This is a genomic window from Bacillus sp. AR13-1 (genome assembly GCF_008042285.1).
GTDB lineage: Bacteria > Bacillota > Bacilli > Bacillales > Bacillaceae_G > Bacillus_A > Bacillus_A mycoides.
Map to the genome: position 1 here is coordinate 57,672 of NZ_QNUA01000025.1, position 57,671 is coordinate 115,342.

Here is a 57,671-nt window from a genome sequence, read left to right on the forward strand (position 1 = left end):
ATACTCGTCACTCGTCATCTCGAATGTAACATCTACAAATGGTGCGTCTCCATCTAGACCTTTAAATTCTGTTCCTTCTAAAGATGCACCAACTTTCACCTTGTTTTCCCAGTTTCCTTCTTCATTTATCACTGGATCTTCTAATTTAATATTTAATCCATGTTGTTTTGCATATTCTGCAAGTGCTGGATTTGGTTTAACATCTACAAATTTAAACAACTGTTTACTATAAGGAATCTCAAATGTACCTGACATAAGTTGTTTCACATTATTAAGATTTAAAGTTAATGTAATTTTTTCTCCTAGTTTAAATTTATCCTTGTCATAGCTTGGGACAGCGTATTCCGTTCCCTCTTTAACAAAGACATAATCTTTAAATCCATTTGCCATATTTGATGCAGTTGCAAGATCATATCCAAATAACCTTAAATTAAGCGGTTCATTGATTTCCTCTGGAAGTACACCAAATTTAAAATCACCATTGGCTTGAATTGTATTCAACCAACCTGACGGAAAAGCAGAGTTTTGGTAATATACAATTTCATTAGTTTTTTGGTCATACTGAAGGCCTTTTGCCTTTAATACATCTATCGTAGAATCATAAATGTTACCATGTACCCATAATGCACGCTGACCATCTTCTTCTTTGAACATAGATTCATTTACCTCATGAACGCCAGGTTTTACATCGGTAAATTTCATTTCAGGTTTGATATTATCAATAATTACGCTATCTCCTTTTGTATAAGGTTTCCCTTCTTTGTCATATCCAATGAAATCAAGTTGGTAATCTCCATCAGGCAACGTAACTCGCTTGTCTCCAATTGGATGATTTGGATCTCCTGTAAACGGGAATACATAGCCACCCATACCATCGAACATGATATATTCAATATTTGGTGTTAGACTGCTAGCATTAATTGTCCCCACAATTCCTAATGCCTTTCCTGTTTTTCGATCCTTCACCACTGCATCGATAGTTTCAAGTGGACTGTTCAATTTAAATGTCAGGGGTGAACTCGGCCTTTCCATAAATGGATGGAAGTTAGATGTATCTGTTGCCATTGCATCTCTCAGCAAATCTACAGATTCAATTCCTTTTTCTGTGAATTTAACTGCAAATGGCACTTGATATACTTCTTTTTCATTTTTTTTATTTGAAATATGAATATATCCCTCATATCTACCAAATTCAGCGTTTTCTGGAATGATAATTTCAGGGCTAATTTCCCCTGATGTACTAGGAGCTACTTTAATAGAATCTTGTACGTTCAGCTTCACACCATTCTTCGCTGCATCTTGCACACCTACACTTGTTGGTGAAAACTCTACTTCTAATTTAAACTCTTTCTCGTCTGTTTTATTGCTGTTCTTAATTAAGACTTTTCGACTATCTTTAATAGGTCCATTTCCCAATTGGTTTTTATACCCGAATGCAATAGACCCTGTTTTTTCTTCAATTTCTACTTCTTCATCATTTACAACGTTTGATGTTTTATCGATAACCTCGATAGCTGTATCTGCATGAACTGCACGATACGCATCAATTCGGCCTGATCCTACCTCAAATACAGAGCGTGCCTCTTTTAAGTCAACTGCAGTATTCATAAGCGCTTCTTTTACTTCAAACGGACTATAGTTTGGATGTTCTTGTAAAATGAGTGCCGCCACCCCCGCTGTATGAGGAGTTGCCATAGATGTACCTGACATACGTCCATACGCTACCGGATAATTTTCTCCATCCTTTGGATCATTAATATATTCAGGAACAGTTGAGAAAATAGAAACACCTGGCGCTACAATATCCGGCTTAATATCATCTGTTTTAGTTGCAGGACCGCGAGAGCTGAAATCAGCTAAGTGATCTCCTTCTGTTTTTGTGTTACTCAGTTCTCCAAATGTTAAAGAGACATCTCCTTGGACAGCTTTTGCTTGCAATTTCTCACCATCTGCCTTTGTTAAGCGGAACGATGGAATAGATGAAGTACTTTCCCCAAGGTAACTTGTAATTTCACCATCTACATTGTTATATACAATTACCGCCTTTGCACCTGCTTCCTTAGCATTTTTAATTTTTTCATCGAATGTAATCTCACCGCGCTGGATGAGCGCTAACTTTCCTTGTACATCTTTCCCTTTAAAATCATCTATTTTCCCAAGACCTGTATATACAACAGATAATGATTGACCTTTCAAATCTTCAATCTTATCAGTAAAGCTTTTTCCAAGTAGCATCATTTTATCCACATGTAAATCAGCTGCATCGGCGGAAAATGTCGGGATAGTCATCGCAGCGTCACTTGCTCCAACTGTAATTGGAAGTGCTGCTGCACTAGGTGATCCAAGGGTACCTTCTTCTGGACCACTATTACCTGCCGCTACTACTGTAACAACACCAGCTAACATCGCATTGTTTACTGCAATAGAAGTAGGATATAAAGGATCATTAATAGACGCACCTAATGATAAATTGATAACGTCCATATCGTCTTTCACTGCTTTATCAATCGCAGCAAGAATACCGCTTGTTTGTCCACTTCCATATGGACCTAATACACGATATGAATATAAATCTACATCCGGAGCGACTCCCGTAACTGCATAATCCACACTATTCTTTTTGTCTGCAGCAATTGTCCCAGCTACATGAGTACCGTGGGATGTATAGTATGCACTTCCATCATAAATTTCAGGATATCCTCCAGAATTTTGCCAATCCTTATACGTTGTCTCCATTGGATCAGCATCATTATTAACAAAATCCCATCCTTTTATTGAGTTCGGATCTATTTTGCTTGCATCTTCACCTTGCTTTGCACGATATCCTTTATAAGCATCTTTTAAATCAGGGTGGTTATAATCAATACCTGTGTCCAGTACACCTACCTTAATTCCTTTTCCTGTTATTTTTTCATCATGCAGCTTGTCCACACCAATTTGTGGTACACTATCTGCCATTTTGGGTTCGGCAGCCGTCTTAGCTGTTTCTTTCGGTAAATCAATTTTGACCTCACTATCTTCCCATACGCGCTTAACAATACCAGTGCGAACTAAGTCTTCAATCATATTCGCAGGTAACGAAATCGCTACACCATTAAAAGCATTCTTATATTCTCTTGTTATTTTGGCAGATTTAAAATTCGTCCCTTTATCTTTATTCTTTTGAAGCTGCTCAAACTCTGATTTAAATTCTTTATGAGATGCTTCTACCTTTTGTTCCGCAGTTGAAAGGGCTATTTTTTTCCCCTTAGCTGCTTGTTTTAACATCTCGATTTTGCTAGGTGCTTGCTTAAACTCTACAATCACATTCACATTATCAGGACTTGCTGTATTGATGCCTGGTGAAATAACAAAACCTGGTTTTGTATTTAACGTTTTTAAGGCATTACGTTGTTCCTTTGTAAGACCTTTCAATATAGCATTTGCATCATCAATCCCAGTTAAAGTAGTTGTATTTACCTCTTCGGCCAATACGTTATATGGAATTCCTTGAGACATTAACATACCAACAGTTAGCGTTCCGATAAGTATTTTTCCGAATTTCCCCTTCTTCATAGCGCATCTCCTTATTATTAAAATTATTTTTTCTAAAATAAATCCTCTGATCTCCTATTTAGCATTGGCAATTCTATCAACCTTGAATCTATTTAAAACAATCGAGAATCTCCAACACTACTAATCTTCTTTCTATAAAAGCCCCCATAAATTGTTTCCAACTACAACGATTTACAACATGAATTATTAGTAGCGTTAAGCAATAATTCTATTTTTATTATTTCACATTTTGATTTTTCTGAATATTGAACAAAAGGAGTAATTTTTTTCTAATGATTCTATGCCCAAATAGTACAAAAGAACTACCTTGCCCTTTATTCTTTGTAATATAGAATAAAGAAACACGATAGTTCTTTTAAACATCTCTTATTTAATCCAACGGAACCAATTGATTTCGAACAGCATAAATCACCGCTTGCGATCGACTTTTTACATTTAGTTTTTTAAAAATTTTATTGATGTGAATTTTAACTGTTTTATCACTAATATATAGAGCTTCAGCAATTTCTTTATTACTAAGTCCTTTTACTAATTCAAAAAGAATTTCCTTTTCACGTTCCGTCAGTTCATTTTCATTTGATTCTAATTTCATTTTTTGCTGATGATATGTAATTAATTTTTTAGTCATACGCGGATGAATAACTGAATCGCCTCGATATAACATTCGAATTGCTGCTATTACCTGCTCCGATGATGAATCCTTCAATAAATAACCATCAGCACCAGCCTGAAGTGCATCCATTAAATACTCATCATGTTCATACATTGTAAACACAAGCACTCGGCAATTTGGATAATTTTTTTTTACTAACACTGTGGCTTCAATCCCATTTTTCCCTGGAAGATTAATATCCATCAAAATACAATCTGGTCTGCATTCTTCTACTTTTCCCAATACTCCGTCCCCAGAGCTAGCTTCTCCAACCACTTTCATATCAGATTCATCCTCTAGTATGCTCCGAATTGCGTCTCGTAAAAAAGCATGATCATCCACTACTAATATTTTAATCATTTTACGCACCCCTTGTTTGTGAATCTGGAATTAATAGTGTAATTTCTGTCCCTTTCCCTACAGAACTATCAATCTGTAAAGTAGCCCCTAATTGTTCAGCTTGTTCATTCATATGTAATATACCATAATGTGGCTCATTCTTCGTTTTAACCATAGACTCAAATAGTGAAAAGCCGACTCCATTATCCTTAACCCTTAAAAGCACGTGCTCACTTTGATAGCTAAGTAAAACATCAGTCTTTTCTGCTTGTGCATGTTTTACAATGTTTTGCAAACTCTCTTGTAATGTATCAAAAATAACTCTTTCTTTTGAAAAGCTGAGTGCACGTGCATGACCTCTTTCATGATATGTAATATCTAGTTCATATTCTTGTTTTAAAGATTTTATTTTACTTGCTATCGCCTGCTTAAGCCCTAATTGTTGTGTCGGATATGGTTTTAAAGCATAAATAGAATAACGAACTTCTCCTAGGCTTCCTCTTAAATCTTTTATACTTTTCTCTACTATTTGCTGCATATCTATTGGTTTATCACGGTATTTTTTCTGCGCGGATTCTAGTTGGTATATCACCCCGGCCAATGTTTGTGCAATACCATCGTGAATTTCGCGTGCGATTCTATTTCTTTCTTCTAAAATCATTCTTTTTTCCTGTTCAGAAATCAATATTCTTGTTTTAACTACGTTAGCTAATTGGTTAGAAAACGTAGCTAACGACTGTACATCTTCCGGAAAAAAACCCGCAGTTCTACTTTTCCCTGCAACAAACATTCCGACTAGTTCATCATTTACAATAAGAGGAAAATATACAAGCGAGCGTATGACGCTATCAAATATTTCATCTCCAGGAGCCGTACCAGTTTTCCAATCATGAAACACAAGATTTTTAGAGATTCCCTCAAACGCCTTGGATATTTCTGAATGATCAGAAATATCCAGACGAACTTTCCCATCTTTCAATAGAAGATTCCAGTTCCCATCATCTTTTGTCCATATTACATATGCTTGTATGCCAAAAAAGCCTTTAAGCGCTTGTTTAATATGTTTCAAGTTTCCTCCGGTTAGTCCACGACTAATTTCTGTCGTAATAAGAAACAGCTCATATAATCGTTCCTTCTCCATCCTTATCCGTACAGAAAAAGAACTAATAACTGAAATTGCTACAAGTGGAAAAAAGAAAAACAGTACTGTAATCTCGTTTATTTCCACACTATATGTACTAATTAATACATGCATCAGGGCCGCATAAGAGAAACCAAAAGTTTCGCAAAGAAATACCGTTACAGTTTTTTTATACCACTGATAGATTGAATATGGCTGCGGAAGAATTATCATTAACAAATCGTAAAAGCGGTTGTTGAAGAAGCCAAAAAACACGCAAAATAACAACAAAGATATTAAATTTTCATATAGAACTGACATATCTATCTTGTTAATTAATAAAGACATACATTTATTTGAAAACCATTCGGCCAAGATCAAACTAAGCGCATGCTGAGTACTATTAAATAACATTCTTTGTATCGGTGAACGACGATGCAGGTGAATAATTAGCGTTACGAGTACAATAGCAATAATAGTCATATGGATTCCAAACTGCCAACTCATAGCGTAAATTATCGGAAAGGTAAGCGAGCTAGTTCCTCTCCAAAATCGTACAGGAAAATACTCTGCAATCCCCATAAATATTAATAACAATATTAATATCGTTGGATAAGAAGGGATTTTAATATCAAGTAAAGATATGGTTATAGTAATCAAGCCAAGAAAAGAAATAAAATAAAGATAAGAACTAGCAATCTTTTCTCTCATAAAGATAGAATTTACATCCTTCAAAACAACCCCTTCTTTCTTTATAAAACTTCATTTTCTCTATTATCCAACAAAAAACCGGCACTGGCAAAATGGAAAAACCTCCACTAGCCAATCACCGGCTGTGTACTACACCTAAAAAGGCAAGACACAATATTAGTATAAATCGATTCTCATAAATTTCCTATTCATCAAACGATGTAATTATGCATACCGCTAGGCTTATCCTCTATAGTACAAAAGATATATATTAATATCGCTAATCTAATATACGCTTTCTTTCCATCCCTTATATCCTATTTTCTTTAGTATAAAAGATGATGTAACGTAACCTTCAAGCTACTTTTTTCAAATAATCCAAGCATAATTTTCTCACAAACAACAAAAATTAACAGAAACAATTTCAATGTAAAGGAGATGGAAATTATGGCCGAACAGAAAAATTCACAACAAGATAATAAAAAAAAGCATATGTTTCCATCACTTCCGGAAAATATTAATTACATTGAAAATAAGCTCTGTCATTCAGATGATATAAAAAAATTAGATGTCCCTTTCCAAAATGGAAAAGGAACAATTATATATATCGAATCTTTAGCAGACCCAAATTTAATTCATCAATTAGCTCTTGAACCATTATTAACTCGATCGGATCTGTCTTTAGATAAAGCTTTTGCCACATTAAATATGAAAAAAGAAACAAATTTAAATTATGGTGTGCAGCTTTTATTACAAGGTAAATCTTTATATTTTCATGAACACGTCGACAGTTTTTGTATTTTCGAAACAGCTCTATCTTTAAAGAGAGATATAACAGAACCTGATAATGAAGGGATTGTCCGTGGACCGCATACTGGTTTAGTAGAAGATTTAGCAACCAATTTAGCTTCTATTCGTAAACTCATAAAAAGTCCACATGTCGTCGTTAAATATTTCACACTCGGTGAAGAAATGCATACGAAAGTGGCAATTGCTTATATGCAAAACATAGCTAATGACGATCTAGTTACAGAAGTAAAAAGAAGGTTAGAAACGATTAAGACAGATGCACTTATGCCTCCAGGATATATACAAGAATTTATAGAGGATACGTCTTTCTCACCCTTTCCGCAACAATTAAATACAGAGCGTCCAGATAGAGTCGCAGCAAATTTAATGGAAGGACGAGTTGCTATTTTATCTGATGGAGATCCAACTGCACTTATCGTTCCTGTTACGTTATTTGCTTTCTATCAATCACCAGATGATTATAATAACCGCTGGATTGTCGGTTCTTTCATCCGAATGATTCGCTTAGTCAGTTTCTTGATTGCCTTTCTCTTGCCCGCTATATATATCGCAACAGTTGCTTTTCATCCTGATGTGTTGCCGCTCGAACTTGTTTATACGATTAAAGCTTCATTAGAAAAAGTGCCACTTCCTCCTATTTTTGAAGCTCTCTTAATGGAATTAATCTTTGAATTATTACGGGAAGCTGGTATTCGCTTGCCAAGCCGAGTTGGACAAACAATCGGTATTGTAGGTGGTTTAGTAATTGGTGATGCAATTGTAAAAGCCGGTCTCGTTTCTTATACAATGATTATCGTTGTAGCTTTAACTGCAATCTCATCTTTTCTTGTTCCATCAAATGATATGAGTTCCGCAGTTCGGATTCTTCGTTTTCCGTTAATGCTCCTTGCTGCCATATTCGGCTATGTAGGAATATCATTCGGTCTCATTATAACTTTCGTTCATTTATGCCAGTTACATTCATTTCATACCCCCTATCTTTCTCCTGTTGCTCCGATGCGGATAAAAGATATGAAAGACTCTTTTGTACGACTACCAATTTGGTCGTTTTGGGAACGACCACATGATTCAAAACCGAAAAAAATGCAACGACAACATGTAACGAGAGAGGATGAGAACGGTGACAAACACGCAAAGTAAAATTTCACTTGTTCAATTTACCTTTTTCGTTATTCAATGCCAAATCGGAGTTGGTATACTTTCTCTACCAAACCGTCTTCACCCAATAGCGAAAGGTGGCGGATGGATTTCTGCTCTCATCGCTGGTCTTGCAATTCAACTTATTATTTTACTTATGTGGCTTTTCTTAAAACGATTTCCTGATGCAGATATGTATGAAAGTGTTTGTATGCTATTTGGGAATAAGTTTGGAAAACTATTAGGTTTTGCTTATGTTTTTTATTTTACCCTTATCGGTATGACGGTTATGTTAAATGCTTGTAATGTCATTAAAGTTTGGATATTACAAGCAACTCCTTGGTATGCCACCCTCATGCTATTTACAATAGCTTGTTGTTACATAGCTTATAATACGTTCAAAGTCATCGTACGGTTTTACGTCATGGCTTCTATTCTCATTTTACCAATGGCTCTTTTAATTGCCCTAGGGCTTACACGAGCTGATTTTTCTTACATTTTTCCAATTACAGAAGCCGGATGGTGGAATATTATTCAAGCATCAAAAGAAACCATTACAGCTATGTATGGTTTTGAGATTATTCTTATCGCTTTCCCAAAAGTAAACGGGAGTTCTGTGGCAAAACTGAAAGCAATTTCTATCGCTAATGGATTTGTAACTCTTTTTTATACTTTTACTGTTTGGATTTGCTTTATCGTATTTAGTCCAAAACAAGTTGAACTTATTCCAGAGCCAGTTGCTTACTTATTGCGTTCTCTGCATATTGGGATTATAGACCGAACCGATTTACTATTCATCCCAATATGGATGATAACTGTTGTAGCTTCTATTGCTAGTTATTACTGTGCTGCTTCTATAGGAATTGGACATATCTTCAATCTGGCTAATCATAAAAAGGCTGTTCCAATCGTTGGTATTATTGCTTTTAGTGTAGCCCTATTTATAGATACACCTGAAGAATTAAAAGTAATTGCAACTTTTACTGATAAGTTCACGTATATTTTCATAGTTGTCCTCCCTCTTTTATTTCTACTTTATTCAGTAATAAGGAATAAGAAAGGAGAACAGTATGTTCCAAAAAAGAGTTAAATTACTTTTTATATTATGTACTAGTGCATTCCTTTCTGGCTGTTGGGATCAAGAACCATTAAGAGAAGCGAGATTAGCTTATAGCATTGGATATGATATTACGGAAGAAAATAAACTTCAGCAAACGCTTGAACTCGTAAAAAGTTCAAGCGGAGAGCAATCTTCATTCGAGAATGAAATACATTCAGCAAACGGGCATAACATAAGGGATACAAGCGATGCCCTAAAAAAAAATGTGACTGGGAATATTCGCTATTTTAAATATGGTGTTCAATTACTAGGAACCAAAATTCTAAAAAAAGGTATACTCCCCTATTTAGATGTCAGCTTTCGGGACCCAACAAACCCAACTGCTTTAGTAAAACTTATTGCAGTAGATGGTGAAACATCCGAGATACTAGAAAAAAAGAAGGTAGGAAATTTACTAATTGGAGATTTTCTAAAGAAAAAAGTGAAAAGCTTAGAAGATATGAGTGTATTTCCAAAAGAAACTTTAGAAACAGCTGCTACAAAAATGTTAGATCCCGGTAAAGACTTTACCCTCCCTTCTATAAAAATAAAAGGAAAAGAAGTAATTACAAACGGGTTAGCTTTATTTAACAATGATAAATTAACTGGGCATTTACCTTTGAAACAATCTGTTTTATTCGTATTATTAACCGGAAAAATGGGAACAAGTGCCCGTATAACCCAAAAACTTACTAGCGATGAATCAGAGAAGACATCTGATTATTTAACAATGGAAGTTAGTAATCGAAAGTTAAAGCGAGACTTAAAAATAACAACAGATAGAAAAGGAAATGTATATGCTCACATTAAGCTTCAACTAAAAGTTATAGCCCTTGAGGCTCCAAGAGATAATATTTACAAAATGGAAGAAAGAAAAAAATTAAATGAAAAATTATCTAAACAACTTACAAAAGAAGCAAAACAAATAACGAACAGGTTACAAAAAGCAAATTGTGATGCTTTCGGTATAGGTAGAAATCTTATCGCTTATCATCCAGAGTTATGGAAGAAAAAGAATTGGAATAAAGATTATGCAAAGGTAAAATTTAAACCGGAAGTAGAAGTAAAGATTTTATATAGTGGCGTCTTAAAATAAAAAGGTTGGACGCCCGCCGGCATCCAACCTTTTATTTCATATAACGATATACAATTGACTCATACGGTCTTAAGTTAAGATTGGTAATATCTTTACTTGAATCTTTGTAATTTGATAATAATACTTCTTGTTTCATACCATCTAATTGAACATGAACTGGTACAGAATACGTTATTTCTTCTCCATAGAAGTTATTTATAACAAGTAATACTTCATTATTTACAGTACGTGTATACGCCCAAATGCTAGGATGATTTCCATCTAAAATAGCATATTTCCCTTCTGTAATTACATCATACGTTTTTCTAAGTTCTATTAACTTTTTATAATGATAAAATACAGACTCTTTATCTTCTAATGCTTTTTCTACGTTTATTTCTGTAAAGTTTTCAGCCACTGAAATCCAAGGTGTACTTGTTGTAAAACCACTGTTCATCTCTTCATTCCACTGCATCGGAGTACGGGAATTATCACGAGATTTTTGTTTTAAAATCCCGATAATATCTTCTTTTGATAATCCTTCTTCCAGCTTTATATCATATATATTTAACGATTCCACATCGCGATATTGCTCGATGGACTCGAATTTAGGATTCGTCATACCGATTTCTTCGCCTTGATAAATGTAAGGTGTGCCCTGCAACATATGCATAGCTGTCGCTAGCATTTTCGCAGATTCATTTCGGTACTTCTCATCATCACCAAACCGTGAAACGATACGAGGCTGGTCATGATTACACCAGAATAACGCATTCCATCCTCCGCCCTTTTGCATTTCAATTTGCCAATTAGACATAATTTCTTTTAATTTAATGAAATCAAAATCAGCTTTCGTCCACTTATCACCATTCGGATAATCTACTTTTAAATGATGGAAACTAAACGTCATGCTTAGTTCATTGCGCTCAGGATTCGAATATTTAATACAATTATCAATTGTCGTAGATGACATTTCTCCAACTGTAATTACATCTTTCCCTTCAAAAACATTTTGGCTCATCTCTTGTAAATATTCATGGACGCGTGGACCATCTGTGTAATATTTACGCCCATCACTTGTAGCAGTGGTGCCTTCATCACTTAAAAATCTTTGATCTTTTGAAATTAAGTTAATAACATCAAGGCGGAATCCTTTTACACCTTTCTCCAACCAAAAGCGCATCATATCGTACACTTCTTCACGAAGCTTTTCATTTTCCCAGTTTAAATCAGCTTGCGTCTCATCAAATAGATGTAAAAAATATTGCCCTGTTTTCTCATCATATTTCCAAGCAGATCCTCCAAATTTAGACTGCCAATTATTCTTTTCATCACGCCAAATATAATAATTTCGATACGGACTATTCTTATCTTCTTTTGCTTCTTTAAACCACTTATGCTCCGTTGAACTATGATTTACAACGATATCAAGCATGATTTCAATGTCACGTACTTTCGCTTCTTTTAAAAGCTCTTCAAACTCTTCCATCGTCCCGTAAGATGGATCAATGCTGTAATAATCACTTACATCGTATCCATTGTCATTTTGTGGTGATCGGTATATCGGTGTTAACCAAATATAATCCACTCCAAGTTCCTTTAAATAATCTAATTTCTCTGTAACTCCCTTTATATCACCGGTTTCTTTATTATAGTAACTATTAAAGCTCTTCGGATAAATTTGATAGACTACACTTTTATGCCAATCTTTCATGCTTAATTTCCTCCTACTTCTGTTTTACTCGTTTCGCAAATAACCATGTTAATGTAAATGGAATTACTACTGCGATTATCATCCCTACAATAAACATTGGAATCGATTTCGGAATGATAGAAATAAATGCTGGCAATCCGCCAATTCCGATTGCTGGTGCTAATACACCATTTAATGTAATAAATATCGCTGCTATAGCAGACCCAATAATCGCTGCATAGAACGGGAATTTATTTCTTAAATTCACACCGAACATCGCTGGCTCTGTAATACCGAAGTACGCTGAGATTGCTGATGTTGATGCCATACTTTTATCATTTTGATTTTTAGAAATCCAGAACATCGCTAGTGCCGCACTACCTTGGGCAATGTTAGAAAGAGCAATCATCGGCCAAATAAATGTACCGCCGTGCTGTGCAATTAGCTGTAAATCAATTGCAATAAACATATGATGCATTCCTGTAATTACGAGCGGTGCATATAATGCTCCAAATAATACTGCTCCAAGTACTGGTACCGTTTCATATACGCCAACTAATCCAGCCGTTAATAAATCGCCAATATGACGTGTAACTGGACCGATAATTCCTAACGCTAACACACCCGTTACAACGATTGTTGTAATTGGTACAACTAATAATTGAATTGCGTTTGGCACATGTTTCTTTAAGAAGATTTCAACTTTACTTAATACGAATGCTGCTACTAAAATGGGTAAAATTTGACCTTGATACCCTACCTTTTCAATTTGGAATAGCCCTAAAATATCGAAGTACTCAATCTTTTGTCCCTCTAAACCAGTCGCTGCTTTTCCATAATCCCACGCGTTTAATAAGGCCGGATGCACAAGCATTAATCCCATAACAATCCCTAGTATTGGACTACCACCAAAGCGCTTCGTTGCTGACCAACCAACAAGTGCCGGTAAGAATACGAATGCTGTATTGGCCATCATATTAATTAAATCCCAAAGCCCACCTAAGTTCGGATATACTTCTAATAAATTTTTCCCATCAAAAAATAAGTCCTTTGCCCCTAACAGGTTATTAATCCCCATTAGTAAACCTGCCGTAATAATTGCTGGCAAAATCGGCATAAATACATCTGAAAATACTTTTACAAACTTTTGAACTGGATTTAATTTTTTATCCCCTGAACCTTTTACGTCAGCTACTGTCGATTCTTCCATACCTGCAAGCGTTATCAATTCAGCGTATACTCGATCGACATCACCTGGACCAATTACAATTTGAAATACCCCAGCGTTATGAAACGCTCCCTTTACTAATGAAACAGACTGTAATTTATCATTATCTATTTTATTTTCATCTTTTAAAGCGATACGTAGCCTCGTTACACAGTGCGCAGCTTGTTCAATATTGTCTTTCCCACCAATATACTGCAACACTTCTTTTGCTGTTTTACGATAGTCTTTCCCCATATTCCCGTCCCTCTTTTCTTTTTTTGATACCGTTTACACTTACATATTAACTCGTATATATAAGTTAGTCAACACTCATATATATAAGTTGGTGATTTTTTATAAATAAAGAGATGGAACGATTATTTCGCTCCATCTCTTTATTTTCTTCGCGCCACATCCGAAAAGTGAAAAATATCTAAACGGTGACGTGATTCCGTATATTCGAACTGACTCCCATCGTATAAATAAGTAAAGTTTTTTACAACGACAACATAGTCTGTTCCATTTAAATCCAAATACTTTCGGTCATCCTCGGTACATGGTTGCACTTCAATTACCCGCTGTGAATAGCTAATATGTAGCCCTAATTCTTTCTCAATATATTTATAAATCGATGCAGTTGCAATTTCTCTCGTTAATCCTGGAATATATTCCGATACAAAATGGTTTATATCTAAAATTACTTTTTCTCCATCAATATTTCGTACACGTTTAATATGATTTATTTCCGTTTTTTCTTTCACGTTTAATAACTTTGCTACATCTTGTGTCGCTTTCATTTTCTCTATTTCCACGACTTCTGTAATACAATGACGTCCTAGACGTTCATTTTCTTCTTGGAAACTTACAATACCACCAAAGTTAAATTCAATGTTTTTGCGCTTTAATACAAAAACACCTTTTCCATGTATTTTTTGAACATATCCACGCTCTTGCAATAAATCTACAGCTTTTCTTACAGTACCCCTACTTGCCTCATACTGCTTCATTAATTCCGTTTCTGATGGGATTTTACATCCTTCTTTTAATTGTTTATTATCAATAGACTTGCTGATTTCTGTATAAATTTGTTCATACTTACTCATCATCTACAATAGCCCCTTGTCACCTTCTAGTTCTATATGTATTATACCACGCTATACTCTTCTGCCAATCTCTCACTTATTTTCCAGTACAAGAAAACTATAGGTAAATTTTTAGTCTCTAAAACGTATTTTTATAAATTTTTCTTTTCTTTCAAAAAAACATGTAGTATACTAACTTCAAAATCAGAGGAGAAAGGGAGCAAAGAACTATGCTTACTTATACAACAATTGTAGTTACATTTGCACAAAAACATCATCATCATACTTAACCCTTGAAACCTAGCGGAAAAATTACGCGTAGGTACAAGGGTTATTCCCGTTGTACCTACGCTTTGGCAAAGAGCCATGTAGGTATTTTTTATCTACATGGCTCTTTTTTTATTGCCAAAAATGCTAGTAAAAAATGATGTTTAAGCAAAACTTACTACAAAGGAGTTAACAAAAATGGAAACGAAAAAATGGGGATTATGGATTTTAACAGCTTTTGTTATCGGGAATATGGTTGGCGGTGGCGTATTTATGCTCCCAGCAAATTTAGCACACGTATCAGGTCCAATGGGATCTACACTGGCATGGAGTATTACAGGACTTGGTGTATTTATGATTGCACTCGTATTTGGAAATTTAGCAATTCGTAAACCAGAATTAAAAGCAGGACCACAAAGTTACGCCCAAGCAATGTTTACTTCTCAAAAGACAGGTAAAGTTGCAGGATATAGTATGGCTTGGGGATACTGGGCTGCTAACTGGGCTGCTACAGCATCTGTTATTATTTCCTTTGCTGGATATTTATCAACATTTTTTCCAGTTTTACAAAGTAAGCAAATTCTCTTTTCAATAAATGGATTTTCACTAGAACTAGGAAAAGGGTTAACTTTTCTAGTATGTAGCCTTATGTTATGGGGAATTCAATATATTCTTTCTCAAAATATTGATCGAGCTGGAAATATGAATCTTCTTGCTACCATTGCAAAAATTATCGGATTTACAATGTTTATTGTGATTACATTATTCATTTTCAACGCCTCTAATTTCGGAGACGGTCAAACATTTATGAATGAAGCTGGACAACCTATTTCGTTGGGTGGACAAATAAATTCCGCTGCTATTGCAACACTTTGGGCGTTTATCGGTATTGAGTCAGCAGTTATGCTCTCTAACCGTGCAAAATCTCAGCACGATGTTAAGAAAGCTACGATTTTCGGATTAATCATCGCTCTTCTTATTTACATGGCAATTACTCTACTAACAATGGGCGCTCTTCCACAAGACGCTTTAAAAGAGTCTCAAAAACCATTAGTAGATGCATTAAATTTAGCAATTGGTACTAAAGGTGCTTATATAATGGCCTTACTTGCACTCGTATCTTTATTCGGCTCTACTGTAGGATGGATCGTTGTTAGCTCAGAAGTACCTTACCAGGCTGCTAAAAATGGACTTTTCCCTAAGTTTTTCAGTAAAACAAATAAAAAAGGTAGTCCTTCAAAATCATTATTTATTACAAATGTGATGACGCAAATTTTCTTATTCTCAACGATTTCTGGTACTGTTTCAGAAGCATATAATTTCGCTATTGTTGTAGCGACATTAGCATATTTAATCCCGTACCTTGTTTCTACCTTGTATCAGTTAAAATTAGTTATTACGGGGGAAACGTATGATATAATGCCGGGATCTCGAATAAAAGATGGAATCATTACTGCATTAGCATTTTTATATTCCATATGGGTTATTAAAACGGGAACTGCTGATTTAAAAACATTCTTCTTAGGCATTGGTTTGTTTGTATTAGGTCTTATTCTTTATCCAGTTTTAATGAAAGATTCACAAAAAAAACAATAAAAAAGAGAAGCTTTTCGCTTCTCTTTTTTTATTAAAAATCAGTTAATAACTTTTCTTTTAGTTCCCCTATATCTAACGGTTTCGCATAATAAAAACCTTGTACAAAGTCGCAACTCATTGATTTTAATAAACTTTCTTGTTCTACTGTTTCTACCCCTTCAGCAACCACTAATAAATTTAAACTATGGGCGATTTCAATAACCGATTTTACAATCGTTCGCTCTGGTTGTGCATGATCATAATGAAACTCACGAATAAAATTACGATCAATTTTCACAATATCAAGTGGTAGTTGTTTTAAATAATATAATGAGGAATACCCTGTTCCGAAATCGTCTAAAGCGATTAAAATTCCCATACTTCTTAATTCTTGTAATGTAGCGATAATATAATCAAAATGGCGAACAGCAATACTTTCCGTTATTTCTAAAATTAAACGATTCGGAGGAAAACCAGTTCTCCTTAAGATGCTACGTACAGACAAAATAAAACGCTTCTGCATTAATTGTTGTATGGATAAATTCACAGATAACCTTAATCCTTCTTGGTAATCCGGTAATGTTTTAAACAGGCGACACGATTTTTCTAATACCCAATCTCCTAATTTTATAATAAGTCCAGATTCTTCAGCTATTGGAATAAATTCGCTTGGTGAAATAGGCCCTTCTTCTGTCATACAGCGCACTAAAGCCTCAATGCCAGTATATTTCTTCGTTTTCAAATCAATGATAGGTTGTAATGCCACATCTAATTCTTCATCACGAATTGCCTTTTGCAAAGCAAACTCGATTTTCATTCTACGATTTATTTTTGCACGTAACTCATCTGTAAAGAAACACGCCGCATTTCTTCCCTGTTCTTTCGCACTATACATAGCTAAATCCGAATTTTTCAATAGTGTTTCCACGTCTTGTCCATCTTGCGGATAGGAACAAAGTCCTAGACTAGCTGAAATGTATACTTCATGACCTTCAAGCATAAATGGTGCCTGAAAACATGACAATACCGATGTCGCTAACTGCCGCATCTCATCTTGTGTATGTTCTTTTGTTAACAGCACAAATTCGTCGCCACCTAGCCTAGCCAGAACATCTTTCTCTCCTAACACATAATGCAACCGTGAAGCAACTTCGCTTAAAAGTAAATCTCCTATCATATGACCTAACGTATCATTCACTAATTTAAAACGATCTAAATCAAAGTAAATCATGCCAAACTCTATTTTTTCTGCAATCATCTTATTTACAGTCGTAATTAACTGTAAACGGTTCGGTAAACTTGTTAACGCATCATGATAAGCAAGTTCCCTATAACGACTTTCGCTTAATCGTAATCTTTGTTCTGCTTCTTTCCTACTACTTATATCATTTCGAATTGCAATAAATTGATAAGGTTCTCCCTTTTCATTTAAAAATGGAACAATTGTTGTTTTAACCCAATAATACGTACCATCTTTTGCTTGATTTCGAATTTCCCCCGTCCAGACTTTTCCACTCAAAATACGCTTCCATAGGATTTGAAAAAATGCTTTCGGATGATATCCAGAATTTAAAATGCGGTGATCTTTTCCTATTAGCTCTTCTCTTTTATATTTTGAGATTTTACAAAATTTATCATTCACATATGTAATAAGACCATTTCGGTCTGTAATAGCAACAATTGAAGACTCATCTAATGCTAATTTTAAATCTTGCAATGAAGAGTCATATAATGCATGACCTCTTTGTTCTAGCATGCGCACCTCTCCTTGCTTCCTATCTGACTAAAACACAACTCGTTTCTCTTCATAGAAATAGAGATATTTCATTTTCTAACAATACGCCTTTATATAAAATGAAACTTTAATCAGTGGGGGGGTTGTCCATCCCCCAATGATTATTAGCCTTCACCAATCGGGCTTTTATCTCCCACCTAACTTCCTCACATTCACCGAATTTTGAGGTGGGAGTCTTACTGCCCGTTAATGCGGGATAAATCACAATTTTTTTCTAAATAGGCCGATTAAAATAACATAATATTATTTATAAAAAAAAGCAATATGGTGCTGTTTTAATTATAGTAGAAGCTTCTCATCTCTCTACTTATCTAAGCTTATTATACAGTATTCTCTTACATTCTTTGAATTTGTAAAGTGACAACTTCATCACTATTAGCCTCTGCTCCCTACTAATACGACCTCACACCTAACCTCTTTTATTTCATTAAATGTTAAGATGCAAATCTAACTGCCGATACATAATGAAATAGAGATTAATATACAAAATGCAACGATTCACGCATAATAATATAAAGTGAAACTTTAATCAGTGGGGGTTTTGTTCACCCCAACTGATCACCAATCGGGCTTTTACGGGTAGCAGGGCTTCCACCTAACTTCTTTGTTCCAGCTGAATTTTGAGGTGGGGGTTTTACTGCCCACAAATAGTGGGATAAAGCCAAAATTTGCATTTAACATATTGAATCATAATAACAAAATATTAACATATTTTCACCTTGTTTTTGGAAATATTTTATAAATAAATTATTAAACTAAAAAAGAGGATATCCTCTTTTTTAGTTTAATACTGATATGGTATTTGCTGATAACCCGGGTATGGCATTGGATATGGTGCTGGGTATGTTACTGGGTACGGTGCTGGATAGTAGCCTCCACCTGCCGCACCCGTTAATGCGCCAGCTGTAAGCCCACCTAACATGCCTCCAGCAAAACTTCCTGGGAAAAATCCTCCGCCCCACGAGCCGCCACCCCAGCCCCATCCACCACCGTGATGATGATGATGATCATAATGATTGTGTCCTCCATGGTGATTATGCCATCCCCCACCATGATGATTACGATAATATCCTCCGTGATTTAGCATATAGTTCATTTCTCTTCCTCTCCTTTTCAATTTCCCTACTTTAATATGTGTTGTATGAATAGTAAGGATACTGTTAATAATCCGTATAGTATGGATAGCAATATCCGCCATAACCAAACGCAGGACTAAGTAAAGCCCCTTCCAGGAAAGAATCCTCCTCCTAAAAATGGAGAATGTACAAACCCACCAAATGGAAGATCGTACATTTTATTCATCCCCTTTTCTATATAAAAATGTAATAATATACTGTATGTAGGACAAATGCGGAAAGCATGGGGAAAATGTCTATATTTTGTAAAAAAAACAAAACACTTTATAATAAGAATGTCAGATTACACCTTTTATATAAGAAGTCTATATTTAAGAAAGATTTGAGGAATTTTATAGAAATGAAGAAACCTATCGTTCAATTATTATTAATATTTACAATCGTATCTATCGTTCTTTTCCTATTAAATACATCGGTTATTTCGTTATATACGTTTGTTGGTGCTCTATGGTCCATCACAATCGTAGGAATTTCATTCGTTATTTTTATCGAAAATAGATCACCCCAAAGTACCTTAGCGTGGTTTTTAGTATTAGCACTTCTTCCTGTTGTAGGTGTACTTTTATACTCTATTTTCGGGCGTAGCCGTTGGAGAAGAAAAAAACATCTTCATCGTTCAGAAGAACAAAGAAAGTTATTCCGCGAAATATTAGAAGGAAGACGACTAGAATTATCACTCACAGTCCCATTACATGAACGTTCTATACATTTAACAGAAGTCCTACAAAAATTCGGAGGCGGGCCTGCCGCAGATAGAACGACAACAAAACTTTTAACAAACGGTGATCAAACCTTTTCAGAAATTTTGAACGCAATCGAGAATGCAAAACATCACATACATATTCAATACTATATTTATAAATCTGATGAGATTGGTACAAAAGTACGAGATGCTTTAATACAAAAAGCAAAAGATGGTGTTATTGTACGCTTCCTTTATGATGGACTCGGAAGTAATACGTTAAGACGACGATTTTTACAACCTATGAAAAAAGCTGGAATTGAAATTGTCGAATTTGACCCTATTTTTTCAGCTTGGTTACTCGAGACAGTTAATTATCGTAATCACCGTAAAATCGTCATTGTAGATGGAGAAATTGGTTTTACCGGAGGGCTCAACGTCGGTGATGAATATCTTGGTCGCTCAAAAAAATTCCCTGTTTGGCGTGATAGTCATTTAAAAATAGAAGGAAAAGCATTGTATAAATTACAAGCCATCTTTCTAGAAGATTGGCTTTATGCGTCTAGTGGATTGAATACTTATTCTTGGGATCAATTTATGAATAGACACTACTTCCCAGGAAAAGAAATTCCGGATGCAGAAGGTGCGGTGCAAATTGTAGCAAGTGGACCAAGCTCAGATGATAAAAGTATTCGTAATACATTACTAGCTGTTATGGGCTCAGCCAAAAAATCTATTTGGATCGCTACACCATACTTTATTCCGGATCAAGAAACTTTAACATTATTACGCTTAAGTGCAATATCTGGCATAGATGTACGCATTTTATATCCTGGTAAGAGTGATAGTATTATTAGCGATCAAGCATCTCAATCCTATTTCACTCCACTTTTAAAAGCTGGTGCTTCTATTTACAGTTATAAAGATGGATTTATGCACGCAAAGATTGTACTCGTTGACGATAAAATTGCAACAATCGGAACAGCAAATATGGATGTACGTAGCTTTGAATTGAATTATGAAATTATTAGCGTACTATATGAATCAGAAACCGTTCATGATATTAAACGCGATTTTGAAGAAGACTTTAAACACTCCACTGAAATTAAATGGAACTCGTTCCAAAAAAGAAGTATCAAAAAACGAATATTAGAGTCCTTTATGCGACTCATTTCTCCTTTACTATAAGCAATCAATGTGATATTGATTGCTTTTTCTTTTATATTTCCCCCTTCTCCTTTTCTTTGCATACCATATTAAAACAAGTTATCATAAGATGTATTACTTTATGAAAATAATGTTAGGTGGGAAATACATGTTAGAACAATTTCATATACATTCTGATTTAAAACAGCAGCTTTCTACAATTCATGAAAAGAATAAACAAGAAGCTGGTGAAAATGCACATTTAATTGGCAAGAAAATATATAAAGCATCTGATAATAGCATTATTGAAGATGCCATTACAGCACTTTTACTTGGTAAAAACATTCTATTAAAAGGGCCAACTGGTAGTGGTAAAACAGTACTAGCGGAAACTCTTTCTTCTTTATTCCAAAAACCAATGCATAGCATTAACTGTTCTGTCGACTTAGATGTAGAAGGTATTTTAGGATACAACACATTACAAACAAAAGACGGCGCATCTGAAGTTACGTTCGTTAACGGTCCTCTTATGAAGGCAATGAAAAACGGTCATTTCCTTTATATTGATGAAATCAATATGGCAAAACCTGAAACGTTACCACTTCTTCATGGTGCGTTAGATTACCGTAAAATGATTACAAACCCATTTACACAAGAAGTTGTATACGGTGATGACGAATATCGCGTAATTGCTGCGATTAACGAAGGTTATGTTGGGACAAGTGAACTAAACGAAGCGTTAAAAAACCGTTTCGTTATTATTGAAGTTCCTTACATTCAAGGTGATACATTAAAAGAACTATTACTATCTGAATCAAAATTAAATGATGTTGCAACAATTGAAAAGTTCGTTGCATTCGCAAGCGATCTTATGCCTTTAGCTCGTGATGGGCGCGTAAGTGAAGAAGCGGCTAGTATTCGTGGCATTATCGATGCATGTGATTTAGGTGTATATATTCCTGTTATGCGTGCAATTGAACGTAGTATTATCGCAAAATTAAACGATGAAACAGAACAAATGACTGTCCGTGAATTAGCAGAAAGTTATTTCTTTGAGGGATAATTCATGAGACAAATTTTTAGTGACAAAAAAATTGATGCGTCGCTGTTTCTACAAATGGAAAACTTAATGTATGCTCTTCTAAAAGAAGACGATGCCTATCTTGAGTATGGCTATAAAGCATACTACGACGAAATTGAAAAAAAGGTTGTCATTAGTCACTTTTGGGATGATCGAAAAGAAGAGGATACAGTAATCGGATTAAAAAGCGAAGTGTTCTTAAAGGCACTTGGTAATAAACATTACTCGGACATGACTTTAATTCGTTCTTATGCGATTGAGTTACAAGAATCGCCGCTAAAAAAGTTTTTAACACAATTATTTGTTCTATTAGAAGATTTACGTGTTGAGGAAATCGTCAAAAATTTACGTCCTGGCACAAAACATATTTTTAAACGCCGAAAAGAAATGTATCGCAATTACTTTGGCTCACAAAATGAAATAAATCGTGTTCGTAACTATCACGGTGATCGTCTATTTTGTCTATGCTATCTTTCATTAACGAGTGATAAATATGAAATGTTTAATAATGAATATTTCGAGCAAATTGAATCAATTTTGCATGAAACATTCCAAGCTCGTAATACGGAAGATATTATGTATATTGTTGAGAAAATTCGCTATCGTTTAGAAGGACTTCTTGAAAGTGATATGCTTAATAATTATTTCGGACATGCACCGCTTTATTTATCTGTGATTGCAGATGAGAAAGACAGTCGCGCTGAAAAATTAGCAAATGATGATACGCAGCTCCTAGATGACGATGATAACAAAAACAAAATGGATGAAAGCTTCTCGACATGGCACCGTGAAAATAAAAACAATGAAAACGAGAACTTTTTACGCTTTGATTTAGAAAGCGGAACAAAAACAAATATGATGGGTGATACTGCTCGTGAATCAGAAGATGGTGACCAAGCACTTGGTTCTGTACAAGGTACTTCCCAAAAAAGTACACAATCTAACTTTGATGGTGCTGATACAGAGGAAGCAAGAGCGTCTCATGCTTCTAGCCAAAACGACGGTGCATACGGCAAGTATAATGTGGGAGCTTCTCATACATTTAAAGAAGCTCGCAAATCGAATCCTGATGAGAAAAAAGATTACCAAGCTATCAAATCAGTCGTTAATAAAGATGTAAAAGAATTAAAGAAAATTATCGAAAAAACAATTGAAAACAAAACGAATGCAAACAGTGATAAATATTACGGAAGGCTTCGTAAGAAATTCCTTCGTATTTATACTGAAAAGCAGCCGCGTATGTTTTATAAAAAAGGACAAGAATCACAAGAGCTCGACGTTGCATTCCAACTATTAGTGGACTGCTCTGGTTCTATGTATAACAAAATGGAAGAAACGAAGAAGAGTGTGGTCCTATTCCATGAAGCTTTAAAATCTTTAAAAATCCCGCACGCTATTAGTGGATTTTGGGAAGATGCTTCTAGTGCTAAACCTGAAGATAAACCGAACGTTATCCATGAAGTTGTTACGTATAAAAACTCAACGTTACCAAACGTCGGTCCAGAAATTATGCAACTTCGCGAAGAAGAAGATAACCGCGACGGGTATATTATTCGTATCGTTTCCGAAAAGCTTGCGAAAAGACCAGAAAAACATAAATTCTTACTTGTCTTTACAGACGGTGAACCTTCTGCACTAGACTATCAACAAGACGGAATTTTAGATACGCACGAAGCAGTCAAACTTGCTCGTAAAAGTGGTATGGAAGTAATCGGCATCTTTATCGAAGAAGGCGAAGCGAAAGAAGCGACTTATCAACTAATGAAAAACATTTATAACCATCACTTCTTAGTTGCAAATCATGCTGAAGATTTACGCCTGAAGATTAAACCATTGTTGAAGAAACTATTACTGAAGACGATTGAATAGAAAAACAGGAGCCCCGAGGCTCCTGTTTTTCTTCGTTAACTTACTTTGTTTCTGGTTGAAACTTGTATGGAATGGAAACTTCTAATAATAATTCGAACCCTCCATCGTAGTATGGGAATCGCTCATTCGCGATTTTTCTATCTACCCACTCGATTGCGGAAATTTCTCCTTCATCTTCTGCACGAAGTTCACCTTTTACTACATTTGCTCGGAATGTAAAAAATAATGCATGATGTCCTTTCTCTTCAAAAAACTTCTCATTTAATGCGACAAGTCCACTGAGTGCGGCAGTTAAACCTGTCTCTTCTTTCACTTCTCTTACTAGTGCTTCCTCTAGTATTTCACCTTTTTCAACAGCCCCGCCTGGCAATGACCAAACGTTTTGTTCTATATTATGTACCATTAATATTTTATCTTTTTCACTATCGTGTATTAATGCATATACAACATCAACTCTTTGCATGTTGCTTTTCTCCCTTCCTAAAATAATTAAGAGCCAATTCCTAAGAATCGGCTCTTCCTATTAATTCATTACTAACTCAGATGCGAGCTTTTTTTTTAACTTAGCCAGCATATCAGTTGTCATTCTGTCTAAATCATATTCTGCTTTAAAGCCCCACTCTTTCATTGCTGCTGTTGCATCAATAGAGTTCGGCCAGCTATCAGCGATTGTTTGACGAGCTGGATCTACTGCGTAATCCATTGTAAAGTTCGGAATGTGTTTACGGATTGATGCTGCAATTTGCTCTGGTTCAAAGCTCATTGCTGTAATGTTAAACGCATTTCTATGAACTAGTTTATTTGGATCAGCTTCCATTAATGAGATGATTGCTTGTAAAGCATCTGGCATATACATCATGTCCATGTATGTTCCTTCTGCAATGTATGAGGTGTATGTACCTTTTTTAATCGCCTCATAATAAATTTCAACTGCATAGTCAGTTGTTCCGCCTCCTGGAGGAGCTACGTAAGAAATTAAGCCTGGGAAACGTACACCGCGCGTATCAACGCCAAACTTTTGATGATAATAATCACATAGTAATTCTCCTGCTACTTTGTTTACCCCATACATCGTAGTAGGACGCTGAATTGTATCTTGTGGTGTATTATCTTTTGGCGTTGATGGACCAAATGCACCGATAGAACTTGGCGTGAAAAACTTACAGTTTAATTCACGTGCTGCTTCTAATGCATTTACAAGTCCGCCCATATTTAAATTCCAAGCAAATAACGGATTTTTTTCTGCAGTTGCTGAAAGTAAAGCCGCTAAATGAATAATTGTATCTACTTCATTACGCTTTGCAATATCATGTAATTTTTGTCCATCCGTTACATCTAACGTTTCAAATGGACCAGACGTTACTACTTCACTGTCTGTTTCACGAATATCTGTTGCAATAACATTTGATGCGCCGTATACATCACGAAGTTTCATTACTAGTTCAGAACCAATTTGCCCTAAAGAACCGGTTACTAGAATTTTTTTCATTTTTCCCACTCCCCATTTGCAAGCTATTCAAAAGATGTCGTTACTTAAATGATACCCATTTCTTTCCCTACTTTTTCATACTTACGAATTGCTTCATCTAGCATTTCTTTCGTATGAGCTGCTGTAGGCATATTACGAACGCGTCCCATTCCTTTTGCTACGGTTGGGAATACGATAGATTTTGCGTAAACGCCTTCTTCATTTAGACGTTTACTAAATTCTTGTGTTAATACTTCATCACCAATAATACAAGGTGTAATTGGTGTTTCACTTTCTCCAATGTTAAAGCCAAGTTCTTTTAACCCTTGTTTTAAATAGCGACCATTTTCCCATAAACGATCGTGTAACTCTGTGCTTTCCATTAGAATTTCAATTGATCTCATACAAGCAGCTGCATCAGCTGGTGTTAAAGCTGTTGAGAATAAGAATGGACGTGAACGCACTTTTAACCAATCGATTAAGTTTTGTTTCCCAGCTACATATCCACCAATTACCCCAATTGCTTTTGATAATGTACCAATTTGAAAATCAACTTTATCAGAAAGGCCGAAATGTTTTACAGTACCTGCACCTTTGCCAAGTACACCTGAACCGTGTGCATCATCTACATATGTCATTAAATCCAGCTCTTCTGCAATTTCAACAATCTCTGGTAATTTTGCAATATCTCCATCCATTGAGAAAACACCGTCTGTAATAACCATTAATTTATTATAAAGACCTGATTCTTTTGCCTCGATTGCTTTTTTGCGTAAATCTTCCATATCAGAATGCTTATAAACGATGATTTTCGCTCTTGATAGACGACTACCATCAATAATAGATGCATGGTTTAATTCATCTGAAAGAATCGCATCATTTTTATCCATAACAGCTGAAATCGCTGCCATATTACAGTTAAATCCTGATTGATAAGCAATTGCTGCTTCTGTATGTTTAAACTTTGCAATTGTTTCTTCTAATTTAATATGCAAATCTAAAGTACCGTTAATTGTACGAACAGCTCCTGCTCCAACACCGTACTTATGAATTGCATCAATTGCTGCTTCTTGTAAGCGATTATCAGTCGCTAATCCAAGGTAGTTGTTTGAAGATAAGTTAATATATTCTTTTCCGCCAATTGTAATAATCGGTCCATTTGGACTTTCAAGCGGATCAATTACGTTATAAAGCCCCTTTGATTTTAAATCCTCTAAATTTTCTTCTAAAAAGTTTGCAAGTGTTTTACTAGACATCGTGAAGCCTCCCATCGTTCATGTAAGCGGATTATTATCTTAATAGTTCTAATAATCCCTCTACTAGCTTAACACGTTTTCAGAATTTATTATAGAAAAATAGTTTAAAGAAACCGCTTACAATTTTAAATTATAAATGATTCATTACAAGAAATCTATCATTTACTTTTCATATTTGATAGAATTAAAAAAATATTTAGGAGGCTTTTAAAATGGCATTTACTGAATCTGATGTATATAATAACGAATCGTTTTTAGAGCAATATATGCAGCGAAGATATCGAGAAAATAGTCCAAACGAATCCCTTGAAAAACCAGCATTCTTTCAGCTCATTGGCAATGTAACAGGAAAACAAATCCTCGATTTAGGTTGTGGTGATGCTAAATTCGGCGAAAAATTATTAGAACATGGATGCCACTCTTACACTGGTATTGAAGGCTCCGAGCTTATGTATGAAAAAGCTAAAAAACAACTAGAAAATAAAAATGGCACCGTTCATTTTTTAAACCTCAAAGACTACACATACCCTCCTTCTACTTTTGATTTAGTAACATCTAGACTCGCCTTACATTATATTGAACACCTTGATATCATTTTTCAAAATGTGTTTCAAACTTTAAAAACAAACGGAACCTTCACCTTTAGCGTTCAACATCCCGTTATTACCTCTTCATTTGAAAGCTTGCAAACGAGTGGTAAAAGAACTAGTTGGCTCGTCGATGATTATTTCGAAACAGGAAAACGAGTTGAGCCATGGATTGATCAAGAAGTTATTAAATATCACCGGACTACGGAAGAATATTTTACATTATTACAACAAGCCGGATTTACGATTACAAGCTTAAAAGAAGCTACACCAAATCGAAACTGTTTTCAAGATGAAGAAGAATATGAACGACGTTTACGTATTCCCCTTTTTCTATTATTTTCTTGCCGAAAATAAAGTGAAACTTTAATCAGTGGGGGATGTTCATCCCCCACTGATTATTAGCCCGCACCAATCGGGCTTTTACGGGCAGTTGATCCCCCAACCAGCTTCTTTGCTTTCGCTGGATTTTGAGATGGGGATCTTACTGCCCGTTAATGCGGGGTAAAAAAGACGATGAATCCTCATCGTCTTTTTTCGTTATCTCATCGCCTGAACAGCCTCTTTAAGTACACGTCTTCCTCTTCCATGCGGGATACAGAGCGGTGTCCCAAATAACGGATCAGCGCTTATTTGACACTCCATACGGAATACATCCCGAACTAACTTCTGGTCAATAACTTCTTCTGGTTTACCTTGCGCATATATTTGTTTATCTTGAATAGCTACAATGTTGTCTGCATAACGACATGCCAAATTTAAATCGTGCAATACCATAACAATCGTTCTTTGCTCTGTTTCATTTAATTCGAATAATAAATCTAACACTTCAATTTGGTGCGTCATATCTAAATATGTAGTCGGCTCATCAAGCAAAATAATATCTGTATCTTGTGCAAGGGTCATTGCAATCCAAGCACGTTGACGTTGTCCACCTGAAAGGGCATGAACATCACGCTCAGCAAATTCTGTCATACCCGTTGCAGCAAGCGCTTTTTGTACCATTTCCTCATCTTTTTCGGACCATTGCTTCAGCCATGTTTGATATGGATAACGTCCTTGCTTTACAAGTTGTAATACCGTAAGTCCTTCCGGTGCTTGTGGCCCTTGCGGTAAAATCGCCATTTGACGAGCGATTTGCTTCGTTTGCATACTTTGAATTGCTTGATTATCTAACAAAATGTCACCGGTTGTTGGCTTTAATAATCTAGCTAGTGAACGTAATAAAGTTGATTTCCCACAACCGTTAGAACCGATGAAGATTGTAATTTCCCCTTTTGGAATTTCTAAATTCAGCTCATCAATAATAATCGTTTCACCATACGACAGCGTCAAGCGTTTCGTCTCCAATGCTTTTTGCATATTCATCTCCCTTTATGAATTCCGACTTTTATAAAGTAAATAAATAAAATAAGGTGCACCAATTGCTGATGTAAATACCCCTGCTGGAATTTCAAGTGGTGTGAAAACTGTACGCCCAATTAAATCTGCAGCGAGTACTAGAATTGCACCGATAATCGCCGCAACTGGGAGCAATGCACCGTAGAAAGAACCAACTAATCTTCGCGAAATATGAGGTGCCATTAAACCAACAAATCCAATTCCTCCTGCAAAGGCAACTGCCCCGCCAATTAAAGCTGTACTAAGTAACAACATAAATACACGCGACTTCGTTAAAGGAACACCAAGTCCCACTGCTATATCATCCCCTAGCTCTTGTGCATTTAAATGTCTCGCAGCGATAAATGATATTGTCGTTAAAATGAGAACCCACGGCGCAAGTACCATAACATTTTGCCACGAAGAGCCATAAACAGTACCTGTGATCCATACATTCGCTTGACTTGCTTGATAAATTGGTGCTAACAACATAAATAAAGTTGTTGCTGCTTTCGTTAATGCCCAAAATCCAACACCAATTAAAACAAGACTAATCGGTGATAATCCATCATTTTTCCAGGCAAATAAATATACAAAAAACGCTACAATTGTTGCCCCAGCAAAAGCTGCTAGCGGCATATAATGAATGCTTACTGTTAACGCATTGTTTTTATCACTAAATATAGCTAAAAAGAGTACAACTGCAACACTTGCCCCGCCCGTAATTCCGATGATATCAGGAGAAGCAAGTGGGTTTCGAACGAGCCCTTGTAAAATACAGCCCGCTACCGCAAGCGCAATTCCTACGAGGATAGCAATTAAAATACGCGGCATACGAAATTTATTTACAACCATATTTGACATCGCATCACTATTTCCGGTAATCGCTTGCCATACGTCATAAGGAGCAATTTTCATATCCCCCATACCTGCACTCGCAAAAAATAATCCTATTAAAACAACTAGTAAACTCAATAAGACGAGACAAGCTCGTTTATACATTAAAAACGAGAGCTCGCCTTTTCCAATACGAAACGGAATATACTTCTTCATTTGCTAAGCCCTCTCTTACGTGCAATATAAATAAAGAATGGGGCCCCGATAAATGCTGTCATAACCCCTACTGGTACTTCTTGTGGCATAATGACATATCTTGCTGCTATATCAGCCAAGATTAATAGTATTGCACCTAACAATCCGCTATAGGGTACTCTCCATCTGTGATCTACCCCAACAAGAGCTCTTGCGAAATGAGGAGTAACGATGCCAATAAATCCAATTGGACCAGCAACCGCAACTGAACCACCAGACAACAGTACAATAATAAGTAACACGAATGATTTCATTAAAATCGTTCGTTGTCCGAGCCCCTTTGCAACATCTTCCCCCATCATTAATGTATTTACTTTCCCTGCCATCATAAAAGATGCAATCCAGCCTATTAATAAATACGGGAATACTGATTGTAAAATCTCTAACTTTCTTCCTTGCACAGATCCGGCAAGCCAAAATAACACTTCTTCAAATGCTTTTTCATTTAATACAAGTAACCCTTGTGTTAATGATGAAAATAAAGCGCTTATCGCTACACCTGCTAATGTTAACTTAAGAGGCGTTGTCCCTTCTTTTCCTAAAGAACTAGAGGCAAATACAAGTACTGCTGCAACTGCCGCTCCTAAAAAGGCAATCCATGTGAAAGCTGATAATGATGTCACGGAAAAGAGTACAATTGCTACAACTATAAAGAACGCAGCGCCTGAATTTAATCCAATAAAATCTGGAGAAGCAAGCGGATTCTTTGTTAAAGTTTGCATTAAACAACCTGCAATGGCTAAACTAGCACCAACACTTGCTGCAATTAACGCCCTTGGTAGACGCACATTTTGAATAATAATATGCTCATTTGAACCATTAAAATGGAAAAAAGCATCTAAAGCTAATTTCCAGCTCGTATTTGTATATCCGAAAATAATGCTTCCCCAAATACAAATAACGACTGCAATGATTCCAACAAGTAATCCAATCCATTTTGCTTGATTTGTTTTTAATAACATGCAGCGTTTCCCCTTCAATGTATAATGATACGTTGTAAGTGTATTTCAACTTAATTCTCATTGTCAACGATAATGAGAACTATTTTCAGTAATATATATTGACAATCCAAAGATAAAGGCTTAACATCATGCTTGCTATTGAAAAATATTCTCAACATGTAGGGGGTACATAATGAATTTCATGCAAAAGAAATCGTTTACAGTATTTGTATTTTTACTAGCTTTTTCACTTCTTTTAAGTGCTTGTGGAAAATCAAATAACAAAGAAGAATCAACAAAAGAAGATAATAAAAAAGAAATGATTACGGTTGAGCACGCAATGGGTAAAACAGAAGTTCCTGCCAATCCAAAACGTGTAGTTATTTTAACTAATGAAGGAACTGAAGCTTTACTCGAATTAGGTGTAAAACCAGTTGGGGCTGTAAAGTCTTGGACGGGTGACCCATGGTATCCGCATATTAAGGATAAAATGAAAGATGTAAAAGTTGTTGGCGATGAAGGACAAGTTAACGTTGAAACTATCGCTTCTTTAAAACCAGACTTAATTATCGGTAACAAAATGCGCCACGAAAAAGTGTATGAGCAATTAAAAGCTATTGCACCTACTGTTTTCTCGGAAACATTACGTGGTGAATGGAAAGATAACTTCAAATTTTATGCAAAAGCTTTAAATAAGGAAAAAGAAGGTCAAAAAGTTTTAGCTGATTACGGAAAACGTATGGAAGATTTAAAAGGCAAACTTGGTGATACAGTAAATCAAGAAATTTCTATGGTACGCTTTATGCCTGGTGATGTTCGTATTTATCATGGCGATACATTCTCTGGTGTTATTTTAAAAGAACTTGGATTTAAACGTCCTGGAGATCAAAACAAAGATGATTTCGCAGAACGTAACGTATCTAAAGAGCGTATTTCGGCAATGGATGGCGATGTATTATTCTACTTCACATTCGATAAAGGCAATGAGAAAAAAGGTTCTGAACTAGAAAAAGAATATATAAACGACCCTCTCTTTAAAAACTTAAATGCAGTAAAGAACGGAAAAGCATACAAAGTTGACGACGTTATTTGGAATACAGCTGGCGGTGTAATGGCTGCTAACTTACTACTAGACGACATTGAAAAACGCTTTGTTAAATAATTTCATTGTAACCAGCTCCCTCTTTTATGGAGCTGGTTTTTTCATTTCACTGAAGTGTCACATTATTTCATTTTGTATTTTTATTCCCGATATGTTATATTATAAAAGTAAATATAGTATATTTTCTCTATATCAGAATAAATATTTTAATCTAAATTTTCTGATTTATCACTATTTTACTTTATTTTAGAATTCAATTACTACATTTGAAAACGCTTATTATCTTGTTTTCAGGGAAAAATATAATAACGGTTGAAGAAAAATAGATTTTTTCATAAATTTTCTTGCTATTTCCATATAATTCTATTGACTTCTAAATATTTTGTGAATTAAAATAATTACATAAATATCCGTTATACAGGATTAGGGGGAAACAAAAATGGATACAGCTTTAAAATTAGACAAAGCTGGAGAACAACAATCACCAAAAAAACATCCACCAGGATTATATTTGTTGTTCTTAACAGAAATGTGGGAAAGATTTAGTTATTATGGAATGCGCGGCCTTTTAGTTCTTTATTTAACAACTGCTGCTGTTAGTGGCGGGTTAGGATTTGATAAGGCAGTCGCAGTGCAATTATATGGTACTTTTACAGCGGCAGTATATTTCATGCCAATTATAGGCGGATGGCTAACGGATCATTATATTACAAGACGTCATGCCATTACTCTCGGCGGAATTATTATGGCAATCGGCAACTTTGTACTATTCTCAATGAATACAAAAACAGGACTATTCCTTGGATTAATACTATTAGTTATTGGTAATGGATTCTTCAAACCAAATATTTCTACACTGTTAGGTGAATTGTATGGTGAAAATGATTCACGTCGTGACAGTGCATTTACTATCTTCTATATGGGTATTAACGTAGGTGCTTTCTTCGCTCCACTTATTTGTGGATTTTTAGCAGAAGATTTCTTTAAAACAAGCGCTAATGGCGTTATTGTTATGGGATATAAATACGGATTCTTAGCAGCTTGTATCGGTATGATTATTGGACAAATTGTTTTCAACTTATTAGCTCCTCGTTACCTTGGTAAAGCAGGAACAACAGTTGTCGGTAAAAGATCAAAAAATCAGCCTGTAGTCGAAAAGAAACCTTTAACAAAACAAGAGAAAAATCGTACTTGGGCAATTGTAATTTTAACTTGTTTCGTAGTATTCTTCTGGGCAGGATTTGAACAAGCTGGTAGTTCTCTAACACTTTATACAAATAAATTTGTTGATCGTACAATTTTCGGTTGGGAAGTGCCAACATCTTGGTTCCAATCCGTTAACCCAGCATTCATCGTACTACTTGCACCATTTGTATCTATGCTATGGTTAAAACTTTCTAAAACAAAACGCGGTGATTTAAAAGTGCCAACAAAAATGGCATTTGGTATGATTTTACTAGGTATAGGTTATCTTGTTTTAACATTAGCAGTTCTAAAAACTGGAAGTAGTGAAGCAGATATAACTGTAAAAGCAAATTTATTATTCATCGTTATCACTTATCTCTTCCATACAATTGGTGAGCTATTCTTATCACCAATCGGTCTATCAATGGTAAGTGCAATCGCTCCTGTAAAATTAGCATCATTACTAATGGGGGTATGGTTAGCTGGTACGGGTATGGCTAACTGGTTAGCAGGTAAACTTGCTTCCTTTACACAATCATTAGGATACCTTGAAGTATTTGCAAGTATCGGTATTATCGTTATCATCTTAGGCTTTGTACTTCTTCTCTTCTCTAAAAAAGTTGCAAGTATGATGGAATAACACACAAAAAGACGCTTCTAAAATTAGAAGCGTCTTTTCTATTACATCTCTTCTAAAGCCGTCACATCCACGTGAACCCTCTCTCCTGGGTTGGATACGTCATACACTTGAGCACTCCCCTTCTGCTCATCACAGCTCTCAATCCATACGGGGACTCCCTCGTATGTAACATCAATTCTACTTGAAGAAGATAATATCTGTTTCACACGTTTTACATCCATTATATTATTCCTCCTTTGGCTTACAACACTCCTTTCTATCTTTTCATATCCCTTCAGAATATATTCCGTCAATTTAGCACTTCAACCGATAGTTTGTTTCTTTCTAACACGCTAATATATACGCTCTCAAATCTTCCTATTATTAGATCCTTTCCAAATAAAAAAAGACGTATATTTCACACGTCTTCTTTCCATAATATTCAAAAATTAAGAAAATAATGTTTTTACTACTTCACTTACTTTATCGTTATGAATTTGGTAGTACACTTCTAACCCGCGTCTCTCAAAGCGTACTACTTTATTTTGTTTTAATTTCGTTAAATGCTGCGAAACAGTTGATTGCGGAATTTCTAATACCTCTTGTAATTGTGTTACATTACATGTTCCACGCTGCATCAGTTCCATTACTAAACGTAGACGAAGTGGATGAGCTAATGCTCTTAACATCTGTACGTCTTCTTCTGAAATACGACAGTCAAATTGGTTTTGGTTCATAAAATTCCCCTCATTTTCATTTTTTATTTTCTCTTTATTTATTTATATATCTGTTCTTATATTTCCTGTTACGACATAACTTTATCAACCTATAATGCTGAGAAAGTTTTCCGACTTTTATCAGCACACAGTTCAAGAAAAAATCCCACCTGATTTTGAATATTATACTATATGATACAATAAAAAAGCAAAACAAAGGGCTAGCAATACTTTGCTTACAAACGTTGTTTTATCAGGCTTTTTGTTATATTTTCACCTTACTGAAATGTACAGTAATGATATTGTAAAATATCGTCCATAATTGATAACCTATCGTAAAGTAATTTGACCATATTTAACCACTTTGTTACGATAAAAAGGAAATTTAAGTAAGGAGGATGATGTAATATTAAAAAATGGTTTATTTTTGCGTTAATTAGCATTGCGGTTGGCTGGACCATTATCAATCACTTCCTATACAAAAAAGAAGATATAGCTTCAAAATCAAACATCCCCATTGGAACTGAAGTTGGCAATGCTGCCCTCGATTTCCTTCTGGAAACAACCACTGGTCAAGAAGTTCGTCTTACAGACTTTAAAGGAAAAAAAGTAATATTGAATTTTTGGGCAAGCTGGTGTGGTCCATGCAAAATAGAAATGCCTGATATGGAAAAGTTTTATCACGATACTAAAGATATGGGGATTGAAATTGTTGCTGTAAATGCGACAGCTACTGAAAAAGACCCGAATAATGTAAAACAATTTCTTGAAGAAAACAAATATACCTTCCCCGTCCTATTAGATCAGAAAGGCCAGGCAAGTGCCACATATCAAATCATCAGCATTCCAACATCTTTTGTCATCGATACAAACGGTGTCATTCAATATAAGCATGTAGGACCAATGACATATGAAAAAATGAAAGAATATGTAAATAATTTATAGAAGCGTAATCAAATCAATTTGATTACGCTTTTTGTCTACTTTATGAACAAAATGTTACTTTTAATACTATTATGGAATAATTATACTTTTTCACGTTGACAATAGTGTTGAAGGAGAATATACTAAGCATGTGAGTTGATTGTGAATAGTTTCACAAATAATGTGAATTTCTTCACATATAATAGATAGGAGTTGTCATTATTATGAGTACTTGGACACAAATTTATGACCCATTAAACAATATTTGGTTATCTGCACTAATCGCAGCACTCCCAATTTTTTGCTTCATTATTTGTTTAGTGGGATTCAAAATGAAAGGTTACATGGCTGGGCTTTATAGTGTGATCGTCGCTATTATTCTTGCTATATTTGTTTATAAAATGCCCGCAACTGTAGCTGTGGCATCTGCCGGATTCGGTGTTTTATCTGGATTTTATCCAATTTGTACTATCGTTATCGCAGCTATCTTCCTTTACAAATTAACTGTTAAAACAGAACAATTCAATGTCATTCGTGATAGCATTTCAAGTATTACAAATGATCAGCGTTTACAAGTATTATTAATCGCTTATTCTTTCGGTGCTTTCTTAGAAGGCGCAGCTGGTTTCGGTGTTCCAGTTGCTATTACAGCTGCATTACTTGTAGGTATGGGCTTTAATCCATTAAAAGCAGCAGGTATTTGCTTAGTAGCTAATATCGCTGGTGGTGCTATGGGTGCTATGGGTATTCCAGTTACAGTACCTGCACAATTAACTGGGCTAGATGCATTAACTGTCGGTCGTCAAGCTGTTTACATTTTGCCATTCATTAGCATTGTTTTACCGTTCTTACTTGTTTCAATGGTAGATGGATTTAAAGGCATTAAAGAAACTTGGCAAGGTATTCTTGTAAGTGGTGTTTCTTTCGCAATTACTCAGTTCCTTGTGACTTACTTCTTAGGCGCTGAACTTACTAATATTTTCGCAGCAGTCGTAAGTATGGTCGCTCTTACATTATTCTTACGTGTTTGGCAACCAAAATCTTCTGCTAAAGAAGAAAAACAAGAAGAAAAAGAATCTCATACATTCAATCAAATTTTATATGCTTGGTCCCCATTCGTATTCTTAACTGCATTTGTAACAATCTTTAATTTAAAACCAATTAAAGCTTTATTTGCTCCGGATGGTCCATTGGCAAACTTAGTATTTAACATTCAATTCCCTGGTCTTCATAATGAGGTTATGAAAACTGCACCAATTACAAAGGCTGATACACCTTTCGCAGCGATTTTCAAATTAGATGTATTCTCTTCTACAACTACTGCGATTGTATTAGCAATCATCGTTTCACTTATCGTCTACCGTGTAAACGGCAAAATGATTAAAGAATTAATGATCGAAACAATAAAAGAACTAAAAGTTCCAGTATATACAATTTGTAGCGTTATCGCTTTAGCTTACGTAGAAAACTACTCTGGTATGTCATCTACACTTGGACTTGCATTCTCTTCTACTGGTAATGCATTCCCAGTTCTTTCTCCAATCTTAGGATGGATTGGCGTATTCATTACAGGTTCAGTCGTATCAAGTGGTTCATTATTCGCACCACTTCAAGCAGTAACTGCCGATCAGTTAAACATCGTACCATCTACTCTCGTTTCATTAAACGTAGTTGGTGGTACAATCGCAAAAATGGTTTCACCACAATCTGTAGCAGTTGCTTGTGCAGCAGTTGGACTAGTTGGTCAAGAATCTGCTCTATTTAAAATAGTAATGAAATATAGTTTAATCTTCTTAGCTATTATTAGCTTACTTCAACTTAACTCTGTATTTAATATCTTCTAAAAAAAAGCACCGATCCAAATGGATCGGTGCTTTTTACATTACATTTTTTTAGTCTTTAATAAAGAAGCACCAGCAATTTCAGGATGCGTCATTTCGTATGGATCCAAAATAATATCAAGCTCTTCTGCTGTAAGTACACCATGTTCTAAACATAGCTCCCTAACAGATTTTCCTGTCGCAATTGCTTCACGTGCAATGCGAGAAGCTGCTTCATAACCAATATGAGGATTCACTGCTGTAATAACTCCAACACTTTTTTCAACATATTGCTTAAGCAACTCTTCATTCGCTGTAATTCCCTTTATACAGTATTCACGGAATACACGGAAACCGTTATTCATAATACTGATGGATTGAATTAAATTAAATACTAATACCGGCTCCATTACATTTAACTCTAATTGTCCAGCTTCTGACGCTAAGCAAATTGTATGGTCATTTCCAATTACTTGGAAAGCAACTTGGTTAATTACTTCTGCCATAACTGGATTTACTTTCCCCGGCATAATAGATGAACCTGGTTGACGAGCTGGTAATTGAATTTCCGCCAACCCAACACGTGGACCAGACGCCATAATACGAAGGTCATTTGCAATTTTAGACATATTCATCATACATACTTTTAGTGCTGCAGATACTTCTGTATATGCATCTGTGTTTTGCGTCGCATCAACTAAGTGCTCTGCACCAACAAGAGGGAAACCACTAAAAGTTCGTAAATGCTTCACAACTTGTTCTATATAAGTAGGGTTTGCATTTAATCCCGTACCGACAGCTGTCGCACCCATATTAACTTCGTATAAATGTTGACGAGACTGTTTAATTCTTTTTATATCACGCTCTAGCACTCTGCTATATGCTTCAAATTCTTGTCCAAGGCGAATTGGAACTGCATCTTGCAAATGCGTACGCCCCATTTTAATAACGTGATCGAACTCTTTTGCTTTATCATGAAAAGCAGAGTGAAGTTCTTCCATTGTAACAAGAAGTTCTTCCAGCATCATAAGAGTTGCTATATGAATCCCAGTTGGAAACGCATCATTTGTTGATTGGGCCATGTTCACATGAGTGTTTGGGCTAATTTTCGCATATTCACCTTTTTCGTATCCCATACGTTCTAGCGCTCTATTAGCAATTACTTCATTAGTATTCATATTAATTGAAGTACCTGCTCCGCCTTGAATCGGGTCTACGATAAATTGATCATGGAACTTTCCATCAACAATCTCTTGTGCCGCTTCTGCAATTTCTTGTCCGATATCTTTAGCTAAGTAACCTGTATCTATATTCGCAAGCGCTGCCGCTTTTTTTACAATTGCCATTGCCGTAATGAGTGACGGATGAATGCGGTATCCTGTAATAGGAAAGTTTTCTACGGCACGTAATGTTTGTACACCATAATAAGCTACACTCGGTACTTCCTTTTCACCTAAAAAATCTTTTTCTATACGTATATCCTTCGTTGCTATCATTTTTCATCACCTATACTTTTCATTCTAAATCCTTATCTAAAGAATTCGCCCTATAAAATACGAGTATCATTAAATGAATTCTTCAGTATCCACTTTCACTATATAGCACCTTTTTTGAAAGCGCAAACATTTATTTTTCTATATATACTTTTTATTAAAGTTTATATAATAGAAAATCCATTCACTCTTCTACTTTCTTTATTTCAACTCGCTTAATTTGATGCATATCCTTTTCAAGAACTTTAAAAGAAAAGCCGTGTTTCTCAATAATATCCCCCTCAGCAACGATCTGTTTTTGTACCATAATCCAACCACCAATTGTATCAACATCATCAGCGACCAAATGTATGCCAAATAAATCATTTACTTCGCTAATAAGCACTTTCCCCTCTACAATTTTACACACTTCACTTATATGTTCTATAGGTGGATGCTCATCTTCATCGTATTCATCTCGGATTTCTCCAACAATTTCTTCTAAAATATCTTCTAGTGTAACGATCCCCGCTGTACCACCATATTCATCATATAATACAGCTAATGGAATTCGTTTTCTTTGCATTTGTAATAGCAAATCATGAATAGGGATATTTTCTAACACTTCAATAACTGGCCTTGTATATGGCGTAATCGAGCACCCCTCTTCTCGATCACCATCCATATAACGAATAAATAAATCCTTTACATTAACCATCCCAATAATTTCATCTTTATCTTCACCAAATACGGGATATCTCGTGTACTTTTCTTGTGCGATTATTTTAATATGTGTTTCAAATGGTTCGTCCTCATATAAACCTACAACTTCCGTACGAGGTACCATAATTTCCTTTGCGACTCTATTATCGAATTCAAAAATATTATTTACATATTTAAATTCCCTTTGATTAATCTCTCCACTCTCATAACTCTCAGATAAGATTAATCGTAATTCTTCCTCCGAATGAGCTACTTCATGTTCAGAAGCCGGATGTAATCCGAATAACCCTGTTACAAGCCTTGCAGAACCATTTAAAGCCCAAATAAACGGATACATTACTCGGTAAAAGTAAATAATTGGCTTCGATAATAATAAGCTAACTTGCTCTGCCCTTTGTATAGCGAGCGTCTTCGGAGCAAGTTCACCAATGACAACATGTAAAAACGTAATAACTGCAAAGGCAATAATAAATGAAACTGTACTTGCAATTGCAGGAGATAGGTGTAGTTTTAAAAACAACGGCTCGAGTATATGTTTTATAGTGGGCTCTCCTAACCACCCAAGCCCTAAAGCAGTAATTGTAATACCTAACTGACATGCTGATAAATACTCATCTAAATTCGAAGTTACTTTTTTAGCTGCCAATGCTCCTCGTCGTTTTTCACTAACGAGTTGATCAATACGACTGCTACGCACCTTAATAATTGCAAACTCAACAGCCACAAAAAATGCTGTTAACGCAATAAGGATGGCTACCATCAGTAATTTTAAAATATCCACATATGTCCTTTAGCTTTCTTAGCTAAAGTTACACCTCCTTTAAAAAAGAAGTTTCACTTTAGTTTCTTCATTTATTTGAAAGCAACCCTATATAAAATTCACCAATTTCAAGCCTCATACAATTCTAAAGGCAAGCCATCAGGATCTTGGAAAAAGACAAATTTTTTATCCGTAATTTCATCCATACGTATCGCTTCAGTCTCCACACCGCATTGTTTTAAATGGTTTACAGCTTCTTCTATATTTGTAACAGCAAATGCTAAATGTCTAAGTCCAGCTGCTTCTGGAAAACTTGGGCGCTCAGGTGGACTAGGAAATGAAAATAATTCAATTTGATACTCTTCCCCTACACATAAATCTAACTTATAAGAATCTCGTTCTTTTCTATATACTTCATTTATCGCTTTAAAACCTAATATCCGAGTATAAAAATCCTTTGACAGTTCATAATTCGAACAAATAATTGCAACGTGGTGCACTCTACATATATTCATGCTCTCTCTATTCCTTTCTTTACCAAAGATGCATATTCTCCCTTGAAATGAAAAACATATATAGCAGAATATCTCTTTTAGGGGGCTTACTATGAAATTTATTACTTTTTTCGCGGGACTTATCGTTGTTTTCTTCCTTGCTTATATTGCTAGCAACAATAAGAAACATATTAAATTTAAACCAATTTTTATCATGCTTATTATACAATTAATTTTAACCTATTTATTATTAAATACAGAAATTGGTCTCATACTTATTACGGTAATTTCTAGCCTGTTTACGAGGCTACTTGAGTATGCTGCCAGTGGTATAAACTTTGTATTTGGCGGTCTTGCAAATAAAGGGGAAATGCCATTTTTCCTTAACGTATTATTACCGATTGTCTTTATCTCCGTCTTAATTGGTATATTACAACATTTCAAAATACTACCATTCTTTATTCGTTGGATTGGTTTCTTTCTTAGTAAAATAAACGGTCTTGGGAAATTAGAATCTTACAACGCCATCGCTTCCGCTATTGTCGGCCAATCAGAAGTTTTTATTACGGTTAAAAAACAATTAGCCCAAATTCCAAAACATCGACTATATACACTTTGCGCCTCTGCTATGTCAACAGTATCTATGTCCATTGTCGGTGCCTATATGACAATGATTGAACCAAAATATGTAGTAACCGCACTCGTTCTCAATTTATTTAGTGGTTTTATTATCGTACTCATTATTAACCCTTACGACGTTAACGATGATGAAGACATTTTGGTAATAAAAGGGGGAAAACAAAGTTTCTTTGAAATGCTTGGAGAATACATTCTTGATGGTTTTCGTGTAGCAATTGTCGTCGGTGCTATGCTCATTGGATTCGTCGCATTAATGAGTTGCATTAATGACCTATTCCTCATTATATTCGGCATTACTTTCCAACAATTAATAGGCTATGTATTCGCCCCTATTGCATTTCTTATCGGCGTACCAAGTTCTGAAATTGTCACAGCGGGTAGCATTATGGCAACAAAGCTTGTAACAAATGAATTTGTAGCAATGATGGATCTTAGTAAAATTTCCAGCACTCTCTCTATCCGTACAGTTGGTATTATTTCTGTCTTCCTCGTTTCTTTTGCCAACTTTTCTTCCATTGGAATTATTTCCGGTGCGGTAAAAGGGTTAAACGAAGAACAAGGAAATGTTGTTGCCCGCTTCGGCCTAAAATTACTATACGGCGCTACTCTTGTTAGTATTTTATCTGCGATTATTGTAAGTATTATGCTTTAATTAGGTAAAATTTTATCATTTTCTTATCCCTGTCTTTTGTATACAATAACGAATAGATGTCTTATAAATAATCAATACATCTATTTTTTATACATGTACAATACCTTTTATTTAGCGTAAAATATTTTTTATGTGTTTTAATACGCTTCTAAATGTATACACTTTGATTGTTTTAAAGGAGAAAAAATGATGAAATCCGACATTAACAACGAAACTCGAGCCAAAAAAGGACGCTCAAAGAAAAAGCGCCTACTTTGGTTCATTCTTATTCCCTTACTTATTGTAGCAATGGGAGCAGGAGGCTATTCCTTCCATATATACAGTAAAGCAAAATCCGTCTTAAGCAACGCTTATTCTGAACTCGGCCGAGGAGATAAATCCAGCAAACGTGAAAAAGCTGTTAAACCTATGACTGATAATATTTCTGTCCTGATCATGGGTGTTGATGAAAGTGATATCAGGGAAAAAGGTTACGGAAAAGCGACTCGTACAGATGCATTACTACTTGCAACAATTAATAAAAATGATAAATCTGTTAAACTAGTCAGCATTCCACGTGATTCACGCGTCTTCATTAAATCACGTGATAAATATGATAAAATTACACATGCACATGTATTTGGTGGTGTAGACAGCACAATTGATACAGTAGAAAAATTTTTAGATGTACCAGTTGATTACTATGTAAAATTTAATTTCAAATCCTTTATCAAGATTGTTGATTCTCTAGGTGGTATAACTGTCGACGTTCCAGTTGAGTTCACAGAACAAAATAGTAGCGACGAAGCAGATGCAATTCACCTAAAAAAAGGGCGTCAACATTTAAATGGAGAAGAAGCACTTGCACTAGCTAGAACGCGTCATATTGATAGTGATTATATGCGTGGTCAACGACAACAACTTGTTTTAGAGGCTATTGCTGAAAAAGCCCTATCTCTCAATTCCATTAATAAAATCGGAAGCCTATTAGATGCTGTCGATACAGACTTAAAAACAAATTTAACTTTTGATGATATGATGACTATTGCAAAAAATTCAATGGATTCAAATTTAAAAATGGATAAATTGCAAGTGGAAGGTACTGATAAATATATAGGTGGTATTTATTATTACGTTCCAAACGAAAAGAGTGTTAATGATATATCGACAACACTTCAAGAACATCTCGGTGTTACGAATAAAAATGAGCATAAAAAATTATAATAAAAAGGCTTTTTCTAAGCAGCCTTTTTATTATAATTTTCAACATATTTCTCATGCATATTGTGACAAAAAGAGACAATTATTACACAAGAACATCTCGGTGTTACGAATAAAAATGAGCATAAAAAATTATAATAAAAAGGCTGCTAGATTTTTCTAAGCAGCCTTTTTATTATAATTTTCAACATATTTCTCATGCATATTGTGACAAAAAGAGACAATTATTACAGCAGTGTAACATTTTTTATGAAAACATTACACACATAGTGAAAATAATAGTATACTAGGACGTACATAATGTTATTTTCATCATTTTTATACAAAAAATGTAATACATATATTTATAAAAATTTTTCTGGGGGGAAATAAATGAAGCTAAGCAAAATACTGATTGGTTCCGCTATTGCTGGTGGCATATTACTTTGTGTTGGTGGTATTGGTGGATATCAATATGTATCCAAATTAAATAATCAACTAAATACAACTGCACTACCAAACACTACATTTGAAGGTATTTCTCTTGATGGAAAAAATAAAGCAGATATTCAAGCCCTTGTTAATCAAAAGATGAATGAATTAAATCAAAAATCTCTTAACTACGTATTCCAAAATGATAAGCAAAATTACACGTGGAAAGATTTAGGAGTAGATTATAAAGAGAAGGATATTGTCGACAATATCTTTAAAGAACAAGAAGGGAACGTAATGAATCGTTACAACATGCGTAAGCAAGCTGAAAACGGTGAAGTAAAACGTGACTATAAATTAACACCACAATTAAATACAACAACTTATGAAACCTTTATAAAGGATAAATATAATGAAACATTAAAAAATCCTGTCAACGCCGAATTAAGTGTTGAAGGCTCTACAGTAAATATTAGCCAAAGTCAAAATGGAGAAAAAATTGATAAAGGAAAATTAACCGATTTAACAAGCGCAGCTATTACTTCTGGCGCACCCGATGTTGTATTACCAGTTACACTAATAAAACCTGAACGTTCTACAGAAGATATACAACAAATGGGGATTAAAGAAGTGATTGCTGAATATTCTACCCCAATGGCTGGCCGTAATGGAAATCAATCCTATAACGTAAATAAGTCAGCTAATACGTTAAGTGGAGTTATTGTAGCACCTGATGAAACGTTTAGTTTTAATGGCCGTGTTGGCGTAACTGATGCTGCACATGGTTATAAATCCGCAGCAGTATATTCACAAGGTAAAGTTATACAAAGTGCAGGCGGAGGCGTTTGCCAAGTAAGTAGTACTTTATACAGCGCAGCTTTAAGGGCAGATTTAGGAATTGTTTCTCGAAGCAATCATTCTATGCCCGTAAATTATTTACCACTTGGGCAGGATGCAGCAGTGGCAGATTATGGTCCGGATTTAAAATTTAAAAACAATACAGGTAAGCATATTTACATTCAAGCATTTTCAAATGGCGGTAGTATTACTACACGTATTTTCGGTACAAATACTGGTAAAAATGTTGAAGTTTCTTCTCAAGTAATTAGTAATACTGGTGATAAAATAACAGCGGTTACGTATAAAAAAGTAACACAAAACGGTGAAGTACTCTCAAATGGACAAATTTCAAAAAGCGTATATAAAAGTGCCCCAAAACAATGAGATAATATCAAACGGACAAATTTCAAAAAGCGTATACAAAAAGGCGTGATCTACTCACGCCTTTTTCTTTTGCAATAATAGTAAAAAAATTTCCAGATGATCTTTCGTTTCTTCTAAAGACCACACACGATTGCCTTGCTTCGCAGCTAATACGCACGCTTCTTCCCACGCGTTCTTTTTCTTCATATTTACTAATTCATCGCGTAATTTCAAAACAATCTCTTCGTCCTCTTGCTCTATAAACTCTTCCATTACGCTTACTATTTCATCCTCATGAATACTTAACGTACAGTACGATTTAAGAAAGTATTGTAATGTTGGATACATATATACTCCCCCCTTTATTTATCTGATGGATAAGAAGTAATAATCTTAAATCCTAGATTTCCTGATTTATCTCTCGCTAAAACAGTAACAGTCTTTACTAGTTTGTCTTTTACATTCATATTTTTCTTTATTACTGTTTTTCCAACTGGGAATGAATGAGTTGTATTCAATACAAGACGAGCCTCTTTAGAGTTTTTCAACCAATCCTGAATTTCTTTATCATGTTGTTTTAAACTATCTTTCACAGCCTTTGTCGCTGTTTCCTTATCATAGTATGTACTTGCCGCTGAAACTTTATCTGTCTTCAAACGATTCTTCAAATCCTCTTCTGATTTGCCTACATGCCTTTCAATCGTATGACCATTTTTAGGTGGCCCTTCCATTTCATCTAAAATATTATCACTAATTTTTTCTACTGATGTAGAATGATCCTCTTTTGGTTTTTCTGTTTTTTGTTCTTTTCCTGCACATCCACTTAAAATCAGCATTAGTGCCAATAAACTACTCAAGAAAAGACTACTTAATCGTTTCATCGTATCACCTCTTCCATGATTATTATCGTAACTCCACTAAAAGTCAATTTCACAAAGAAAAAATGTATACAGTTTTAAAATCCTCATTCATTTTGCTATATTTTCCACCCCCCTTTCATCAAATCACTGTTTTTCGCCCTTTTTAAAATATACCCCCATGTTTTTATAATTATTTCCCAGATGAAAACACCAATCAAAACACTCCATAAACCCTTTAAATACAGGATTTATGGAGTGTTTTTTAAACAAACTAAATATACCCCTACTTTCATATACCTAATACCTATATAAGGTATACAAATCGCTTTCTATCAACTGTTTTCTACATTATGTAAATTTGCACTTGCCTATACAATGTAAATATGGTGTAATGCAAAAAAAGATAAAGGATTTTAAAGAATGGCTGAAACAATTCAAAACTTCTTAACAGACTATTATTCAATCGCAATTCCACTTAGTATCTTAATCAACATCATCATCAGTCTTTTAGGTTTTATCCCTAGTATTTTTTTGACCGCCATTAATATACAGCTCTTCGGTGTAACAAATGGCACAATCATTTCGATCGCAGGTGAGGCATTAGGCGCTATTATCTCGTTTTATATTTATCGTATAGGCCTTCAAAAGTTCACTCACGATAAAGTAAATACGTATCCAAAGGTAGAGCGCCTTCTTTACGTAGAAGGCAGAGAGGCATTTCTACTCGTCCTATCTTTTCGTTTTATTCCTTTCATTCCGTCCAGTATCGTTACTTTATTTGCAGCTCTAGGCAAAATGTCATTACTCTCTTTCAGTATTGCCAGCACAATAGGGAAAATACCGGCTTTATTGATTGAAGTATATTCTGCATATCATGTCATTAACGGAACAAATGAAGCGAAATGGATTATTACAATCGCAGGTTGTGTTGGATTATTTTATTTGTGGAAAAAATGGAGAAAAAAATAAAGAAGGAGCATAGGCTCCTTCTTTATTTTTGAGGTATTTTATTAATAACTATCCCTTAAAGCCTTAGTTTACACCAACAGCACTAAATGATTGCTTAACTGCTGCTACTTCTGCAGAGCTAGCACCATATAAATCAGCTGCAGCTTGTACTGCACCAGCACGAGCTTGACTAAATGTAGTAGATTGCGTGAAATACTGTGTATTTGCACGGTAGTAAATCGCACCTAATTTATCTTTACCGATACCAGTTACAGTTACACCAGAATGCGTACCACCATTTGCTAATAAATAAGCTTGTTTGTTAATAATACCACTGTTTGTATGAACGCCACCGTTATCACTTGAACCAGTGTAACGCTTAGAATAATGGTCTGGGTCACCATATTTCGCTGGATCACTCATAGAACGAAGTGCATCTCCCGCCTGACCAGGTGTATAAATATCTTCACCAATCTCCCAATCTGGGTTACGGTTATCATAGAATTCTACTAAAGTACCAAAAATATCAGAAATTGCTTCATTTAACGCTCCTGATTCATTTTGATAAATTAAATCCGAGCTATTTTCCGTAACAGCATGTGTTAATTCATGGCCAATTACATCAATGCCACCAGATAATGAAGTGAATGTTACACCATCACCATCTCCGTATACCATTTGTGAGCCGTTCCAGAATGCATTATTATACTTACTTCCGTAATGAACTGTTGATTTTAATGGTGCTCCTGCATCATTAATAGAGTTTCTGTTAAATGTAGCTTTATAGTAATCATATGTTTTACCTGCATAGTAATGAGCATCTACTGCCGCTGCATCATACGCTGCATTGAAAACATTATCTGCATCTGCCCATAATGTTCCTGGTAATGTTGAGCGGTTTTTCGCATCATATGTGAAAATTGTTGCTCCGCGCGTATTATCTTGTAAATAGTAAGACGATCCAGATAACGTTGTATTAAGCGATTTCGTATCTCCTAATACACCTTTACCAGTTCCAACTTTATTCGTCCCTGTTACAGGCTTTACAACCGCTTTCGCTTCCTGTTTAGGAGCATCTTGTTTAACTGGGGACTTATCATCATTTGTTACATGATCAATTGTATTAAACTTATTTAATACTTTACCGCTTTCCGCCTCAATGAAATAGTAGTAATTTCCTGGGCTTGGATCTAAGAAGTTTAAATTCACAACATATGCATATGTCGTTTCTTCACCGTTTTGATATACATATAAGTCCGCTTTTGGTTCTACCTCATATTTAGGTGTTACTCCTAAATCTTGCTGCGCGATTTCAATTGCTTTTGCGCCTTCAATCTTATTTTTGTTTTTTAACTTTTCCTTTTTGTCTAAATCAGGCGCAACTGTTCCAGACAATACCTTTAAAGAACCATCTTTACTTACGTGAGCTACTTGAGTAGATCCCCATACAGGTACTCCCTCGTAAACTTGTTGCATACGTACTACTGTTGAATCAGTTACAGCGTCTTTTTTCACTTGTTTCACTTTGAAAGAATCTTGCGCACTCTTTTCCCCTAACTTATAATCACCTTTTGCCGCGTTTAAGTAATCAAACACAACAGATTCCGCTTTCTTACCAGTCGCTCCAGTTAGATCACCAGAAATAAACTCAGGTGACTGTACCGTCTCATTGTACTTCTTAGTAGAGAGTACATTTTTAGAATCCGCAAATGCAGAGCCTGTCCCTCCGAACGTAGTAACTGCCATTCCTGCCGCTAACACTAACGCTAAACTCTTCTTTTTCATCTAACATTCCCCCTAATAAAAAATTTTTGAAAAAGAGTAGTTTCATATTATCATTATGTTTCCACTATTAATATACTAAAAATTCAAATAATTGTTTTCTCAAGTTTTGTAGAATTTTCGGGAGCAAATATTGAGAAACCCCTTTCCGTTTGGAAAGGGGTTTTTTGGTTATGAATTAATTTGTTGAACCGTTTTAGCTTGTTGACCAACGATATCAGGTTTACTACTATACTGATGTATTCCTCCAGCAACTGTAAGAGTTACTATAAACGCCAATACTCCAAATACCATCTTTTTCATTTTCACTCCTCCTTATTATCATTCATCAAATCAATAACTAACCTATAATATCGATTACTTTCCTCAAATCTCGATAAACTAGCGAAATGTTCTGCGAGTTCAACGTATACTTTCTTTAATTCTATTTTATTTCCCGCAGATTTATACAAAGGAATAGCCTCATTTTCCAAAAATACTTTATAATCTTTTGCTTCTTCAAAATGTTTATATCTAAGAATTAAAAGCAAATATAACTTTGCATTAAATCTCTCTTCTTGTTTTGCTGCAACAATTCCCTTATCAATCCATTCCTTTGCCTCTTCTAATTCTTCTAATTTAATGCATACTAATGCCAGTTCATATATTGTATCTAGATAGTTTAAATCTACTTGTTTTTGAAGTTGCAGACTATCCAAATAATATTTCTTCGCCTGCTGATATTTGCTTTTTTTATAATATATACTTCCCATATTGCTTAAAGTAATAGCTAAAAGTACATCCTTATCCGCAAAAGATGTGGCCTCCCTCAATATACTCTCATACATTCTTAAGGCCTCTTCATACTGACCTTTTTCTGTGTAACTTACTGCAATAAGTATCTGGCAATTAATTATATTTCTAAACTTATATTCACTACGAAATCCTTCTAATGCTATATTCACAAAATGAATTGCAAGGTGATGGATATCTAAATGAGTATATGCAAGCGCTATATTATAGTACATACCCGTTTCATGATACCCTTGTTCCTTAGCCATTACTTCTGTTTTTAATAAGCAGTCTAGCCCATCCTTCCATCTATACTGCAAACAGTACAATAACCCTCTACTGTACGTATATAATAACTTCTGAAATGGAGAATACTTTTTGTAGACTTTCTTTAATCTCTCTAATTCTTCTTCAAGAGCTGAAATCTCCCTTTTCATAATTAAATAACGTGTATAAAGCAGTTTATAATAATTTATAATTTCAAAATCTACAACATGTTTCATTTCACCTTGTAACTCTTCATATATGCGTTCTACCTGTTGCTTGTCCAAATGAACTAGTGCATTCAACCACTCATCCAACTTCACTTTCACATCTTCTTCTACATCTCTCAAATCCGTCACAGCAATTTCTAGTCTCGTGCAGAGCAATTGTAGAATTTCTTCTGATGCTTCAATCTTTCCATTTTCGATCTTACTTAAGTATGAGACAGAACAAATGCCCTGACATAATTCTTCTTGTGTCATTTTTTGCTGTAGCCGTTTATAAAAAACTTGCTTGCCTATTTTTTCTAATGTTTGTTGCATTGTCCTCCTCCATTCTCATTACCCCCATTACTCTAATAATACATAAAATCCAGAGAAATATAAATTGATAAATGTAAATTTTCTAAAAAATATGCATTATTTCATTTTTTTCTCTCTTGACTTCAATCCTCTATTACTTCTTTGCTACGAAAGGGGGAAAATTGGTATACTATAACCAAATTACGGAGGTGTTTTCGCAATGAATCATTATAAAGACGATAGTTACGCCTTACATACAGATTTATATCAAATCAACATGGCTTATACATATTGGAAAGATGGTATTCATACTCGCCGTTCTGTTTTTGATCTATACTTTCGAAAGCTTCCATTCGAAAACGGCTATGCTGTTTTTGCTGGGCTTGAAAAAATTGTAGAGTACATAGAAAATTTCAGCTTTACCGAAAGTGATATCGCTTATTTAGCAGAGCTGCAATTTGAAGAAGAATTCCTTCATTATTTACAAAATATGAAATTCACTGGGACCATTCGTAGTATGCAAGAAGGTGAAGTTGTATTCAATAACGAGCCTTTATTACGTGTTGATGCACCACTTGGCGAGGCACAAATTATTGAAACTGCCCTTTTAAACATTGTGAATTACCAAACATTAATTGCAACAAAAGCTGCTCGTATGAAGCATGCTGCAAATAACGATGAACTTTTAGAGTTTGGCACAAGACGTGCTCATGAGTTTGATGCTGCCCTTTGGGGAACACGCGCTGCCTTTATTGGTGGTTTCTCATCTACAAGCAACGTTCGTGCTGGAAAACGCTTCGGGATACCTGTAGCCGGCACACATGCTCACTCTTTCGTTCAAGCGTATCGCGATGAATATGTCGCGTTTAAAAAATACGCTGAAACTCATAAAAAATGTGTCTTTCTCGTTGATACATATGACACATTAAAATCTGGTGTTCCAAATGCGATTCGTGTCGCAAAAGAATTTGGAGATCGTATTGATTTCTATGGCATTCGTCTTGATAGTGGCGATATGGCTTATTTGTCTAAAAAGGCAAGAATATTACTAGATGAGGCTGGATTTACAAATACAAAAATTATTGCTTCTAGCGATTTAGATGAATACACCATTTTGCACCTTAAATCTCAAGGAGCAAAAATTGACGTATGGGGTGTTGGAACAAAATTAATTACATCCTTTGAGCAACCAGCATTAGGGGCTGTTTACAAACTAGTTGCGATTGAAGATACTGACGGGAAATTAAATGACACGATTAAAATTTCATCTAACCCTGAAAAGATTACAACTCCAGGGCTTAAACGAATTTATCGTATAGTCAACAGGGTTAATAATCATGCAGAAGGCGATTATATTGCGTTAGATTCTGAAGAGCCCGAAAAAGAAGAACGCTTAAAAATGTTCCACCCTGTTCACACATATATAAGTAAATTCGTGACAAACTTTGAAGCACGTGAACTGCATAAAGACATTTTCGTTAACGGTGAAAGAACATATGAACTCCCAAGTATATTAGATATTCAAAAATATAACGAACAGAGTCTCGCTCTATTTTGGGAAGAATACATGCGAACTTTAAACCCCGAAGAGTATCCTGTCGATTTAAGCCAAGAGTGCTGGGATCATAAAATGAATTATATTCAAACTGTTCGCGAACAAGTTGAAAAAAACATACAAAAATAAACAGAGAAGTTGTCTCCTTCTCTGTTTTTTCAATACTATATGGATATTTGTAAAAAATATATTAAAATAACATGACGAATATTTTTTATTTTTAAAATTTAATATTGCGTTATTCAAAACTAAAATAATATTTGATATTATTTTATTGAGTCAATTTCAATAAAATAACCGATAAAAAAGAGGACGCAATTGCGTCCTCTTTTTTATAAATCTTTCACTCGTAGTACACGCATTGCATTTAATACTGCAATTAACGTCACACCCACATCTGAGAAAACAGCTTCCCACATTGTCGCTATACCAAAAGCACCAAGTAATAAAACTAATCCTTTTACACCTAATGCAAATATAATATTTTGCCATACAATGCTTCTTGTACGTTTTGCAATTTTTACAGCTGTCGCGATTTTTGAAGGCTCATCAGTCATAATAACGATGTCAGCAGCTTCAATTGCTGCATCTGATCCTAAACCGCCCATCGCAATACCAACGTCCGCTCTTGCTAGTACTGGTGTATCATTAATACCATCACCGACGAATGCAATCTTTTCTTTACCGCGTTTTGCTGCATCAATTTTTTCGATTTCTTCTACTTTTTGGTGTGGTAATAATTCGGCATGAACTTCATCTAAACCTAATTCTTTACCAACAGCTTCCCCGACTGATTTTGCATCACCAGTTAACATGACTGTCTTCTTAATACCTAGTTCTTTTAACTTTTGAATTGCTTGTTTTGAATCCTCTTTTACCTCATCAGAGATAACAATATACCCTGCATATTTACCATCTACAGCAACATGAACTAGTGTACCTACTGTATTCGGTTGCTTAAATGTAATGTTTTCTTTGCTCATTAATTTAGCATTACCTGCGAAAATTTCTTTTCCTTGTACTTTTACAACCGTACCATGACCAGAAATTTCACTATAGTCTTCAATAGCATTTTCATCGATTGATTTTCCATATGCATTTCGAATAGATTGTGCAATCGGATGATTTGAATATACTTCTGCAAATGCTGCATATTCTAATAGCTTTTCAGCTGTGATACCTTCACTAGGCTCCATCTTCGTAACTTTAAAGACACCTTTTGTTAATGTTCCTGTTTTATCAAAAACGATATATTTCACATCATTCAATGCTTCTAAATAGTTACTTCCTTTTACTAAGATACCACTTTTAGATGCCCCACCAATACCGCCAAAGAATCCAAGAGGAATCGATACAACGAGCGCACATGGACAAGAGATTACTAAGAACACTAAAGCTCTATAAATCCAATCGGAGAATGTAGCACCCTCTAAAATAAGTGGTGGAATAAATGCCATTATTGCTGCTGTTATAACTACAACAGGAGTATAATAACGTGCAAACTTTGTAATAAAGTTTTCTGTTGGCGCTTTTTTGCTACTTGCATTTTGTACTAAGTCTAAAATTTTCGATACAGTGGATTCACCAAACTCTTTTGTAACTTCGACAATTAATACACCATTTTGGTTTACAAAACCACTTAATACGTCATTACCAACTTCTACTTCCCTCGGTACAGACTCACCTGTTAACGCTGAAGTATCCATCATTGATGTTCCCTCAACTACTTTCCCGTCTAACGGTACTTTTTCACCTGGTTTTACGATAATATACTCACCAATTTGCACATCTTCTGGTGATACTTGTTTCGTTTCGTTTCCAACTTTCACATTCGCATAGTCAGGACGAATATCCATTAATGACGTAATTGATTTTCGAGAACGATTTACTGCAATACTTTGGAACAGTTCCCCTACTTGGTAAAATAGCATAACTGCTACCGCTTCTGGATATTGTTGAATCGCGAAAGCTCCTAAAGTTGCAATTGCCATTAAAAAGTTTTCATCGAACACTTGGCCGCGAGTTATGTTTCTCGCCGCTCTCCAAACGATATCTCCACCTATTAATAAATAAGCAAGGACGAATAATGGAATTGTTATCATTTGCGGTAATCCGGCTAATGCAGCAATTCCTGTCAAAATTCCACCGACTACTAATCGTCCTATCATCTTTTTCACATTTCCATCACCATGATCATGGCCATGGTCGTGTCCTTTTTCCTCTTCACGAACAACTTTTACATCAGGCTCTAACTTTTGAACAACATTTTTTATATTTTGTACAGTTGATTCAAGTTCTCGTTTATTTGCAACTTCTACTCGTAATTTCTTTGATACGAAATCAACAGTCGCTTCTGAAACCGTTGGCATTTCCTTTACCTTATTTTCAATCTTCATTGCACAATTTGCACAATCTAAGCCTTCTAATACAAATACTTCTTTTACTGATTTTGTTTTTTGCTCTTCTTGCACTTTAATATGCGGCTCTAATTTTGTAACAAGTCGCTTCGCTTCCGTAACAACTTGATTTTCTTTATTTTGCGGTGTTTCTAAAAGCATCGTTTTTGTTGCAAAGTTTACGGAACAAGATGTTACCCCTTCTATATTCCCAACACCTTTTTCAATTTTCATTGCACAATTTGCACAATCTAAACCTTCTAGCATAAGTTTCTTTTTCACTAATGCTTCTGCCATCGTTCTCCCTCCTCGCTTTTTTATTCTTCCTCGTTTACGTGTTCAAACGCTTGCTCGAAGATATGAATTACGTGTTGATCAGCTAATGAGTAATAAACTACCTTTCCTTCTTTACGGTTCTTTACAAGCTTTGCTTGCTTTAATACACGAAGCTGATGTGAGATTGAAGATTGCGTCATTCCTAATAAATAAGCTAAATCACAAACACACATTTCAGCTTCAAATAATGCATGTAATATTCTCGTACGTGTACGGTCACCTAATACTTTAAATAATTCTGCTACTTTACTTAAACTTTCATCAGTCGGAATTGTTTGTTTTACTTGATCCACGATTTCCTCGTGAATTACCGTTTGAGAACATGCTTCCTGTTGCGTTTCTACTTTATTTTCAGCCATCACAGCTCACCTCTTTATTTGAACATATGAACAATTATTCATATGTATTATACCTTTATTATATGAGCGTCCATTCATATGTGTCAATGAATTCTCATACATTTTTTAAAACATTTCGTTCACATTTCAAAATAAACATATAAATATTCTCCGCATCTATCATGCTCTTCATACAAAAAGGATGCACGAAACTACCGTGCATCCCTTCTTATTTATCCCGCATTAACAGGCAGTAAGACTCCCACCTCAAAATGCAGCTGGAACAAAGAAGTTAGGTGGGAGATTAACTGCCCGTAAAAGCCCGATTGGTGAGGGCTAATAATCAGTGGGGGATGAAGCCCCCCACTGATTAAAGTTTCACTTTATTAACTTTCACTGCATCCACAATTAACGAAGCGAATCCTAACTTTCCATCCTGATTTCTATGATCAAAGCGTTTCGAACGATAAATAAGTCCACCGTTCTCTTTCCAATCACTATAATGAAACTGGCCATTCTCATCACAGTATTCTAAAAGCTTTACTTGAAAACCTACTGCTTCAAACATAGATATAATCGTTTTGTAGTTATGTACAATTTTATGACTTGCAGCTGGATGATCTAACGGGCCAGGTCCTCCCACTTGCACACCACGCTGATATTCTTCATTGGGGAAAAATGCATCCGGCACTGCACAACGAATATAACCATCATCTTGTAAAAACTCAAAGCATATTTTAGCTGCTTCTATACCCTCTTCATACGATAAATGCTCCCATACATGTTCAGCTAAAATTACCGATAAAGAATTAGGCTGAAATTTATTAAGCCACGTTTCTCTTTTTAATAAATTTAATTCATCCTCATTTGTATGTAACCAACCTGGATTATTATTATATCCCTCTGCTCCAACGACAACTTTCGTCTCCATCTTTCCACCCCTTTTTTCATATTCCGACATAAAAAGTTCGACAAAGTAACATTGACCCCCTTTATTTCCCCAAAAGAAAAAACCTTGCGCGCTCCCTAGACGCACAAGGCTTACTATCTTATATCCCTTTAATTAGCTTTTTCTAAACTATCTTGCGAACTTCCATCTTCTTTTAGATGACTGTGCTTTTTCGAATATACAAAGTATACAACCACTCCTATTGCCAACCAAACACCGAAGTATATCCATGTTTTTAACGGTAGATTTACCATTAAGAATAGACAGCATGCAACTGAAATAATCGGTAAGATTGGTACAAATGGTACCATAAATCCACGTTGTAATTTCGGATGCGTTTTACGAAGAATGATGACAGTTACACCAACCATCGCGAATGTTAATAACGCTCCAATATTCGCTAAATTTGACAATTCTTTTAAATCGATAAATCCAGCAATTAAAGCACTACCAATTCCTGTTAACCAAACTGAAAATGTTGGTGCTTCTGTCTTCTTGTTAATTTTCGCAAAAGATTTTGGCAATAAACCATCACGGCTCATCGCGAAGAATACACGTGTCGTAGCGTAGATGTATGCGAAAATTACAGCCATAATACCAATTACAGCTCCAATAGCAATTACACCAGCCACTTTATCTTGTCCTACAACTTCTAGTACATAGGCCATCGCTTCAGGTACATCTAATTCCTTGTAAGAAACCATACCTGTCATAACGAGACAAACTACAACATAAATGATTGTACAAATGACTAATGAAGCAATAATACCAATCGGTAGATCACGTTGCGGATTTTTTACTTCTTCAGCAGAAGTTGCTAATGCATCAAATCCTAAGAAAGCGAAGAATACTGCTGCTCCTCCGGCAAAGACTCCACTTAAGCCGTACGGTGCAAATGGTATCCAGTTTTCTGGTTTCACGTAGAATACACCAACTGCAATGAATAAAACAACAATACCAATTTTAATTAATACCATTATGTTATTCACACGCTTACTTTCTTTTGTACCTCGTGATAATAACCAAGTTATCACCAACGTAATGATAACTGCGGGTAAGTTCACCATACCACCTTGCGATGGAATCGTTAACAATGCTTTAGGAATTTCAAGTCCCAATCCACTCACTAAATTATTGAAATAACCTGTCCATCCGCCAGCTACTGCGGCAGTCGTTACGACATATACGGATAGCAATGTCCATCCCATTAAATGGGCAACAAACTCACCAATTGTTGCATATGAATATGTGTACACACTACCTGAAACAGGAAGTGCAGATGCAACCTCTGCATAACATAAAGCTGCAAATCCACAAACAATTGCTGCAATCATAAATGAAAAAATAACTGCTGGACCAGCATCTCTTGCTGCTACTAATCCAGTTAATACTAGAACTCCTGTACCAATTATCGCACCAATCCCTAGCATTGTTAGGTCAAATGCCCCTAGCGTTTTCGTCAAAGTTTTACTTTTACTTTCCCCTAACAATTGCGTAACGGATTTCTTTTTAAATAGGTTGGCCACGATGAATGCCCCCTTTTACCAAGAAGAGCTAAGAGGTATTATCTCTTAGCTCTTATCATGTTGTTTTATATATTGTTCGATTTTGTTTTGTATAATGCTTCTATTAGCAAGATACTGTTTCTGCTTCTAATAATTCTTTAGCACCTTTGTACTCTACACCGTGAGCTTCTGCAACTGCTTCGAATGTTACATAGCCTTCTAATGTATTAATACCTTTTAATAATGCAGTGTTGCCTAGGCAAGCTTCTTTGTAGCCTTTGTTAGCAATTTGTACTGCATATGGTACTGTTACGTTTGTTAATGCAAGAGTTGATGTACGTGGAACCGCACCTGGCATGTTTGCAACTGCATAATGAACAACGCCGTGTTTTTCATAAGTTGGGTTATCATGAGTTGTAATACGGTCAGTTGTTTCGAAAATACCACCTTGGTCAATCGCGATATCTACAACAACAGAACCTTGTTCCATTGATTTAATCATTTCTTCTGTTACAAGTTTTGGAGCCTTTGCACCTGGGATTAATACTGCACCGATTACAAGATCAGATTCTTTTACAGCTTCTGCAATATTGTAAGGATTAGACATTAAAGTTTTTACTTGGTTTCCGAAAATGTCATCTAATTGACGAAGACGTTCTGCACTTAAGTCGATGATTGTTACATCCGCACCTAGTCCAACTGCAATTTTAGCAGCATTTGTACCAGCTTGTCCACCACCGATAATTGTTACTTTACCACGTTTAACTCCTGGAACACCTGCAAGTAAGATAC

General features: G+C 35.3%; 46 protein-coding genes (2 of these 46 cut by a window edge). 17 read left to right on the forward strand and 29 right to left on the reverse strand.

The window, feature by feature from the left end:
• From DN408_RS19090 to DN408_RS19100, 3 genes are all read right to left on the reverse strand, one after another.
• On the reverse strand, positions 1 to 3,555 hold the 5' portion of the coding sequence (locus tag DN408_RS19090; protein ID WP_147740292.1) for a S8 family serine peptidase. The gene continues 687 nt to the left of window position 1, outside the view; only the first 3,555 of its 4,242 coding nucleotides appear in the window; the start codon lies at positions 3,553 to 3,555; its stop codon lies off the left edge, out of view.
• A gap of 370 nt (positions 3,556 to 3,925) precedes the next feature.
• Positions 3,926 to 4,567: a response regulator gene (locus DN408_RS19095; protein WP_147740293.1), complete on the reverse strand. Its 642-nt coding sequence runs from the start codon at positions 4,565 to 4,567 to the stop codon at positions 3,926 to 3,928.
• 1 nt (position 4,568) lies between these two features.
• Entirely contained in the window at positions 4,569 to 6,401 is a 1,833-nt protein-coding gene (locus tag DN408_RS19100) for a GAF domain-containing sensor histidine kinase (protein WP_002125196.1), read from the reverse strand.
• A gap of 402 nt (positions 6,402 to 6,803) precedes the next feature.
• On the opposite strand from DN408_RS19100, the gene gerKA reads away from it, so the two are divergent.
• From gerKA to gerKC, 3 genes are read left to right on the forward strand one after another with little or no spacing between them, the layout of a single operon-like run.
• Positions 6,804 to 8,306: a spore germination protein GerKA gene (gene gerKA, locus DN408_RS19105; RefSeq protein WP_002125193.1), complete on the forward strand. Its 1,503-nt coding sequence runs from the start codon at positions 6,804 to 6,806 to the stop codon at positions 8,304 to 8,306.
• Positions 8,287 to 9,393, forward strand: a complete 1,107-nt coding sequence (locus tag DN408_RS19110; protein ID WP_000185782.1) for a GerAB/ArcD/ProY family transporter — start codon at positions 8,287 to 8,289, stop codon at positions 9,391 to 9,393. The genes gerKA and DN408_RS19110 overlap by 20 nt, the downstream gene beginning before the upstream one ends.
• Positions 9,374 to 10,498, forward strand: a complete 1,125-nt coding sequence (gerKC, locus tag DN408_RS19115; RefSeq protein ID WP_002125191.1) for a spore germination protein GerKC — start codon at positions 9,374 to 9,376, stop codon at positions 10,496 to 10,498. Before DN408_RS19110 ends, gerKC begins: the two co-directional genes overlap by 20 nt.
• 31 nt (positions 10,499 to 10,529) lie before the next feature.
• Here gerKC and treC read toward each other — a convergent pair whose 3' ends face one another.
• From treC to treR, 3 genes are all read right to left on the reverse strand, one after another.
• Positions 10,530 to 12,191, reverse strand: coding sequence for an alpha,alpha-phosphotrehalase (gene treC / locus DN408_RS19120; RefSeq protein ID WP_078213700.1), 1,662 nt, complete (start codon positions 12,189 to 12,191; stop codon positions 10,530 to 10,532).
• Between the two features lie 13 nt (positions 12,192 to 12,204).
• Positions 12,205 to 13,632, reverse strand: coding sequence for a PTS system trehalose-specific EIIBC component (treP, locus tag DN408_RS19125; protein ID WP_002010521.1), 1,428 nt, complete (start codon positions 13,630 to 13,632; stop codon positions 12,205 to 12,207).
• A gap of 140 nt (positions 13,633 to 13,772) precedes the next feature.
• The gene (treR, locus tag DN408_RS19130; protein ID WP_002125187.1) at positions 13,773 to 14,483 is read right to left on the reverse strand and encodes a trehalose operon repressor; all 711 of its coding nucleotides are present in this window, start codon (positions 14,481 to 14,483) and stop codon (positions 13,773 to 13,775) included.
• Between the two features lie 441 nt (positions 14,484 to 14,924).
• On the opposite strand from treR, the gene DN408_RS19135 reads away from it, so the two are divergent.
• Positions 14,925 to 16,322: an amino acid permease gene (locus DN408_RS19135; protein ID WP_002125185.1), complete on the forward strand. Its 1,398-nt coding sequence runs from the start codon at positions 14,925 to 14,927 to the stop codon at positions 16,320 to 16,322.
• Between the two features lie 31 nt (positions 16,323 to 16,353).
• On the opposite strand, the gene DN408_RS19140 is transcribed toward DN408_RS19135, so the two are convergent.
• Positions 16,354 to 18,057, reverse strand: a complete 1,704-nt coding sequence (locus tag DN408_RS19140) for a putative bifunctional diguanylate cyclase/phosphodiesterase (RefSeq protein ID WP_002125184.1) — start codon at positions 18,055 to 18,057, stop codon at positions 16,354 to 16,356.
• Positions 18,058 to 18,880: 823 nt separating this feature from the next.
• The gene (locus tag DN408_RS19145; protein WP_147740294.1) at positions 18,881 to 19,192 is read right to left on the reverse strand and encodes a hypothetical protein; all 312 of its coding nucleotides are present in this window, start codon (positions 19,190 to 19,192) and stop codon (positions 18,881 to 18,883) included.
• A gap of 380 nt (positions 19,193 to 19,572) precedes the next feature.
• On the opposite strand from DN408_RS19145, the gene DN408_RS19150 reads away from it, so the two are divergent.
• From DN408_RS19150 to DN408_RS19160, 3 genes are all read left to right on the forward strand, one after another.
• The gene (locus tag DN408_RS19150; protein WP_002169170.1) at positions 19,573 to 21,102 is read left to right on the forward strand and encodes a cardiolipin synthase; all 1,530 of its coding nucleotides are present in this window, start codon (positions 19,573 to 19,575) and stop codon (positions 21,100 to 21,102) included.
• 127 nt (positions 21,103 to 21,229) lie between these two features.
• Positions 21,230 to 22,123: an ATP-binding protein gene (locus DN408_RS19155; RefSeq protein ID WP_000892986.1), complete on the forward strand. Its 894-nt coding sequence runs from the start codon at positions 21,230 to 21,232 to the stop codon at positions 22,121 to 22,123.
• A gap of 3 nt (positions 22,124 to 22,126) precedes the next feature.
• Entirely contained in the window at positions 22,127 to 24,010 is a 1,884-nt protein-coding gene (locus DN408_RS19160) for a vWA domain-containing protein (RefSeq protein WP_002029726.1), read from the forward strand.
• A 40-nt stretch (positions 24,011 to 24,050) separates the two neighbouring features.
• Here DN408_RS19160 and DN408_RS19165 read toward each other — a convergent pair whose 3' ends face one another.
• From DN408_RS19165 to DN408_RS19175, 3 genes are read right to left on the reverse strand one after another with little or no spacing between them, the layout of a single operon-like run.
• Positions 24,051 to 24,473, reverse strand: a complete 423-nt coding sequence (locus tag DN408_RS19165) for an NUDIX hydrolase (RefSeq protein WP_016126543.1) — start codon at positions 24,471 to 24,473, stop codon at positions 24,051 to 24,053.
• Between the two features lie 60 nt (positions 24,474 to 24,533).
• Positions 24,534 to 25,499 (reverse strand): L-threonine 3-dehydrogenase, encoded by a 966-nt coding sequence (locus tag DN408_RS19170; RefSeq protein ID WP_002125175.1) that lies wholly within the window; start codon positions 25,497 to 25,499, stop codon positions 24,534 to 24,536.
• Positions 25,500 to 25,543: 44 nt separating this feature from the next.
• Positions 25,544 to 26,734, reverse strand: a complete 1,191-nt coding sequence (locus tag DN408_RS19175) for a glycine C-acetyltransferase (protein ID WP_033730999.1) — start codon at positions 26,732 to 26,734, stop codon at positions 25,544 to 25,546.
• Positions 26,735 to 26,946: 212 nt separating this feature from the next.
• On the opposite strand from DN408_RS19175, the gene DN408_RS19180 reads away from it, so the two are divergent.
• Positions 26,947 to 27,678, forward strand: a complete 732-nt coding sequence (locus tag DN408_RS19180; RefSeq protein ID WP_016121447.1) for a class I SAM-dependent DNA methyltransferase — start codon at positions 26,947 to 26,949, stop codon at positions 27,676 to 27,678.
• Positions 27,679 to 27,861: 183 nt separating this feature from the next.
• Here DN408_RS19180 and DN408_RS19185 read toward each other — a convergent pair whose 3' ends face one another.
• From DN408_RS19185 to DN408_RS19195, 3 genes are read right to left on the reverse strand one after another with little or no spacing between them, the layout of a single operon-like run.
• Positions 27,862 to 28,683, reverse strand: a complete 822-nt coding sequence (locus tag DN408_RS19185) for an ABC transporter ATP-binding protein (protein ID WP_002167083.1) — start codon at positions 28,681 to 28,683, stop codon at positions 27,862 to 27,864.
• 12 nt (positions 28,684 to 28,695) lie between these two features.
• Positions 28,696 to 29,754, reverse strand: a complete 1,059-nt coding sequence (locus DN408_RS19190; RefSeq protein ID WP_147740295.1) for a FecCD family ABC transporter permease — start codon at positions 29,752 to 29,754, stop codon at positions 28,696 to 28,698.
• On the reverse strand, positions 29,751 to 30,755 hold the full coding sequence (locus DN408_RS19195; protein WP_002029732.1) for a FecCD family ABC transporter permease: 1,005 nt from the start codon (positions 30,753 to 30,755) through the stop codon (positions 29,751 to 29,753). Before DN408_RS19195 ends, DN408_RS19190 begins: the two co-directional genes overlap by 4 nt.
• 172 nt (positions 30,756 to 30,927) lie before the next feature.
• Here DN408_RS19195 and DN408_RS19200 point away from each other — a divergent pair, with 172 nt between their 5' ends.
• Positions 30,928 to 31,896 carry an ABC transporter substrate-binding protein gene (locus tag DN408_RS19200; RefSeq protein WP_002125165.1) on the forward strand — a complete coding sequence of 323 codons (969 nt, stop codon included), beginning with the start codon at positions 30,928 to 30,930 and terminating at the stop codon, positions 31,894 to 31,896.
• A gap of 379 nt (positions 31,897 to 32,275) precedes the next feature.
• Positions 32,276 to 33,661 carry a peptide MFS transporter gene (locus DN408_RS19205; RefSeq protein WP_003187347.1) on the forward strand — a complete coding sequence of 462 codons (1,386 nt, stop codon included), beginning with the start codon at positions 32,276 to 32,278 and terminating at the stop codon, positions 33,659 to 33,661.
• Positions 33,662 to 33,702: 41 nt separating this feature from the next.
• On the opposite strand, the gene DN408_RS19210 is transcribed toward DN408_RS19205, so the two are convergent.
• Together DN408_RS19210 and DN408_RS19215 are read right to left on the reverse strand one after the other, a co-directional pair.
• Positions 33,703 to 33,882, reverse strand: coding sequence for an acid-soluble spore protein H (locus DN408_RS19210; RefSeq protein WP_059037725.1), 180 nt, complete (start codon positions 33,880 to 33,882; stop codon positions 33,703 to 33,705).
• A 207-nt stretch (positions 33,883 to 34,089) separates the two neighbouring features.
• Entirely contained in the window at positions 34,090 to 34,377 is a 288-nt protein-coding gene (locus DN408_RS19215; protein ID WP_001075217.1) for an ArsR/SmtB family transcription factor, read from the reverse strand.
• A gap of 495 nt (positions 34,378 to 34,872) precedes the next feature.
• Here DN408_RS19215 and DN408_RS19225 point away from each other — a divergent pair, with 495 nt between their 5' ends.
• A complete protein-coding gene (locus DN408_RS19225; RefSeq protein ID WP_147740296.1) occupies positions 34,873 to 35,301 on the forward strand; it encodes a TlpA disulfide reductase family protein in 429 nt (142 codons plus the stop codon).
• A 203-nt stretch (positions 35,302 to 35,504) separates the two neighbouring features.
• On the forward strand, positions 35,505 to 37,124 hold the full coding sequence (locus DN408_RS19230; RefSeq protein WP_147740297.1) for a lactate permease LctP family transporter: 1,620 nt from the start codon (positions 35,505 to 35,507) through the stop codon (positions 37,122 to 37,124).
• 38 nt (positions 37,125 to 37,162) lie between these two features.
• On the opposite strand, the gene aspA is transcribed toward DN408_RS19230, so the two are convergent.
• From aspA to gloA2, 3 genes are all read right to left on the reverse strand, one after another.
• A complete protein-coding gene (aspA, locus tag DN408_RS19235) occupies positions 37,163 to 38,596 on the reverse strand; it encodes an aspartate ammonia-lyase (protein WP_002029742.1) in 1,434 nt (477 codons plus the stop codon).
• 181 nt (positions 38,597 to 38,777) lie between these two features.
• Complete coding sequence (locus DN408_RS19240) at positions 38,778 to 40,076, reverse strand: hemolysin family protein (protein ID WP_050000761.1); 1,299 nt, start codon at positions 40,074 to 40,076, stop codon at positions 38,778 to 38,780.
• 107 nt (positions 40,077 to 40,183) lie between these two features.
• A complete protein-coding gene (gene gloA2, locus DN408_RS19245; protein WP_001017670.1) occupies positions 40,184 to 40,570 on the reverse strand; it encodes an SMU1112c/YaeR family gloxylase I-like metalloprotein in 387 nt (128 codons plus the stop codon).
• A gap of 91 nt (positions 40,571 to 40,661) precedes the next feature.
• Here gloA2 and DN408_RS19250 point away from each other — a divergent pair, with 91 nt between their 5' ends.
• The 3 genes from DN408_RS19250 (at position 40,662) to DN408_RS19260 (ending at position 44,675) form a co-directional block, all read left to right on the forward strand.
• Positions 40,662 to 41,840 carry a NupC/NupG family nucleoside CNT transporter gene (locus tag DN408_RS19250; protein WP_033730995.1) on the forward strand — a complete coding sequence of 393 codons (1,179 nt, stop codon included), beginning with the start codon at positions 40,662 to 40,664 and terminating at the stop codon, positions 41,838 to 41,840.
• Positions 41,841 to 42,026: 186 nt separating this feature from the next.
• Positions 42,027 to 43,043 carry an LCP family glycopolymer transferase gene (locus DN408_RS19255; protein ID WP_002029713.1) on the forward strand — a complete coding sequence of 339 codons (1,017 nt, stop codon included), beginning with the start codon at positions 42,027 to 42,029 and terminating at the stop codon, positions 43,041 to 43,043.
• Between the two features lie 369 nt (positions 43,044 to 43,412).
• On the forward strand, positions 43,413 to 44,675 hold the full coding sequence (locus tag DN408_RS19260) for a VanW family protein (protein WP_002125159.1): 1,263 nt from the start codon (positions 43,413 to 43,415) through the stop codon (positions 44,673 to 44,675).
• A gap of 54 nt (positions 44,676 to 44,729) precedes the next feature.
• Here DN408_RS19260 and DN408_RS19265 read toward each other — a convergent pair whose 3' ends face one another.
• Both DN408_RS19265 and DN408_RS19270 read right to left on the reverse strand, forming a co-directional pair.
• Positions 44,730 to 45,002: a hypothetical protein gene (locus DN408_RS19265; RefSeq protein WP_002091014.1), complete on the reverse strand. Its 273-nt coding sequence runs from the start codon at positions 45,000 to 45,002 to the stop codon at positions 44,730 to 44,732.
• Positions 45,003 to 45,016: 14 nt separating this feature from the next.
• Complete coding sequence (locus DN408_RS19270) at positions 45,017 to 45,535, reverse strand: RNase A-like domain-containing lipoprotein (protein WP_002125157.1); 519 nt, start codon at positions 45,533 to 45,535, stop codon at positions 45,017 to 45,019.
• Positions 45,536 to 45,934: 399 nt separating this feature from the next.
• Here DN408_RS19270 and DN408_RS19275 point away from each other — a divergent pair, with 399 nt between their 5' ends.
• Positions 45,935 to 46,483, forward strand: a complete 549-nt coding sequence (locus tag DN408_RS19275) for a TVP38/TMEM64 family protein (protein ID WP_002125156.1) — start codon at positions 45,935 to 45,937, stop codon at positions 46,481 to 46,483.
• A gap of 63 nt (positions 46,484 to 46,546) precedes the next feature.
• On the opposite strand, the gene DN408_RS19280 is transcribed toward DN408_RS19275, so the two are convergent.
• The 3 genes from DN408_RS19280 to DN408_RS19290 all read right to left on the reverse strand — a co-directional run bounded on the left by DN408_RS19280 (position 46,547) and on the right by DN408_RS19290 (position 49,821).
• Positions 46,547 to 48,247: a M4 family metallopeptidase gene (locus DN408_RS19280; protein ID WP_078178066.1), complete on the reverse strand. Its 1,701-nt coding sequence runs from the start codon at positions 48,245 to 48,247 to the stop codon at positions 46,547 to 46,549.
• A 168-nt stretch (positions 48,248 to 48,415) separates the two neighbouring features.
• On the reverse strand, positions 48,416 to 48,547 hold the full coding sequence (gene nprX, locus DN408_RS19285; protein WP_002174820.1) for a quorum-signaling peptide NprX: 132 nt from the start codon (positions 48,545 to 48,547) through the stop codon (positions 48,416 to 48,418).
• A 2-nt stretch (positions 48,548 to 48,549) separates the two neighbouring features.
• Positions 48,550 to 49,821 carry a tetratricopeptide repeat protein gene (locus DN408_RS19290; RefSeq protein WP_147740298.1) on the reverse strand — a complete coding sequence of 424 codons (1,272 nt, stop codon included), beginning with the start codon at positions 49,819 to 49,821 and terminating at the stop codon, positions 48,550 to 48,552.
• Positions 49,822 to 50,020: 199 nt separating this feature from the next.
• Between DN408_RS19290 and DN408_RS19295 the strand changes: the two genes are divergently transcribed.
• A complete protein-coding gene (locus DN408_RS19295; RefSeq protein ID WP_147740299.1) occupies positions 50,021 to 51,484 on the forward strand; it encodes a nicotinate phosphoribosyltransferase in 1,464 nt (487 codons plus the stop codon).
• Between the two features lie 203 nt (positions 51,485 to 51,687).
• Here DN408_RS19295 and DN408_RS19300 read toward each other — a convergent pair whose 3' ends face one another.
• The 5 genes from DN408_RS19300 to ald all read right to left on the reverse strand — a co-directional run.
• Positions 51,688 to 54,048: a heavy metal translocating P-type ATPase gene (locus DN408_RS19300; protein WP_147740300.1), complete on the reverse strand. Its 2,361-nt coding sequence runs from the start codon at positions 54,046 to 54,048 to the stop codon at positions 51,688 to 51,690.
• Between the two features lie 20 nt (positions 54,049 to 54,068).
• Positions 54,069 to 54,446: an ArsR/SmtB family transcription factor gene (locus tag DN408_RS19305; protein WP_002010461.1), complete on the reverse strand. Its 378-nt coding sequence runs from the start codon at positions 54,444 to 54,446 to the stop codon at positions 54,069 to 54,071.
• 349 nt (positions 54,447 to 54,795) lie between these two features.
• On the reverse strand, positions 54,796 to 55,356 hold the full coding sequence (locus tag DN408_RS19310) for a class I SAM-dependent methyltransferase (RefSeq protein ID WP_033713463.1): 561 nt from the start codon (positions 55,354 to 55,356) through the stop codon (positions 54,796 to 54,798).
• 128 nt (positions 55,357 to 55,484) lie between these two features.
• Positions 55,485 to 56,900, reverse strand: a complete 1,416-nt coding sequence (locus tag DN408_RS19315; protein ID WP_002029712.1) for an amino acid permease — start codon at positions 56,898 to 56,900, stop codon at positions 55,485 to 55,487.
• A gap of 103 nt (positions 56,901 to 57,003) precedes the next feature.
• Positions 57,004 to 57,671, reverse strand: the 3' portion of a protein-coding gene (ald, locus tag DN408_RS19320; RefSeq protein ID WP_002010453.1) for an alanine dehydrogenase. Its footprint extends 466 nt past the window's final position; only the last 668 of its 1,134 coding nucleotides appear in the window; the start codon falls outside the window, past its right edge; the stop codon is at positions 57,004 to 57,006.

Coding starts and splice junctions, on each gene's coding strand:
- DN408_RS19095 (WP_147740293.1), bottom strand. CDS start 4,567: ATGATTAAAATATTAGTAGTGGATGATCATGCTTTTTTACGAGACGCA.
- gerKA (WP_002125193.1), top strand. CDS start 6,804: ATGGCCGAACAGAAAAATTCACAACAAGATAATAAAAAAAAGCATATG.
- gerKC (WP_002125191.1), top strand. CDS start 9,374: ATGTTCCAAAAAAGAGTTAAATTACTTTTTATATTATGTACTAGTGCA.
- treC (WP_078213700.1), bottom strand. CDS start 12,191: ATGAAAGATTGGCATAAAAGTGTAGTCTATCAAATTTATCCGAAGAGC.
- treP (WP_002010521.1), bottom strand. CDS start 13,632: ATGGGGAAAGACTATCGTAAAACAGCAAAAGAAGTGTTGCAGTATATT.
- treR (WP_002125187.1), bottom strand. CDS start 14,483: ATGATGAGTAAGTATGAACAAATTTATACAGAAATCAGCAAGTCTATT.
- DN408_RS19135 (WP_002125185.1), top strand. CDS start 14,925: ATGGAAACGAAAAAATGGGGATTATGGATTTTAACAGCTTTTGTTATC.
- DN408_RS19140 (WP_002125184.1), bottom strand. CDS start 18,057: ATGCTAGAACAAAGAGGTCATGCATTATATGACTCTTCATTGCAAGAT.
- DN408_RS19145 (WP_147740294.1), bottom strand. CDS start 19,192: ATGAACTATATGCTAAATCACGGAGGATATTATCGTAATCATCATGGT.
- DN408_RS19150 (WP_002169170.1), top strand. CDS start 19,573: ATGAAGAAACCTATCGTTCAATTATTATTAATATTTACAATCGTATCT.
- DN408_RS19155 (WP_000892986.1), top strand. CDS start 21,230: ATGTTAGAACAATTTCATATACATTCTGATTTAAAACAGCAGCTTTCT.
- DN408_RS19160 (WP_002029726.1), top strand. CDS start 22,127: ATGAGACAAATTTTTAGTGACAAAAAAATTGATGCGTCGCTGTTTCTA.
- DN408_RS19165 (WP_016126543.1), bottom strand. CDS start 24,473: ATGCAAAGAGTTGATGTTGTATATGCATTAATACACGATAGTGAAAAA.
- DN408_RS19170 (WP_002125175.1), bottom strand. CDS start 25,499: ATGAAAAAAATTCTAGTAACCGGTTCTTTAGGGCAAATTGGTTCTGAA.
- DN408_RS19175 (WP_033730999.1), bottom strand. CDS start 26,734: ATGTCTAGTAAAACACTTGCAAACTTTTTAGAAGAAAATTTAGAGGAT.
- DN408_RS19180 (WP_016121447.1), top strand. CDS start 26,947: ATGGCATTTACTGAATCTGATGTATATAATAACGAATCGTTTTTAGAG.
- DN408_RS19185 (WP_002167083.1), bottom strand. CDS start 28,683: ATGCAAAAAGCATTGGAGACGAAACGCTTGACGCTGTCGTATGGTGAA.
- DN408_RS19190 (WP_147740295.1), bottom strand. CDS start 29,754: ATGAAGAAGTATATTCCGTTTCGTATTGGAAAAGGCGAGCTCTCGTTT.
- DN408_RS19195 (WP_002029732.1), bottom strand. CDS start 30,755: ATGTTATTAAAAACAAATCAAGCAAAATGGATTGGATTACTTGTTGGA.
- DN408_RS19200 (WP_002125165.1), top strand. CDS start 30,928: ATGAATTTCATGCAAAAGAAATCGTTTACAGTATTTGTATTTTTACTA.
- DN408_RS19205 (WP_003187347.1), top strand. CDS start 32,276: ATGGATACAGCTTTAAAATTAGACAAAGCTGGAGAACAACAATCACCA.
- DN408_RS19210 (WP_059037725.1), bottom strand. CDS start 33,882: ATGGATGTAAAACGTGTGAAACAGATATTATCTTCTTCAAGTAGAATT.
- DN408_RS19215 (WP_001075217.1), bottom strand. CDS start 34,377: ATGAACCAAAACCAATTTGACTGTCGTATTTCAGAAGAAGACGTACAG.
- DN408_RS19230 (WP_147740297.1), top strand. CDS start 35,505: ATGAGTACTTGGACACAAATTTATGACCCATTAAACAATATTTGGTTA.
- aspA (WP_002029742.1), bottom strand. CDS start 38,596: ATGATAGCAACGAAGGATATACGTATAGAAAAAGATTTTTTAGGTGAA.
- gloA2 (WP_001017670.1), bottom strand. CDS start 40,570: ATGAATATATGTAGAGTGCACCACGTTGCAATTATTTGTTCGAATTAT.
- DN408_RS19250 (WP_033730995.1), top strand. CDS start 40,662: ATGAAATTTATTACTTTTTTCGCGGGACTTATCGTTGTTTTCTTCCTT.
- DN408_RS19255 (WP_002029713.1), top strand. CDS start 42,027: ATGATGAAATCCGACATTAACAACGAAACTCGAGCCAAAAAAGGACGC.
- DN408_RS19260 (WP_002125159.1), top strand. CDS start 43,413: ATGAAGCTAAGCAAAATACTGATTGGTTCCGCTATTGCTGGTGGCATA.
- DN408_RS19265 (WP_002091014.1), bottom strand. CDS start 45,002: ATGTATCCAACATTACAATACTTTCTTAAATCGTACTGTACGTTAAGT.
- DN408_RS19270 (WP_002125157.1), bottom strand. CDS start 45,535: ATGAAACGATTAAGTAGTCTTTTCTTGAGTAGTTTATTGGCACTAATG.
- DN408_RS19275 (WP_002125156.1), top strand. CDS start 45,935: ATGGCTGAAACAATTCAAAACTTCTTAACAGACTATTATTCAATCGCA.
- DN408_RS19280 (WP_078178066.1), bottom strand. CDS start 48,247: ATGAAAAAGAAGAGTTTAGCGTTAGTGTTAGCGGCAGGAATGGCAGTT.
- nprX (WP_002174820.1), bottom strand. CDS start 48,547: ATGAAAAAGATGGTATTTGGAGTATTGGCGTTTATAGTAACTCTTACA.
- DN408_RS19290 (WP_147740298.1), bottom strand. CDS start 49,821: ATGCAACAAACATTAGAAAAAATAGGCAAGCAAGTTTTTTATAAACGG.
- DN408_RS19295 (WP_147740299.1), top strand. CDS start 50,021: ATGAATCATTATAAAGACGATAGTTACGCCTTACATACAGATTTATAT.
- DN408_RS19300 (WP_147740300.1), bottom strand. CDS start 54,048: ATGGCAGAAGCATTAGTGAAAAAGAAACTTATGCTAGAAGGTTTAGAT.
- DN408_RS19305 (WP_002010461.1), bottom strand. CDS start 54,446: ATGGCTGAAAATAAAGTAGAAACGCAACAGGAAGCATGTTCTCAAACG.
- DN408_RS19310 (WP_033713463.1), bottom strand. CDS start 55,356: ATGGAGACGAAAGTTGTCGTTGGAGCAGAGGGATATAATAATAATCCA.